The sequence below is a fragment of the Paenibacillus sp. 1011MAR3C5 genome (genome assembly GCF_003591485.1).
In the GTDB taxonomy this organism is placed as follows: domain Bacteria; phylum Bacillota; class Bacilli; order Paenibacillales; family Paenibacillaceae; genus Pristimantibacillus.
In genome coordinates this window covers 744,562-799,977 of sequence record NZ_QZCF01000002.1, presented here as the reverse complement: position 1 = coordinate 799,977, position 55,416 = coordinate 744,562, and the positions used below count along the sequence as shown (strand labels likewise).

Genomic DNA, 55,416 nt, shown 5'->3' with positions numbered 1-55,416 from the left:
CTTCTCCCACATAAGCAAGGAGCGGATTATGGGAAACCGTCATTGGTCCCTGAATCTGAATAGCAGTTGGATTGGTGTCTGCTTCGTGATTCGTGAAGCCGTTATTCGAACGCTCAGACTCCTTGGCTAGAGGAGCGGATTCTGACAGATTAGACGACTGGCATGCTGTAAGGATCAACACAAAGAACAGCATAAGTACTGCTCTCAGTTGACGCACCACTCTACCACCTCCTCAATGTTTGACTGTAATGCCCCTCTTTTCGGCCCAGGCGCCAAGTTCCCTTTGTATCATCGGAATGCGCTCTTTGTCGCACTGAAAGTGTAGGGTTCTGTTCAACCACCCGGCGTCATTCCGATATACAAAGACGGACACTATTCCATTCGATAACCTCACTTCCTGCTTAACCTATACATGCCTCTGCCGATCAATCCTTTTTCGTCGTACTCCACATGCAAGCCTTCGCGGATGAAAAGCTCCGTCAGTTCATCTCTTGAGAATAAGCCCAGCTCAAGCCGTTCCTGAACATGTTGAATACCGTTACTGCGACCTATCAAATAATCAAATTGTAGAATAGAAATTGAACCAGTCGTACTTGAATGAGACATTCGGCTAATCTTGCAATCCTCCGATTCGTATTGATGGACTGTCACATAACCGGGCTGCCAATCTTCTGGAGTAAACCAGGGTTCAATCAGGATGATGCCATCCGGCTCCAGATGCTCCTTAAAGCTGCGCACCGCTTGCTCTACACCTCTCAGCGTTCTGGCAAATCCGATCGAGCTGAACAGGCAAGTGATGACATCATAAGTTTGATTGAGTTGAAAGCTCATCATATCGCCGACGGTAAACCGCGATTTCGGATTTCTTGTCCTCGCCGCCTCAACATGAGATTCATTCAAATCAATCCCATCCACTGCGTAGCTGGCTTGCAGGAAGCTTGCGTGCTTTCCCGTTCCGCACGCAATATCCAGAACCGTTCTGGCATCCGGTCGCTTGCGTTCAATCAAGCTTTTAATTGCAGTTGCTTCCTGTTCATAGTTTTTGAAGCTATATATCGCGTCGTAGAGCTCGGACTGCGCTTCTGACATCGTCCTTACTTCCTTTCTTGTCGGCATATAAAGTGCCTATCGTTGACGCCGAATGACAAATGCTTTATCCAATCGTTCCATGCCAATCCGTTCATAGAATCCCACTGCGGTTGGCGCTGATATAAGAATATATTGAACTTCTTCATTGCCTAGCTTCTCCTGCAGCTTCTTCATGAGACTTTCGCCGATTCGCTGCCCGTGATAATCCCGATCTACAGCCAAATCCGAGATGTAGCAGCAATAAGCGTAATCCGTAATGGCCCGCAATACGCCAACCAGCTTGCCGTCCGCTCTTGCCGTCAGCAATTCATCGGCTTGGGCCAGCATGCGTCCGAGTCGCTCTAGATCATGCGTCGGCCTTTTAATACCCGACTGCAGGAATATCTCAGCCAGCTCCTCCGGGGTAATCGTATCATTTTCGTGATAGGTAATTGACATGGGGGGTCCCTTCTTTCTAGTTCGTTAACTGTCTAGTTGAACCAGCTCATAATGCTCGACTGCCGGGAATGGATCATAGTAATGATGCAGCAAGGCTTTCCACTCTTGATAGGGCTGCGACTCCCGGAAGCCGACCGTATGATCCTCAAGCGTCTCCCAATGGACAAGTAGGATATACTGGTGGTCATTCTCGATACAGGACTGAAGCTCATGCTTGATATAACCTTTCATGCTGGATATAATGCGTGACGCTTCCCTAAAACTTGCTTCAAATTCGCGGGTCAGGCCCTGCTTAATATGTAATACGGCTACTTCCAAAATCATCGTATTTCTCTCCTCTTTGTCATTTAGATCATACAGCGGTTCAAAACCATCTGATATGCCTGAGCTGGGTCAACCATCTGTCCTTCCACTTCTGAAGCTTGCTTCTGCGATCAGGCTGAAGCTCAACACCTGCAATTTCCGCAATTTCTTCTACAACATCTTCGATGCTCATAGGGTCTGTATCAATGTGATGGCGAAAGCTCTCCTGTTGAAGTCCCTGTACACAGCGGTCAATTTGCTCCGCCGCCCAGGAGTTTGCTCCCTCTCTTCTCTTGTTCAACCGTGCCAACAGCACGTCTCTCGAAGCGCATAAGGCCACATGCACAACCTCGATCCCATCTGCTCTCAAACGTCCCACGATCTCCTCGAAGTAGCGTGTATCTACTATGGTCATTGGGACAATTATGGGACCGTTATATTCTTCATGAAGCATCTTCAATATGGCATAATTACATTCGCGCCAAGCGGGATAGTCTTGGAAATCCCCGCGAGTGACAGAGGACGGCATATGCTTCCGCAGGAAGTAGCCCATATTCTCCGGGTCATACAAGAAAGAACCCGGCAGTCTTCTGCATAGCTCATGGGAGGCTTGCGTCTTGCCAGCGCCAAAAGCGCCGTTAATCCAGATTAGCTTGGCCGAACGGCTAGATTCACTAAGGCTATAAGTCATAAGCCATCCACGCTTCGTCATACCGTTTTCCATCCACAATGAGGGCATTCCGCTCCAATCCATAGCTATGGAAACCAAGGGACGTGTACAATTGCGTCGCCCCTGTATTCGTTGTGACAACCGTCAACTGGATTTGCTCAAGCCCCTCCATTCGGCTTGCTTGCTTGATGACTTCTTCAATCAGTCCTTTGCCTACTCCATGCTTGCGGTAATCAGACTTGACGTACACTCCCCATATCATTCCTTTATGCCTTGTCTTGCGTGCAGTATGTCGCAAAAATCCCGCCATCCCAACCAGTTGGCCATCGGCGTAAGCACCCAGTACAAATTGGCTGGCCGTTGCCTGAACTTTCGCCCGCACAGCCTCCGGTGATGTCTCTAGCGCTTCCTCGTAGGAGCTGCCGAAAGCCTCCGGACTAGTTCGAAGCGCCTCCAAGCGGAGTTCCCACCATACCGGAGCTTCTTCAACCGTAACAGGACGTATGTGCAGCATATGCATTCACTCCTTTGCTTTCTTGTTCTCAACACAAGCTGTTTCATAGACTCCATCTTCAAATAAGAGTGCATTAAGCTGCAGACCGATCGAGCAGCCTCCATCTATGCCGATTTTATCCCCGGCAAACCATACATCGGCCTTTGCGTGGAGCTTTGTCGTGATGGTATGTCCGAAGATGACTGTTTTGTCTACGGTGGTAGGATGAAGGTAAAATTCATCTTTGATATACATGAAATCATGCTCGGATTGCAAGGTCCAATCGGACATTCCCGGCCGCAGCCCGGCATGAACATAGATATGGCGATCATCTTCCAAATAAAGCGGCAAGCCCGCCAAAAAGTCCAGATGGCTCGCATATTGCTCCTCCATGATTCGGCGCACTTCCTCCCTGCTGCGCTCCGTTACTTCCGAGAAACCTGTATAGCTTTGCAAGGTAGGCGGGCCACCATGCTCGGCGAATTTGTGAAGTACGACTGGATCGTTTCCCCGGATCAGATCGACAAGCCGCTGATCATGGTTGCCGCGCAGCGCAATGGCGCCATGTCGCTTCACAAGGCCCATCACCGCTTCGACAACCTCGCGGCTTTGTGGTCCCTTGTCGACGTAGTCGCCAAGCAAAATAAGCCGATCCTGCTCTGGGGCATAACGCACCTTCTCCAACAGTCTCTCAAATGGCTCCAAGCACCCATGAATATCGCTGATCATGATGGTCCTGCTCATAGCTGCGCCACCATCGTAATCGAAGTGCCCACCACGCCGATCTCCTTGAATCCGTAACGGGTATACAGCCGGACTGCCGTTTCATTCGACGGATCAACGCTTAAGGACAGCCTATCGATGCCGTCAAGCCGAAGCTGTTCGATCAGTCTTTCTATAAGCTGCTTGCCGAGCCCTTTCCCCCGGTGCTTCTCCACAATCGCCATCCCCATTTCCGGAACCTTGTCACCGGCATAGCCGAATCCTTTGTTCGCCTCGGTGTACAGACGTGCGGTAATCGAGCCTACTGCGGCTCCATTCTCATCCCTTGCAATAATTCCGACATCGCCGCTTCTGCCCCATCCCTCTACATATTTGGCCATAAAAGGCTCTTCCAGAATCGAACGATTGAACGGCTTTTGTCCTTCCGGTATATAAAGCGACTCGAATAACATATCCCATAGAAAAGACGTATCTTCTTGCGTTGCTTTGTGCAGTGTATAGTTCATATTGTCTTCACTCTCCACATCTTTTTCTATTAATCTACCGCTTCTGCTTTGGCAGCTGGAATCGTTTGACCGTCATAGGACGGCATAGATTCAGGCTCTGGATGGAGCGCTCGCGATACTGGTCCATCAGCCGACGAAAAATTCTGGCAATTCGGATGCTGTCGCTAAGTGCGTCATGTCTAGCCAAACCCGAATCGTCGACCCCCAGTCGTTCTATCAATAAATTGGTGGAGATAACCCCTTCTTCTTCGGGGTACAAATATTGATAGAGTACTTTAGTATCCAGAATGGGCATGTTCAGCACAGGGAGCTGGCGGCGATTGCATTCCGCTTGGATAAGCGGCCAGTCGTATTCATAACCTGCTTGTGTGACGAGAATCGTGCCTTCGGCAAATGCAAGGAAGTTATCATAAACCTTATCCCAGCCTGGTGCATCCGCAATATGGTCGTTGGTCACACCCGTCAATTGTTCAATGAAGGGCGAAATCGACACGGGAGATCGCACATAGGACATGTAAGACGAATCAGGAAGAAGAGTATCATTGCTTGCAGCAGAGATGCGAACGGCACCGATTTGAATAATATGATCCTTCACTGGACTAGGCCCGGTAGCTTCCAGATCGAACACGCAATACGTTGAGTTGAACAAGTTGTCCACCGTAAGCTCCGACACCTCATATTCAGCTTCGGATATAAATTGAATCTTCATTCCTCCACCCCTATCGTGATTAACTGCTGTTCTGTCCCCTTCCGCTTGCTTCAAGCAGCGGTTCATACATCATTAACGCTTTGTTTTCTGTCACAAATTCGTCTGCAATACATTCAAGGCTCCTATTCAGCACGCGTCGATAGATTTGGTTGTGTCTGGTATAGCCGCCCCAATACTCTAGTGACATACGATGCTCGCGTTCATAAACCTCATAGTGATACATTGATGGCTCAGCGCATCTCCATTCGCCTGCCAGATACTCATCGGTCAGGTGAAGCGAGAGCTGATAGGGTACATCCGTAGCATTATAGATTTGCAGATCCAAATAATTGTATGCACAAGTCGCGCCGCTGCCGAAGGGCTGTGTACGGTTAGCATCCGGGAAGACATCGTAGCTGTGACGATGACGCTCTACAACCGTTAGAGGTGTATGGAGCGTCATCCAATAGAGCAGGTTCGATAACTGGCACAATCCCCCGCCGACACCGCTCTTGAAGCTGCCGTAGTGAAGAATCATCCCTTCTACATATCCCTTTCTTCGGGTAGGCTTGCCGATCAGTCTCCAATAGGAAAAGGTTTCTCCAGGGTTCAAGATGATCCCGTTCAACCTTTGCAGCGCAATCTTCAAATTTTTAATTTTATTATACTGCATGGACATGTCCACTTCTCTTAGTTGGCGAAGCAGCGGGGTCTGATGTGAACTGATGCGATAAGGCAAGGACGTCGTAGAGACTGTTCTTGAGAACTTCTTGCCGCTGAATCGCCAAGCGAGGTGTCTTCTGAACCGGTAATACATCGTACCCGCCATAATTCTTGCCTTTGATCGCTTGATTGGCTTCATCTCACATCTCCTTTGCCTCCAACAGAGCCCAATGATTGGAAATGATTGTAGCGAATAAAGCCGAAAGGTGTCAAGCACTATTCGAATGCATAGCGGACACCTTCGGCTATTTGTTTCTATTGGCTAAGGCTGAGTTCCCCACACTAGATTGCCATTGTGGTAAAGCGTTATTTTGTCATGGTCAGCAAATGAGGTCATGGATGGCGCGTAGGAATAATCATTAGCTTCGTTGAAGTTAGACCAGTTGCTGTTGTTTATTCTCACTTTAATAACCCCAGTATCGCCCAAAGCCGCCACGCTGCCTGCAGCCGCAAGAAATCCTAGCTCAAGATAAGCATCGGCTGTTGCCGTCGGGGAGCCCATTGTATAGAAGCTTCCTGTTATATGGGTCTTGCCGATGACGGCGTAGTCAATCGTAAGATTTTGGGCTACGGCAGCTTCCCGCTTGAAATAATAGCGAACCGTTAACTCGCTTAGCGGAATGGCTGTCGCACCGGTATTCACAATTTTCAGGAATGGCTTAATCGCATTATTGCCTGCTGCCCCGTCTCCATCCTCATATTGAATCTTAAGTGAAGATGTCCCTCCGCCACCTCCTGAAGACAATGTTGTCGCGCTGGAGGGCACGCTGCTGGCGGATACGTTGTTGAACGCATCATACGCCTGAACCGTATACGTATAGGACGTGGATGAGCTTAGCCCTGTATCGGTATAGGACGTCGTATTCGTTGTGGCGAATTGCACGCCATTGCGATAGATGCGATAACCGGCTACGCCTACGTTGTCTGAAGATGCGCTCCAGGTCAACGATATTGCGCTGCTTGACGCTGCTGTTGCGGTTAAGCCTCCGGGCACAGACGGCGCTTGCCGGTCCCAGGCTACCGGAGGATGGCCCGCAAAAAACTGATTGCTCGTATACGTATTTCCATCACTTGTGTCACCCAGGCTTTGGTTCGATGTCTCATTCGCGGGACACCACGGACTGCTGCTCGTACGATTCACTTCTGCAATATCGGCTGTAATGCCCGTGTTGTTCTGGCGGTAGCCGATATTGTTGCGGATTGTCACATTTACGCCCTTTACATCGATATAGCTATCGGCAAAGTTAAAGCCTACACCGGCAATGCCCGCCCCTAGAAATAGGTTGTCTTCTATCAACGTATGGGAAGTGCCTTCCTTAATATCAAGCATTTCAGCGGCTACGGCAGGACCAATCACATTATTCCGCACAATCGTATGCAGCACAGCGCGATCATAACCTTGTCCCGGACCGACGCTGCTGCCCGGCAACCCTTCGTTGACGTCCCATACTGAGCGGTCCGAGCCAATATAGATGCCTTCGGCGAAGCCTTTATCCGCAGCATTGCCAGTTGCTCCGGTCTCGTCGACAATACTGTTCTCAATAATGGCATACGAGCTGCCGTCCCGGATGTGAATGCCTTCCTGTCCCACATGCCGTACGGTTACTCCGTTCAAATGCACATGATTGGCGTTATCGAGCACTATGCCCTTCTGGCCATGCGTAACCGTAATATTGTTGACGTTCCAATAATCACCGGTTAAGTATAACGTGTAACCCGGTGAGGAGATGGCGCCGCCTTTTAGAATAGCCGGAATGGCTGGATTGGCGCTTTGAAGCGTAATCGGCTCGGCAGCGGTTCCATTTGCTCCCGAATAATAATAAGCAGGTCTGATTCCCACGGTGCTGGCCGTTGTCAACTCATACGTGCCAGGCGCAACCAGGATGATATCGCCTGGAACAGCTTGCTGCAAGGCGACCTGTATCTCCGCGACGGTGTCAACCTGGATAATCGCTGCGGCTTGCGCCGCCTCTGGTGTTCGAATCGCAATGGTGCTCAAGACTAGGACTAACGCTAATAACCCTATCGTCATTCGATGCAGGACTTTCAATGGCTTTCCCTCCTCATAGAATGGAATGCTTGCATGACGGCGCCGTCACTTTCCATCATATTCAGGCATGGGAATACCAAGAATTTTATATTTGCTGATGCCCGTCCTTCAAGTCCTGACGCGGTCTCTCAAACACAATCTCATAACCGGTAGGCTTGCCGTGCCCATTGTAGTCAGTTGGCAATACTTGCACCAGTCGCCACCCTTGAGCTGCGTACTCCATAATTGTCTCGCGATGGGTTGCCTCTGAGAAGAAACCGCCCAAATGAGTCTCCACAAAGCAATACTCGTACATTTGCCTGCCTCCTGTCTGGCTCACTCCGTAATACAGCTGCAGATCATAATCTGGTTGCCGTCCGGGTCCATGAACGTAAATTCAGATAAGTCCGGGTACACCTGTATGGAGCTGGTAATCTTCGCTCCGATCCCCTTCACATGCTGAAAAGCCGCGTCGATATCATGCGCACTGAGGTTAAACAGCGGATGTGTGGATGGCGTAAAATGATAGTCTTGATCGAAGCAGTGGTTGTCAAGCGTTAGCCCGGGTCGTCCCTCTCCCATGGGGAAGGTAAAGATTGGGCCGATATAATCCTTCGGCGGAACCTCTACCCCGAGTAGCTTCGAATACCATTGAATCGAATCATTCAAATTGCGTACATGTATAAATATGGTGTCGACGCGGTTCATAATCGGGCTTGCCATGAATAGATCCCCCTTCTATATATGTGGTATTGCATGACTCCCAAATGAAATTACAGCTTCAATACATAACCTGTCTTCACATCGCCGCGATATCCGGCTGTTTGATAAAACCGATGAACAGAATCGTCCGCACGGCTCGTCAGAAGCATAATCTTGTAGCAGCCGCACTGCTCGGCTATCTCCTTGGCCTTGTTCAAGGCTATTCGGCCCAACCCTCTTCTTCTGAAGCGGCTATGCGTGACGACGTTTTCGATCAAAGCGTAGGGTCTGGCACCCCGCGTCAAATTTTTTAGAATATGTACAACGCATGAAGCCGCAAGCACACCATCTTGCTCGACAACAATGATATTCAGTGAATCGTCTTGCATCATTGCTTCCCAATGAAGCCGCAGCTCCTCGCTATCTGCCAGATCAGGATCTTGCTCATTCAAATGTTTGTATAGTTCCAGAAGAGCATTCCGCTCATCATGCCGTATGAGTCTTACGCTTGCTTGCTCCATTTCATTCTCTCCTTTGCCCATAACTATATTTCCAATCCAACTTGCTATTCTATAGGACTACCGATAATTCTTTAACAAAGACGGCATTGCCCGAGACATGGACGCTCATGCCCTGACCGGTGCGACGTACGTCCACCTGTACTCTGCCATCGCGCAGCAATTCATGGCCTTGTTCAACCTGGAACGACAGACGCTCCAATCCGGGCTGAATATAGGTCATATAATAGGCCCCCATGACACCGGACGCCGTCCCTGTAACGGGATCTTCAATCGTGCCGGAATAAGGCGAAGAGAAATGTCTGGCATGCATCATCGATTCAGGATGAGCGGTTTCTAAGCCGAATGGATGAATCGAGGCGCGAGGCATCTCGGTCAGCAATACAGGAAATTGAGAAGATTCGGGACGCATGTTGCCAAAGGCACTTAATGTTCGAATTGGAATAAGCAGTGTCCAGGTGCCTGTGCTTCCGTATACAATGGGATACCGTAAATCCAAATCTTCCAACGACAGGCCGATAGCGTGCATCAGCCGCTCCTTATCTCCTTCGAAAGGCACAAACTGGGGTTCGCTTTGCTGCATCCGAATCGTCAGCAGATCGCTGGATTCAACCATAAGCGCAACCGGCAATATACCCGCTTTAGTCTCTATCGTGATTTCAGGTACTGGATTCAGATAACCTCTGGTTCGAAGGCCATATATTGCCGCCATCGTGGCATGTCCGCAAAGATTGATTTCATGACCGGGTGTGAAATAACGAAGCCGTACCGTCGCCACTGAAGAGGATTGGACAAATACGGTTTCGTTAAATCCAACTTGCCGTGCAATCTGAAGCATCGTCGATTCATCCAAGTCATCAGCATCGAAGACAACACCCGCCGGATTACCTTGATTCTGCACATGGGTGAACGCGTCATAATGATAAACAATCATGGCTTGCATCCTCTCTAGTTAGTCATTAGCATTTTTCACCGTTAAAAGAAGAATAGATGTATCCTGATTACCCCTCCTATAGAGATGGTTAGTTCTGCCAGTAAACCCCACCCTCGGACTTGACCATGAGTGGGGTTTGGGTATCTTTTATAACGAATAAATATAAAGTTTTGTTATTCATTTCCATTATACCATTCGTCTTTATAACGTCATATATCGACGCTTCGACTTTTTTTGATACTTTTCAACGATCCAGCCCCGGATTGGAATCAGCTTTCAACCATCTTTCCAATACGACAGCTACTCCATCCTCATCATTCGTCCTTGTGATTTCTTTAGCCAATTGCTTAAGCTCGGGAACCGCATTGCCCATCGCGACTGGCCATCCGCAGCATTCGAATAAGCCCATATCGTTATAATCATCACCGAAGACAACGACATCTTCCAGCGATATCTCAAATGCCCTGCATACAGCAGCTACTCCAAGCTCCTTAGCAGCTTCATTCGATGAGATCTGAATAAGCCCTCCACCATCCGTAACAACAATATGAAGCTGATTGGAGTATCTCTGTAATAATCGTTCGGTATTGAACGACCCGGATATTAGCACTTTTGTCGCAGCTTGCTCGCGCATCTGCTCTATTGGGGTGACTGCCGGAGGTTGATTCACGCCTACACGAGATGATGCGTCAATAGGTCTAAGACTCATCCACTCGTCCAGCACTTCAATACTAAGCTCGATATCCGGATTCTCTCCGACACAAGCGTTCAACAAGTCGGATGTCAAGGCAGCTGGAATAGGGATATGAAGCTCAAGACCCGTATGGGCGCACTCGATATAGGCTCCGTTGTAATAGACAAAGGAGCCTAGCTGCTGGAGCTCAATTGGCAGGAGCTGCTTAACCGTTCGTGGAGGTCTTGCTGTAGCATAGATGACTTTGATTCCTAGAGAATGGCAATCTCTCACGGCTTTAGCATTACGTGCGCTTATTTGTTTGTTCGATTGAAGCAATGTGCCGTCTAGATCCAATACGACCGCCGAGACTCTCATGCGCCAGCCTTCTTGCGAGGAATAGAAGTGACCGTATACGAATCACCTTTCAGCAGCTTGCCGATGTAGAAGATTTGCCCCATATGCTCAGAGAAGTGGGCGGCACATTGAAACAGCATGTCGAGATGAGTTCTCTCCTTCCCTCTTACAAGCTGAGTATGCTGCCACTGCCCTTCTGTCAACTGAGTGATTGTGTCTGTCACGATAAGGAAAGACTCGGTAGTCAGCTGAACCAGTTCCGGCTTGGACAACTGTACCGGCTCAAACTCAGCTTCACGGTCCCGCAGGATGGCTTGACCTTGTATGCCTGACAGGATCCGTTCGTTAATGTTCCCTCTAATATGTACAATTAGATTACCGATGCTATTGCTGGACTCATTGGGCCTCCAGTTCAGCTCTTCATCATCCAACTGGTTAATTACTAGCAGAATACGCCGTTCGATCTCGTTGAATTTTTGAATAAGCAGGTCACGCATCATTTCCAATCGTTATCCCTCCCCGCGTGCGTTCAACAATTCTTCCATCTTGAACAAGGCGTGTACACGGACACCGATCTCCTCCAGCTTGCGTCTGCCCTCAGGGTTGCGTTCGATGACACATATGACATCCTCGACAATTGCGCCGGCTTCGCGCAGCTCCTGCGTGCTCATGATTACTTGTCCGCCGGTCGTAATGACATCCTCAACTACGCATACCCGCCTGCCCGATATGCTTGCTCCCTCGGCCAACTTGCAGGTTCCGTATTCCTTTGCTTTCTTGCGGACAAAAGCCACAGGCACTCCCGACTGAAGCGAAAGTGCGGTTACTACAGGAATGCCGCCCATCTCTAAACCCGCGAGAACTTCCGTACCGTCTGGAATTAGGGACACTAATTGCACCGCTATGTCATGCAGAACGCCAGGATTAGCCTCGAACAGATATTTGTCGAAATACTCGTTGGATATTTGCCCAGACCGCAGTGTGAACGTGTCGCTTAGATGGGCTGTGTCATAGATTTGCTTTTCCAGAGATCGTGTCATAGGAACCTCCCCAATAGATTTCTATTATCATACAATTATTGGTGTGTAAATGGGAATACTTTTTATCAAATTAGAGATCGATTCGAATATCAATGATCTTGGACCAGCTTAGGTCATTACCTAACCAGCCCTCTTCATTATGTACATACAGTAGTTGCGTATCATGCCACTGTTCAATTCCTTGATCTGAGTTAAAATAAGCACGCAGCTTGTATGTTCCCTTCTCAGCAGGTGCCCATATGCCGTAAAAAGTGTCCCTGTCCCAAGTGAAGAATTCGTCTGCCGCAACTGCGTCCAATATCCTGGGCTCATCCTTGTCGACCAATGCAATGTTGGTAGGCACAAAAAATCCGAGCTCCTCATCCTTCGCATCATACGATAAGCGATTGATTCCCGTAATGACCGGATACATCAGATGGGTACTGTCGGCCTCCTGGGTAAGCGTGATATCAAGCACATAATCCAAGTCCCTATTCGGATTCGTATTGCTACTGACGGTTGCTTCCAGCCTGATATCATCTGGTTTGGTTTTTGCGGTTGTTGTTGACTGATACGCGTAGAACCCTGCAGATAGAATCAGAATGACCGGAAGCACAGCCAGCACTAGACTCTTGTTGTTCATGAGATATAAGCCCCTTCATTAGTTCTTCTAGTCTATTAGAACGTTCCAAATCTGCTGGAAGTTACATCTTCCCCCATAGAAATTTTACATCGACAGGGTAGTTGCCTATCGTTCATTGCAGGTTCATCTCCGCCAAGAGCGGAACATCCTTCAAATTGGCAAGACGATAGCTTATGGAATTGTTCGGTATCGCAGCATCTTCCTTTGATTGAATTTAGATTATACAAAAAGCCCACGGCCGCTTATTAGGCATTACGTGAGCTCAAACGGATAGAGAGATTTTTACTAGATCAGAACAAGCTTTAAATACTATAATCATCTTCGAATGCGAGCAACGTGGGCTTGATCGAGGTTACCGTCTTGGTACGCTTATAATAGCGCAGCTCTACTTGTTTACCTACTTCAATATGATCAAATTGTTCATTCGGGAGACGATACGTATATTTATCGCCGTTTGCATCTGTTACATATATCTTATTATGCATTTTCTCCGTCAATGTACCGGTAAAGGTCTGCTTATCCTGATAGATGAGATCCAAGCTAATCATAATGATGACAAAAAGCAGAACAGGAATGCCCAGAAAAAAACCGAAGTTCAAAATGGCCGGATGGTTATTGTGAATATTTGACCATATGAAAAAACAGGAGATGATGATCGATCCTGTCGATGAATACAGGGCTCTTCTCAAATTTTTTGTCGCTTTGCTATATTCTATAGGAAGGCATCTCCTTTCATTGGGGAGCAAATAATAGCAAATATTAAATTTGAGAACCGATTTAACTTCCAAAAAACCAATTTTGCTTTAATCGTGTGACCAAATGCGTCTTACATGCTGTAATTGCTTCTCTATAAAGGTAAGCTTGAAAATATCAGGCATCGATAATGCAGCCCAGAACGCATAATCAACCTGTGGATCGTAGTACTGCAGCATAAGCGTCATTATATCGCCATGCGTTCCAATTGCGAGTGTTGTCCCTTTGTGTGCTAACAAAATCTGTTCAAGCACTTTCACAGCGCGAGCCTGTGCTGCAACACTCGATTCCCCTCCCGGATAAGCAAATGTTTTGTCAGCATAGAGCTTCCTTTTGGCATCCAGAAAAGCGTCCGGCTCAAAATATCCCATGGCCCGCTCTCTCAAATCCTCATAGAGCCTAATCTCCATGTCTTGCTGTTCGGCAGCAGGACGAATCGTCGCTATGGCTCGTTCATAAGGACTGGAGATGAAGGCGTCTATTTTCTCTTCTTTCAATAAGTCCCTTATCCTCAGTGAGTGATTTTCCCCCACATCGGTTAACCCTCTGCTTCTCTCTTCACCTTCAGCATAATTGGACTGAGCATGTCTAACCAAGTATAGAATAGTGACCATTAGGGCTCTCCTTCAGTCATTGGCATAGGTCGAGCCGCTTCTCGCCCTGTTCCCATTCTTCTGTACTTTCGCAGAATAAAGAAATGATGCAAACAATAACAGTCTTCTAGATACAAATATCGTATGATGACAAAACCGGCTAATTGGAATTCGCATGACTTTCTGAAGCCAAATTTTCATTTCTCACCTTGCCATGAGTCAGAATCCATAATCTTCAGAACACCATTCCTGTGAAAGTCATCGTGTATCGCCTCTGGGAGCAATTGTGCTAATTGCTCCTTGTCTGCCCATGCATATGCCGAATGCTCCTCCGAAAGAATGACGGTATCCTGATCTGTGCTGCAGTGATAAGACAATAGGATGATCTGGCGATCTGGTGCGGTATGAAAAGTCGTCGCATACATCAGTTTTTCAACGGTGATGCCTATTCCCGCCTCTTCGCTGACTTCCCGAATGAGTGCCCGCTCCAACTGCTCGCCGAAATCAATCTTGCCGCCTGGGGTCTCCCATTCGCCTGCAGCGACTTGATCCTCATCGGAACGCCTCATCAGCAGAACTTTGCCATTTCGAATAATAATCGCCTTAACGACTACAACCATTTGATTCATACAAGACCTCCATACGTGCAAGAATCTGTTATTCAGTCCAGATTGAATCGGTCACCTAACGAATTAGGTTGTGAAATGACAAGAAATTCAATGGCCTGACTGCTTTTCGATTCATCCAACCCACCGTTTTTGAAAAAACAGCTTTCTCCACAGTAGAGATCACCTAATCGTCCTCCGTTCACTGGCAGCCTGCAGATTGATCGCCTATGTCATGCCTTCCATTAGGAATTTTTCAGCATGAGCTTTATGGCAGGATGGGAGACTACATGGCGGTCGCGATACGCTGCGGCAATGGAGTCTACATGCTCGCTTAATACGCCGCGCTGGAGAAGCGCCGGCGTGAACCCTCTTTCAATCGCCCCATTGTAAGTGAACAACACGCAATGTTCCATCGCAAAGCCGGATATGACCACAAAGTCAATCTGATGATCGCGAAGCAGCTGCTCCAGCTCCGTCTGCCAGAAGGAGTTGGAGTATAGCTTTGTTACAACAAGATCCGACGACTCCATCCGAACTCCCGGAACTGTAGCATACAGTTCTTGATTTGTCTCGTCCATCCCGTCTACATCTTGCACATGTACGACAAGCTGATTGCTGGAACGAACCATAGCCGCAACATGATTAATATATTCACAAGCGCTTTCCACACGCGCAGCATCCACTTGCCTCAGATAAATCTCCTGCATATCGATGATAATTAGTGCGATGTTCATTCTTGTCTTCCGCCTCTCTTCTCGTTGATGTAGATATCCAGTGCAATAATACCGCGTTTCGCCAATCGAATAAACATGATCAGTGCTATAAAAATGAATACGACACCTGCCAAATATACCAATAGCATAATAAAAGGCCACCCTACAAGTAAAGATTGATCCATGTTGAAAACTCCCCTTTCAATAGGTTTACTAATTGCCGTCGAGACATTATCAATTGGACTGCGCCTCCATGCGAGGCTGAAGAAGTTGCTTTAACTTATTTGAAGCATGAAAGGAATAGTGCTGTCCCTGAAAAGTTAACCAAAACACCTCGTTGTCTGCATGAACCAAAAATTCCAGTCGTCGAAACGGCTCACGATAATTTTCGGTATCCTGATACAGCAGCAGCCTCCACTCATTCCCTTCTGGCAGGTAGGAATATTCATTCGCAGGAGTAGATTGCTTCATTTCCTCATAGAGCTGACGACCTTCTTCATCATGTTCATGATAGGACCAATAGATCGTTCCCTCTGGATTATGGAGCAAGATGCTGAAGCCTTGTTTTGATTCTTCTCGATCGATCGTTAAATAAGTGTTCATCTGATCACGTGGGTAGAACCAATCCTGCACCATGCTGTGGAGTGGCACAAATCCGATGAGATAGACTACAATGCCAAGAAAGATGACCCTGCGTTTATAGGTTTTGTTTTGTTTGGCATTTCGGTAGAACAGCCATGCCAGCAGTACGCCTACTGGCAAATGCAAACCATTTAGGATAAAGCGAAAGGGTGTAAGCAGCAGATACCCTGCCGTCTTCCAGACCAAGCCGCTTTCATCCTGTCGATCAGTCCGTTTCCAGATCAGAAGCACAAGCAATATTACCGGAACAGCTACGATCAAGGATGGCATAACCAGACTCCAATAATAGTAAGCCATAGCGAGCCTCCCGCCTATATCCAAGTCCGATAGCTGCCTGCTTTGACCTCAACCTGGTGCAGGTTAGCCCATTCTTTCAAAGCTTGAATGCCATCATCATGTTCGCGGAAAGCAAAACATAAATAAGTGGGTACAAAACGTTTGCCTCGCGGTACGATGCCGATAGAAGGATTGAAATTACCCTGCACGATTATTTCCTCAATATCTGCAGGTTGAATTTCCCTATTGTAGAGGACTATGGCATTCTCCACAAACTGTAGGTGGTTTGGCTTATACTTAATTAATTGAACAACAATAATAATAAACCAAGTTGCAAAGATGGAAAAAGGAATGGATGTCATAATAATGGGTATTACAGATTGAGACAAGTTTGATCGAATAATCAGCACGACCAACAACCCGATCATCATAAGTCCATAAGGAATCACGGCATAATTGCCGAAAGGTCTTTTTATGGCATATCTTTGAACCGCTTCCATGCTTCGCCTCCCTTTACTCAGATGTAGCGCTTCTCCTTCATATCCGATAAACAGGTGCTAACGGTAAGCTCAAGCAAATCCACAACCTCTTGCCAGTCTAATAGCTCCAAAGGTTCATTCATCGCATCATGCCTATGATCAAAATCAAACAACAAATCCTTCCACAGCTCAGGCAGCAAATCTACCTGAATTTCATCCATCGCTGACACTTGCTGCTCAATAGGTTGAATGGGGAGAGACAACTTATAATGCTGAATCAGCTTGCCGTTCAGTTTCCAGAAATCGCGGTAATATTGCGCCTGCGCTTTCTTCTTCTGCGGCTGAGGCAGCCACTTGATCTTTTTCATATAGATTTCATCCACCCAGATCTGATCGGATATGAGATGGCTGTAATAGCCTAGCAAGAATGGGTTTGCAGCACTGGACAAATACTTGGCGCGGAAGCCCTCCAGATCAACAAAAGCTAGCCCATTTCCATCGATTTTTATAAAATGCGAAGCGGATTTGGCTGCGTTCATATTTTTGCATACATCCGGCGCCATTCCGCCGAGGATGAACGATTCATCTGCAAGGTTGATCTCCCTAAGAATCCTTGTAGATATGGCGAAGTGCATCACTCTTGAACCCATAGCTTCGCTCCTTCTAAGTTAAGCTTCATTATAGGTAATGATTTGGCCATTCGAATAGTGGTTTTCAATAATCCTTAGCAAATGCAGACTTAATTCCTCCGGTGTAATCAATTGCCCTGCTTCATATACCGAAATTGTTGAGCCATACCTAAGCTTTGCTCATCCTTACTGCGGGCAATCGCCTGCATCTCCGTGTCGACCATACCCGGTATGACGGCTATCACTTCCACAGGATTCGGCTGATTCTGCTGCTCCAGCCCGACACATTGCGTAAACATGTTCAGACCCGCTTTGGCACTGCAATAGGAGCTCATGCCCGGCGCAGGATAAGACCCTGAACCTGATGTGATATTTACTATCTTACGTCTCGTATGGATGTGCGATGTCGATTTCATGAAAGCCGAAGTCAGAATCATTGGGGCGATCAATCCTGTTTGTATATTGACAATGAGATCATCTGTCAAACCCGTGCAATGCCGTATATATAAGCTCCCTGCTCCAATAGATCTTTGGCCAATTGTGCACCGATTCCGCTTGACGTTCCCGTTATGATAAAGTGTCGTGCAGCTGATAGCATATAAAGTCCTCCGTATATGTTCAAATATATGAGACAAAAATGTGCCCTTACATACAAGCTATTATTTACTCGTAGCCTGGATATGATAGGGTAGCTCTGCGAGTTGGTATTTGCTATCAGCAGGATTATCGACGATAACCTTCAACGGGAATATCTTGACCGGTTTATCGGAGCCGAGCCAATTCCGCTCAGTAGAGGAGAGAATGAATAACCCCTCTTCATCCCCGATGGGGGCGAATAAAGAATCTGCATTCAAATACACTTGCTCGCTCAATAAGGCCGTCAATGCTTCAGCGGTCTCTTTCACATTCGTTACCGGCAAGCCGATTTCGCTGATGCCTAGCACATCAAGTGCGCCAAACTCTTTCCCTACTTTTCCAGTTAGATCATGACGAGCTATATATTCAACAATATTGCCTGCTGGGTCGTAGAAATAGATAGAGTCTGAGTTCCAGCTGTTCGAATGAACGACTTCCCTGCCATCTACGAGATTTATCGCAATACCAAGCTCCCTGATCGATTGAATAGCCGAATCTAATTGGTTTGGCGAAATATTGAAGGCAAAATGGTAATATGGCATTATTTCCCCATGATGAGCTTCAAAAGTTAGAACGGAATTGCCGCATTGCAGACGAAGTTCGGATTCGGTAAAGGCTAACACCGGCAAACCAAGCAGTACGTGATAAAACTGATGTTGCTCATCTAACCGGCTTGTCTGCAGGATCACTTCTCTTATTTTCATGCTTCAGTCACTTCCCTCCATTAGCAAGGTCGAAAGAGAGTCTGCACAGTTAAGATTATCTTTTATCGTTTCATCGCTTTCCAGATATACCTATGCTCTCGAATCGTCAACTTTCCGTCTGTCGTATGCTCTTGTATTTTTTGTTCCAGCAGCGCACGATAAGCTGGCTGCGTATAATCGGGGTTGCCGGGCGTGTCGGCTAGAAACTTCGAGAATTCAACTTCGATCGGGAATTCATACACAGCATCATGGTACTCTTCGAATTCGACATCCGTATACGCAGAAGAGGATAACCGTTCTTTAACCTTGCTGACATCATTATGAATTCCAATTATGATTCCGCCAGCGCGAAGAATCCGGCTATGCTCGATAATGGAAGTAGGTCCTCTCCGATCATAGATTAGATCGAATTGTCCATCTGCGAATGGCAGCTCGGTTTTTGTTGTTGCATAGACAAACTCTATATTGTGGACATCACTGGCATTCATAAGCTTCTGGGCAATCGCGATCATTTCCGCGGAATTATCGAACCCGGTAATATGGCCGGTATGAGGTGCCATCTTTAGCGTAAACTCGCCGTGGCCGCAGCCGGCGTCCAGAACCCATTCACAGCCGGGCAGCAGTTCCTTTAATCTTACTTCGAATACCTCTTCAGCAGACCTTCCGATCACATTGAATATCGCCCTGCCTTTATACCCACCGTTCCTTCGTGCGATCCTATCATACCATTCTATCCCCATGGCTCTACCTCCTTATTCTAGTTAAAGGAGTTTCAGTATACCTTTATTTGCTATAAAAGGTAAGAACCAATTTGGGTTAAATAGGTGAATACCGTGGACTGTAAATGGCTATAGTCCTTTGTGCAAAAACTTGATGGATGAGAATTCCTGATATCCTCGCTTTAGATAATAGGAATACGCTGGTGTACGTTCATCCGTTAACAGAACAATATTATGAATACCATCAGTCTTCAAATTCTCGCTAGCAAAATCCAGTAAACGAGTACCGATTCCCTGACCCTGTACAGACGATTTGACATAAAATTCGTCAATGTAATATTCTTGTCCCCTCCACCAGTGCTTCACTCTGCCTAGCATAACGCCATTAATCGTTCCCTCTTCGTCAAGAGCAACAAAAGCCCGAAAGCCGGGAGTCTGTGTCAAGTCGGAAATGAAAGTTGTGGCAACCGAATTCGTCCATTCGTTATTCCATGGAGCCGCATTAAACACATCAATAAATAGCCCAACACAGCCTTCAAAATCTTGCGCTTGATAGGATCTCATGTTCATCCTCTATCGCTCCTTAATTAAAAAATGATAGGGTCAGTTAATTCTGCCCATTGTATAAACGGTTCATCTGTTGTATCCCTTGCAATAGTACCGATCATGATTGCCTTATGATGTGGATGATCATTGTAATGTTTAATCATGTAATGAATGATTCTTGAAAGTTGAAGGTGTAATACTTCGTCTCGATGAACCCAATGCAATTCGCCTTCAGCGGATTCTATCCAATTCGTTTGTTCGGTCGTCCCAAAATAAACAAACTGCTGCCTGATCTCATGTTCTTTAATGCGCAGCAAAATATATCTTAATGTAAGACCTTCCACCTCATGTTCCTTAATACCCGACTCTTCGAATATCTCACGAAGACAAGCTGACTTCGGGCTATTCCATTCATAAGGCTCAAGATGTCCGCCAAGCCCTGTCCAGAACACATCAGTTGAAGAAGCTGGTTTTACTTTCTTCATCATGAGTACACTGTCGTTATGAAAAAGAAATGCAGTTGCCATTTGTCTAAGCTCCAACATCGACCATTCCTTCAAAAAAAATAATTTAGAACGATTCCCGCTCTATACCGCTTTTATACAGGATCGAGAGCACCTCGTCAAGATTCGAACTTATATAGTCCGGTTGGTAGCCGTCAGGTGGTTGCTTGTTCAGCCGATTTAGCCAAATTGCCTGTATGCCTAGTTGTTGAGCGCCGCTTACATCGCTAATGATTGAATCCCCGATGTGGATCACTTCATGAGGCTGCAAGTTGACTCGGCGAATTGCCTCCTGAAATAGTTCCGGCCGTGGCTTATAGGAACGGACATCCTCGCTAGTTAATATCTCATCTACTTGAATGCCATGATAGCGAACCGCCTCTGCGATATCGCTTGTATCGATGTTAGATAAAATGTACAGGGGTATCCCCTGGAGCTGCTCCAAGAAAGACAATGTATCTGAATAGAGTATTGGTCTTTTCCAGTGGTCAAATTGAACCTGTATGAGCTCTTCCGCAGTCCCGCTAGACTGAAAATGTTCAAGTGTCTTCCTGAGCGATTCAATTCCAATCCATCTTTGGGTTTGGAAGGTGTCGCCATAGCTGCTGCTGAAGATTGACGAGAAGCTCTTCCACCAGAAGCTGCCAATCTCTCGCTGACTGCAAGGAATGGATGCAGATTGTTGAATCTTCTCGTAGATGACTGGCAAAATATCATCATCTTCATGTACTAAAGTCCCATAAAAATCAAGAAATATAGCTTTGTACCTCACTACTTCACACATCCAATCACTCAAAATCCATTCTAAACTCAAAGATTGCAGGATGAACATAACCCACCGGTGGCAGTTAACCAAAGGCGGGTTATGGGATTTTACTCTATAACATGCGGCTTGTCAGCAATCTAACCATATAGTAGATAAGGGCGATAGCGAAAAACCCTGCGATCATAAAGAGGAGCGTTCGCCATCCGAAAGAGCTCTGTATGTATCCGAAGGATACTTTGTGCTGCAAGTAATCGGTAGTTTCATAACTTTTGACAATGTCAGGGACAAACTTCTTCGTTGCTGCATATCCTTGAATGATCCTCTGACCCACTTGCCAAATCACTCCGACAACAAGTACGAGGAATGAAATAATGAGCGATTCTATGGCCAATGATTTATTGAAAATCATATAATTCCTCCGTTACTTAGGAAAAGGTTCGGTCAGGCTTTACTCTATTGACCAACGCCAGCTCATGACTTATGGAATAGTCAGCTAGCTTGCGGGCAATGTCTTCCCTATGCTGCGGATCGATGGTATAAGCGACCCAGATCCACTTTCCTTTCAATTGCAATTTGAACATGCAGTTCGTAATCGTTAGTCGTTCAATATCAGATATCGCAAACTCCCGACTGGCGATCCTAATGGACTGCGAGGTAAGCTCGACGGTCGACACTGCGTTGTGTTTTTTCATTTTTATAACATAATATAGAACCGTGGCAAGCAATACGATTAAGAAGAACAAGATAACCAGATCAAAAACAAGGCTGCTCTCTTTCAACTTATTGGAAATGATCATGATCACATTGAATGGAATAAGCAACAACATCCAGTATGCGACCGGTCGCTTCGTTGTAAAAGTCATAAGTTAAATACGTTCACCTCGCATGACAATTGGATCTCCCGTTCCCTATTGTACCATCATATTCCAGCATAATGAACCATTTATTTTCGTAAAAAGGATGAATTGGATCACCCCCGCAACTTTTCAAATCATAGTGGGTATACACCAAAAGAAGGATATTTGAATTCGTTAAAGGGGAGTGAGCATTGTCAAAAAAGTTCCTGTTGGGATTAATCTGCGGCATGGCGATTCTCGTCTTCACAGCTGCCGCTGCTGTATGTGCCGCTGCGTTCTTTCTCCAACGAATTGGGCGCTTCTGTCTACTATACGGCGCCAACCAGCAGCGACTGGGCACAGGTGAATATATACTACGAAGATGATCGTGATTTAGCACTGAAGGACAAGGATGGTTACGTCAGACTGGGCAACCTGGATGTTCGTTTTGCCTTGGATGACGATATGCCTGAAATTAAAGGTACGGTCAAGATCGAGAAGACGATCCCTAAAGACCGGGATATTGTCCTAACCATCCTAGACAGCAAAGGCAATACCTTAGGCGTTAGCAGCGCTGTCGAGCCTTATGATCCTTATCATGTGGCAATATCTCAGCTCAAACAAGGGGATGTCATCAACTTCAGAACGTACTTCCCATATATGGCAACTCCGGATAAATATTCATTGAAGGTTGATGTGGTGAAGAAAACGGATTGGTCTTACAGTCAAGGGTATGTAGGTTCCGTTACTGGTGCGGGCGGATTCTATGGTTATCCGCTAAACCCTGCACTCCATCATACGAATTATCAAAGCAAACTAGGTGGAACCACTCCTATTGTTGTGAATGTCATTCATATCGGCAAAGAAGATTCCGTAATCTTGACCCAGCCGCTTTCGCTCAGTGTTGAAATTACAGATAGCAATGGCAAACTTCTTCGCACCCTAACGACTAAGCCATTTACCGGTGAAATTCTATGGAGATATGGTTCAATCCGAACAACCATTCCATGGGACCAAAAGGACAGTACGGGCAAGAAAGTAGCCAAAGGTGAATATCACGCCAAAATAAAACCAATGGATGCTGAAGGATACTACAAAAACAACCCGGACAAAATCATTAAATTTGATCTGCTGCATTCCATGCAAGCAAGCATACCGCTGCTTCTTGAATAGCATCTAAAAAAGCTTCCCACACCGAAATCGGTTGCGTGGAAGCTTTTCATTAAGGCCGTCACATATGCATGATTATTCAATCTGCATCATCCTCGTTTTGGATTCATTTCCCCAATTGTGATTTCCTCTGCCAATAATAGATAGCCAGTTGGGTACGATCGCGCAGCTCCAGCTTATCCAATATTATCGTCAGCATATTGCGTACGGTTCCCACGCTCAAATATAGCTGCTCGCTAATTTCTTTGTTGGACAAACCTTGCGATACCAGCTCCACAATATCGGACTCCCGCTCCGTTAACCCTTGCAGACTTTCTCTGCTGGGTTCCATGATCGTCTTTAACACATCGGGACTCAGAACAGTTGCTCCGGATGTAATCGCTCGAATGTTTTCCGCCATTTTTTCAACCGTAGACGATTTGAGCAAATATCCTTCCGCCCCTGCTTGTAATGCCAGTCTAATATTTCGTTCATCCTGGAAAGTAGTAAGCATCATAACAAGGATGAACGGATATTGCTGCTTGATTATCTTCGTACTTTCTATCCCATCCATTATCGGCATCTGAATATCCATAAGGATGACATCAGGCTGCAGGTGACACAATTGAATCGCTTCCTGACCGTTGAGCGCCACACCGATCACTTCAAAATCTTCCTCTTTCCCAAGCAACAGCTGGAGACTTTGACAAACAAGCGGATCATCATCAACGATTAGCAGCTTCATCCCTTCACCCTTTCTCTAGTAGCGGCAGCACACAAACAAGCAAAAATCCGTTGTTTGCGCTGATCGATAGGCTTCCGCCCAATGAACGCGCCCTCATCTGCAGGCTTCTCAGGCCGCTTCCAGTCTGTTCCTTTTTCTGCAGTGTTCCGTTATCTTGAACAAGCAGCCGAACGATTGATCCCGCAACCTGGACCTTCACTTCCACCCCTGTTGCATCGCTGTGACGGGCGACATTCGTTAACGCTTCCTTCAAGCAAGCTTCCAGCAGCCCCCAATGATAAGCGGGGACGAGCAACAAATCTCCTGACTTCTCAAACCGGACCTCCACTTGATAAAAGTTGCGCGCCACATACTCCAAATTTTCGACACCAATCAAGGCACTTGGCGTTGCGTTATGTACGGTTTCTCTTAAGCTTTTTGTACTGAGCTCCAGCCGGCGTTTTACCTCCTGCAGAAGTTTTTGCGCTTCCTCAGGCTCTTGAACATATTCATACGCTTGCAGAGCAAGGGCTGCGCCAGTCAAATCATGGCCTAAGTGATCATGCAATTGCCGAGCCATACGGAATCGTTCCATTAGCTCAGCTTGCTGAGATACAGACTGGTTGGCTGCTAACAAGTCTGTTTTTATCCGCTCCAGCTCATATCTGGCTTTGCGCTGCTCATCTGCTTCCTGCTTGTACTTCTGCAGGTTTTGCAAGGAGGCATAAGAAAAGAGGCCCATAAATAAGGCCAGGACAAAGTACCAGAACAGCCATGCAGGAGAGGCTGGCGTAACAAACAAAATGATGAAGAATGGCAGAGCGAAGGGCCACTTCCCGCGCAGTGCTAATTCAAATAGAGGCAGCGACAAACCGAAATAAGCGATAGAGGTATACGGCAAATAAAGAATACAGACTGCCGCATCCAACATCACGCTCCATACCGGCAATTTGAATCGCCAGCGTATGCTCATGAGAAACAATAACAGAAGGATCAGAATGAAAACAGATGTAGCGTACTCGCCTTTGGCCCACAAAAAAATGAGAAAGACAAGATTAAGAATACGCCAGCTATTGACGAATCGCATGGGCTCTGTGAATGATTCCATCCTTCACCCCCTTCGTTCTTATTGCATCCTTCTTGTGCTTCCAATGACGACAAATATGAGGGTGTACAGCCATAACACACCATTAATGAGTAAAAAATCAGTAGCATCGTCCCCGTTTGCGACCCAATTCAAGCCTTCAGAAAGCCAAAATGTCGGCAACAGCACGGCAACTCGTTTTAGCAAGTCCGGGAACATCTCCAGCGGAATCATCACGCCTCCCATGACTACGACAAGAAAGATAAGCGCCATATAAACGAGAAAGGAGCTGTCCTTATTACGATAAAGGGTAATCCAGGCTAACGCAAGCGCCAATGCTGTAAAACTGAATGAGATATACAAGATCAGCAGCGATAGTGGCTGGTACAGCTCCTGCCCCCATATTAAGCCGCCGCCAACCACGATGGCACACTGTATGATCAATATAACGGAATACGCCAGCAGATTTTGAGATAAGTAACGAAAGTAACTGATAGGAGCTACCGATAATCGCTTAATCACCCCTTTTGCTCTGTCCTCCAGGATAAGCGATGTTAGCCGAATAGCAGCAAACAGGATCACAATGCCATAATATTGATAGCCGTATGGAAGCAGTGGCCAATATTCTCCAACTGGGAAGAAAATACAGACAATAGGAGTAAGACTCAGAAAAATCAGATTCGTAAGATTGCCGAAGCTTCTTTTTAATGCAAAATAAAAGATGGTCACCTCATTCGCCTCCTCCCTGCAACCAGCATCACGATGAATAAGATGACGATTGCCGCCAATAGTATATTGGCTTGAAACCAGGCTTCCGACAGGTTGCCGCGGCTTCTGTCTGTTACAGACCTGATCGCCAAAGTGAGCGGGTTTCCATAGGAGCCGAGGAAGTCAAACAGACCGTTTTTCGGCATCGGAAAAAACAGTCCTGCCAGCAGTACAAAGCCAACGCCATAAATTTCACTTAATCGTTCCGCAAGCTTGTAGTTTTTCACGAGGCTGGCGAAGATCACACATACGATGCTGGATAATAGCGACATTAATGAGATCAGGTAGATGACCCATCCCCAGCTATGCCATGCAACGCCCAGAACAAATTGGGAGTATGTCATCAACAGAATGCCAAGCACGACTGAGAAGAGTGTTCCGCACATCATAATCGAAAAAGCATACATCGTTTTATTGAAGGGCAAAGCAAACATTCTCATCCGATTAACAGTAAACAAATCAATATGAATGAAATGCATAACCGTCGTCCCGCCGAATAGCTGAAAGACAAGCACCATTGTAAGTGCATTGTAATCGGAATAAGGCGTACCGTCTTCTGTCTTCATCCCAGACAGTATCAATGAGAAAAACGTGAGGAGAACGATCGGAACTAGAAGCAACAGGATGAGAACAATATAGTTGCGGGCCAGCCTCAGCATTGTGAATGGAATGGTCGAGAGCACGCGCATCATTATTCCCCCTTGTCTCTTAATTGCTTGCCCGTCAATGTAAGAAAAACATCCTCCAAATTCGGTTTATCCGCTTGTATGGCAAGCACACTCGAATGTTCTTTGACGACGGACAGCACACGATCAAGATTCCCTGCGCCGGCTGCGGATATAACCGTAATTTGGCTTCCGGTTACTGTAACTTTCTGCACGCCGATAATTCCCTCCAGCAATTTGACTGGAACTTGATCCGGAGCGGCGACATCAAAGCTGACCTTCTCCTCGTGCTGAATGGTCTTGATCAGCTGTTGAACGGTTCCTTCTTGAATCACTTGTCCTTGATCCATAATAACGACACGGGATGCGATTTCCTGCACTTCTTCCATGTAGTGTGTGGTGTACAGGATAGTTGTCCCGTTGTCCCGCAGTTTTTTGACCGATTCCAAAATATGATTTCTCGATTGCGGATCGATACCAACTGTAGGCTCATCCATAATTAGAAATTTGGGCCGATGTGTCAGTGCACAGGCAATATTCAGCCGCCGTTTCATTCCTCCGGAAAACTTGGTAGGCACTTTATTCGCTTGTTCTCTGAGGCCTACAAAGTCAAGTGCTTCCTCTACTCTCTTCTTCTTCTCATTGCCTTTCAACCCGTACACGCCTGCAAAAAACAGGAGGCTTTCCTTAGCAGTCAACTCTTCAAATACCGCAACCTCTTGAGTAACAAGACCAATCTTCTCTTTATTTTCATGAGAGAACGGATTTTTTGACTGTCCGAATAACGCAATCTCTCCCTTTTCAAAAGGAAGCATGCCGGTTAGCGTTTGAATCAATGTCGTTTTCCCTGCTCCGTTGGGTCCGAGCAGGCCTACAATCTCCCCCTTATGAATATCCAGATTAATATAATCAAGCGCTACGTAGGAGCCGTATCGTTTCAGAACACCCTGCATGGAAGCTATTGTCATCGCCATCACCCTCTCGATTTAAGTCTCTTAAGTATGTCAAATTCGATTATTTGCATGTAGTTACATTTGTCATGAATCCGAATAGACGACATTCCCTTACCTCTGATCGAGGTTCGATTTGAGGAAATGCCCATCACAATAAGGAGTGGTTATATAACCACCCCTTGTAGTAAGTACATGATATAAACATCTCATTATTGCAGACTGTACGAAGTACTTTTCATGTGTCGAAGTCCAGCCAACCTATCGTGACTCATTCTTCAATTCAACCAAATTGACCCATATAGAACGTTACTTTACAACCCGGTACCGTAGGTGGGTCTCACTCGCAAAGGCCGATGTTTCAATTCGCTCCAACTTAATATGCTCTCCGAGCCCGCCAAATAATGAAATACCGTCGCCCAGCAGCAGGGGTACTACATCTAATACGATTTCATCCACTAGTCCAAGTTTGAGGCATTGCCGGGAGATGCTTCCACCCAAAAGTGCGACACTTTTATCACCAGCGCTTGCTTTGGCAGCCTCAACGGCTTGCTTAATATCGTTAACGACGAAACTATAGGTAATACCATCTTTTTCAACCGGTTCATGGGCTTCGTGGGTCATGAGGTATATTGGAATTTTCAACATACCACCGTACGGTATCTCCCCTTCTTCAATCGTGTTCGTTTTGTTGGCGCCACCAACTACGGCGCCTATTTCCTCCATGACTTTATTGACAACTGCGTAATCTTGGTCCGTAGCTTCAAAATCGAACATCCAATCGATACCACCGTCTTTGTCGGCCATGTATCCATCTAGTGTTGTTGTTGCGTGAATAATAACTTTTGCCATTATTAAATCTCCTTTATCTCTTAGTTTTTCAGTCTAATACTTTATTTTCATCTAACACCATGAGCGGTTTTGATCTTAATTTCCATCATTTTCCGGCTATCTCCTTCATTACGCTCACTCATTGTAGATCCTTTCAACCTAGTAATAGCTTGTGCAATTGAATTACGCTCTCTACATAGAAAGTGGGTCCAATCCCTCGCAACTCTTCCTCCAAGCCGTACCCATAACCAACCCCAATAGAATCAATCTTATTAAGCTGCGCCCCTATAATATCGTGTTTGCGGTCTCCTACCATCACAACTTGTCTTCTATCCAGCTTCTTCTCATTCATAATGGATTGAATGATTTCTCCCTTAGCAGTCATCGTGCCATCGAGATTACTGCCGCATACCAGATCAAAATAAGGACTCAGCTCAAAGTGATCTGCAATTTGCTTGGCGTATATTGTCGGCTTCGATGTCGCCACGATCAGCGTACGTCCGTCTCTCACCAACACATCCAGCAATTCGATAATACCCTCGTATCGTTCATTCTCGAAAATCCCTGTCTCGGAAAAATATTCTCGATAGTAGTCCACTGCCTGCTTGGCTTCCAGTTCTGTGAACGAATAAAACTCCATAAAGGATTGCACCAGCGGAGGGCCAATAAAAGGTTCCAGCTTGTCTAGATTGTCTTCATGAATGCCATACTTAGCTAGTGCATACTGGACTGACTTTGTAATGCCGATTTTGGGATCTGTAAGCGTACCGTCCAAATCGAATAGGATTGTAGAATATTTCATTGGTATGAGCTCCTTTAATGTGTTAAACGATGGATAGGACAACTTGCTTTTTTTTCGTACGAATAGCCCACCTTTAACGGGTGAGCTCACATCTCAGCCTATTATACCACCATCTTCCATATTCGTGTAGGTGCAGTTATTGCTACCTTTGCTCTTTATTTTGCTTCACAATGGTATCCGCTACCTCCCAATTTTCTTCTATAACATTTAATTGTTTCTTGATTACCTTTCTAACATCAGGTAGAAATAAGCCAATGCCAACGATCAAGGCAATCCAGCTTAAAACCAAAGGGCCGCCTCCCACATACGTTAACAGGTTTGCGAATCGTTCCTTGCTCCATGCGCTGATATTCGAGCCGTATATAGCAGCAGAGAGATAGCGAACACCGTATAAGAAAGCAGCGATTATAATAAAGACAACGCCAACCGTTCTTCTATGCATATAATTCTCCTTTTTCCTATATTATGCATCTACTGAGTACTTGCCGAAATAAAAACCTTTAAGATAATCGTCAAAAAAATCCTTCAGCTCGCTATGCTTAATCATATATTTAACCGGATAGTACCTCGTATCTGTCCGCTCAATATAGATATGATCCTTAACATACTGAATCCGAATCGTCTTCGCTGGCGTAATAGTAAGCGTGATAGCTGCCTTGATACTCCCTGTAAAGCTCTGAACCTCCGTTATATCGGAATCCGGCACCGAATTAATCCATTCAACAAGCTTCCCTACTTCTTCTTCGCCAAGCTCTAACCGCTCAAAATGAACAGACGCTCCGGCATCCTTATCCGTATATACAGCTTTGCTCATCTGGACACCTTGGATTTGATCCGCCGATATGCTTTGATAAATCGATTGATAATTGTCAGATCCGACGAGTACACAGAACGCCATAAACCATACACATCCATAAATGAGTCTACTGCTATAAAGGGGCGGCTTCACTAACATTTTCTCCACCTACTTTCACCGCAGGGAAAGTATGGAACACTGGTCAATGTCCACAAATCTCCACACTGCAACTTTTCTTTCGACTTCAGCCATTTTCATTTACTACTTTATAGACGTTAAGAAGCATCGTTTGGTTATCCAAAACGATATCGCATTACCAAATATTATACTTTCAGTTAGTTATTATAAAAAGCGTTTTAGCTCTCTAATATCTGATATCTCCCCACAAGGTACTACACCGTGTTGTTTCATTTTATCAGAATCGCCGTTATAGGCTACAAAAGGGATTCCAGCGGCAATGGATGCCTTGCCATCAATCCAGGCGTCACCTACCGATATCCATTCCTGTGGGGTTGTCTTCTTAAACTGCTGCAACACATATAGAAAACCATCGGGAGAAGGCTTAACCCGGTTCATTCTCTCCCTGCCAACAACGAGGTCGAAGTAAGGGAGAATATCATTATCGCGAAGCGCTGTTTCGGCTGCTTCCACAGCATTATTTGTGACCACTGCCAAGTTATACACACCTCGTATTTCATTCAAAAAATCTACGACGCCTTTCTCAAGTTTGGCTCCGCGCATTCCGTCCACTTCATACTTTTTCGCTATATCCCACATCTTGCGGAGGTGTTCGGGTCCCATTTTATTGGTAGAAATCGCTTCTGTGATGATCGTTGAAGTCGTATGCTGATCCAGATTCCAATCAGGCGGCAAGAATTGGGACTCAACCAGATAGTGATAGGTATCCCTCTTCATAGAGTGAAAATCAATAGAAGAGCGGAGCAGCGTGTTATCCATATCGAAGATAATACCTTTAATCGTTGGTTTGGCGGGAGACTTCATTTCGTTAACCCCTTGCTCTTTGACGATTTCATAAACTTGATTTCAAAGTCAATGCAGATCAAATAAATCTTGATTATCCTTTACTAGAGCATAAAGCTTCAAATCGTGATGGGCGCCCTTGCAAAAGACGACCTTGCTCATCGTTCCCTCGTAAATCAAACCAGACTTCTCCATTACTCTCGCAGAACCGATATTCGCAGTTAAACAACGAGCCTCAATTCGAACCAATCCCATTTTCTCAAATCCGATCTCTATCAGCCTTTTTACAATCTCGGTCATATAGCCCCGATTCCAATATGATCTCGATAAGGCGTAAGCTAATTCACCCCTGGCATGATTGGGAACCCAATCGACATAGCCGCAGGAGCCGATGAATTTGCCTGTTGCTTTGTCCTCTATGCCCCATGGCGCAAGCTGCTGTTGGTCATATTTATTCAATATATATTGAATAAAAGCACGTGTATCCTCAATAGACTGATGGCTATTCCAAGTTGTATATTGCGAGACTTCGTCATCTGAGCAATATTCAAACATGTCTGCCGCATCCTCGAGCGAAATTTTACGCAAAATGGTTCTTTCCGTTTCCAGCCGGGGCATCAATAAGATATGATCATTCTCTATATTCACAACTATAGGCTCCTCTCCTCTGAGGTCGACAACCGATTTGCCAACCGCCAGCACTTCAACCGTCATTAAGAACTAGTCTGGCAATTCGATATACTCTGACACTCTTGACTTTAACAACTCTATCAATTCTTCGTCCATGTACTTGTAATCATCTGGGATATCCAGCCTAATGATTGGTTTATCTGCAACTTCATCATTGAACTTGGACCTAAGCCTTCTGCTATGCTTAGTCTCCATCACAAATATTAGGTCAGCCCATCCAATATGACCCGAAGTAACCTTAATTCGGGCATTTTCTTCTGTACCAGCGGATCTAACATCATACATGGGATATGCGCTGAATATCTTCTCAGCAGTTAAGCTCCGCCATTTATTTCTACTGAATAGGAATAGTAATTTAATCGAAGATGCCTCCTCTGAAAGGTCTAGATATGATTTTTCTTAACCCTTGACCTTCTGACGTATAGATAAATTATGAAACTTAATATAAGAAACACTAAACCAAGAACCCAATATATGGCGGGTCCCGTCTTGACCGTACCAACTGGAAGAGGCGGTTTGCTTTTGGTCTGCTTCAAAAAATCAGTATAATACGCGCTAGCTGCTTTATCGCTATGAGTGATGACACCATTTTTGATGCGAATCATTCCATTAGGGCCAGCTACAGGTACAAGCATGCTGGAGTTCTTTGACCTCTCTAAAAATAAGACAAAGCTGCTGCCTTCTACCTGAACATCTTGGACCCACCCAATATCATTGGATTCAATACCGGCTTCAATTGAGGCTTTAACTGTCCCGCGATAAATCTTTTCAACTTTAAAGCGATAACCCCGCCACATCGTATCCTGTCTTTGAACTCCATCCTCAAATACATATGAACCTTGGACGATTACAGAGGATCGTTGTACCACCTCTTCAGGTTGAAGACTTACCCAGCTTGTTGCGTATATATGGTTTGGACCAAATGAAATGAGAAGGGAAATAAAGCATACTACACACCCTATGCATCTTTTAACCAATGCTGTCCCCCCCTTTAAAAGTTGACCTTTGGACTTTTTACTCGGCTAGGTACTGCTCCAGCTTCCTATGAATATGCGGCCATTCTTGCGACAGAATACTATAAATGATGTAATCCAAGTTGTAGTACTTTTTTCGAAGCACTCCTTCTCTAGTCGCACCTAAACGCTCAATAGCTTGCTGTGATCTCACATTATCCGTCGACGTGACGATTTCAACTCTGATGACCTTAAGCTCTGCAAAAGCATGCTGGAGCATCAAAAATTTGCATTCTGTATTGACCCTTGTTCTCCATACGGCAGGAGAATACCACGTCGTTCCAATATTCAAATTATGATGGCTCTCTGAGATGCGCAAGAACCTTGTAGAACCTACAATTGTCTCCAATTCCTTGTCATACACCGCATACGGAAATTGCTCATTACGCTCTCTCATTTCCAATGCTTGTAGTACAAATGCTCGCATGTCTTCTACGTTTGCTATACGATAAGGGAAATGAGTCCAAATCTGCGGATCTCTTGAGCACACATAAAGCGGCAAAATATGCTCCTCCCCTAGTGGAACGAGTCGAACACGCTTTCCTTCCAATTCTGAAAACTGGTACACTGTCATCACCCTAAATTATTTATTATGTTAGATGAATTCTTCAAAATGGTAACGTATGATCGTTTTTCAATGCTTATGCTGGAGTTCGATATGATGTCATGTAGGAGTTAAGGTTTGGAGGAAGACGTTCTCGTTTAATTGCGCGAAAAGCTACATTCATGTAACTCTCCTGTAAAATAAAAAAAGGGAGAGAAGCGATTTCTTCTCCCACCATAATCCAAATATTATCCAGAATCAAGTAAATTTTGAAGATTCTCTGTCCGAATTGTTTTAGTGAATAAATGTATGTTTAACACGAACCGATCTAATAAAATAAGGAATCCAGATCAGGAATGTGACTGCCGCTCTTATCATATCCCGGATCGAACCGCCATCCTCCAACTCGCGAGCAAACGGGATTTGCATCAGAAGGATATAATCAACAATGCCGACTAATAAGCTAAGGCCAAAGTAAATGATCATCAAACGCGGCAAAATCGCTTTTTTGCTATAAAAACATACTAGAATAAAAATGCAAAACGCAAAAAACAAAACATTATAGATGATTTCAAACAATATGAGCGGTTTCCACATGGAGTGATATATCATTGAGCTTTTATCTGTGAAAAGCTCCCATGTCCCATCTCCAAATATGTTGACCGTGCTCATCAGTTGAAAAATCAACATAAGCATGGTGACATAGAGGCCAATCTGAATCAGTACCAGCCATCCTCCTAATCCAGAGATTAATTGCGGGTAAGGCTGATTGTCTTGTGTGGCCTGCGTCTTGGCTTCCATTGATACACGTCCCTATTTCAGATAGTAGTTTGATACATTCCGGCTTCACCAAGAAAATCCTTCCGGGTTAATTCCTTCTCGCCAAAATATACCCTGTAATTACTTATCGTCCCATCATGGGAAATAATTAAGAGACGTTTCGTCCTTTCTCGGCATACATTAATAAAGTCAGTAGCTAATTTTTCGAAATCTTGCTGCCTTAACTTATTAATGCCTTCTCCGCCCTGTACACAACACTCGAGTATGGGGATGGTGGGATATAATCGTTTTATCTCTTCAACGGTATAAGACAAATCGCACAAAAGGCTGGGCGTGTCATACATTTGCGGGAACATGCGAGGGCCTATCGCTGCTGAAATAAAAAAATGACTGCTGTCTAATAAGACTTGTGCAGTTTCAATGGTGCGCTTCGTCGGACTGGCTACGACCAAATCATCTGAACCAATTACAACTCGATCTTTTAAATCCATGACTTGCATTCTCCCATATTCGGTCAGACCAGGATGCAATATATTGAGTTGATTTGGATAATCGACAAGATGCTCCCCATGCCCATGGCGAATAAATACAATCTCCAACCTATCACCTCCGCACTTATTTGGTCTCGCTTAAGTCTAGCCAAGCTCCTGCGCATTACGCATTCGAATCATAGAGAAAGCAATCGTCGACTCTAGCACTCTATCTCTCATTGGAATTAATGAAGGTGTGACCCAAACCTCAATCCCTTCGTCCAGAATGGCATTAAACAGATCCTCCACCCGCTCCACCGAATGTGGCATTACTTTTTGATTAGACACATAATACCCCGCATTCCCATCCTCTTCCCTGAAGGAATCCGGATCAAACGTATACCGGTAGATATGTCCCGTTCTCAATCGTTCATACCATCTCGTCTCGATCGCGACCATCCGGCGTGAAGCAGACATTCCGAAGAATTTCTCACTATCCCTATTCGATGTTTCTTCATTGGTCCATAAGCATATGCGAGGACAATCTCTCGGAAAAAAATAATGTGGTGCGTGATACTCGTCAATCGCCCACACCTTTGCTTCACTCTGATCATAGATCTTCCTTGGTTCAAAAAACGGAATGTTCGATTCTTCGCTAAAATGAAACAGCTTCATCAGTCGTTCCCTCCAACTATGATATTGAATGTCCGATATGACCAGATATTCATATTATCATTGACATGGAAAAATGCGCTTTATCTTTTTGCTTATTTGCATGTCATCCAATTGATTTGCTTCGGCCGGCTATCCTTCAACTAACTTGTAATATCTTACATCACCCTTATCCGTTTCTGCAATTAAGATATCTCCACGTTCTTTCACGCGATATACTACTTTCGTCCCGACAGGTAATTGATTCGCTGCACCGTTTTCAAACTTGGCTGCATCATCGGTTTGCATGGAAATCTCTAGCAGCAATTCGTCCTTTGTTAGCTCTTCCTCATTCACCCAATCTACACCCTCAATAAGTACGATATCTTGATGCATCATAATGTTGGCATCTGGTTTTCCTTCTAACACCTCTTGAGGGGTTGGATTCCCTATGTTGAACTGGGATGAGTTCTTCTGCTTATCCAACTTTCCCGGGTTTGCGCTGCATCCGGCTAGCACTAAAGCAGAACATATCATTAGTATCCAAGTTTTCATCCTCATTGCTCCTCATCACGCAAGCTTTTACTCATAATAGCCGTCACTCTTGGGCATTGCTTGATAAGCCTCATTGTTTCTAATTATCTCTATAATCGTATCCGTCAGTCGTTTGAACTCCCTATGAGTCTTGGTTTCATTGAATTCGCCTTTCCAATGAATGTTTTGCTCCTTGCCGTTAAGAAAGATTTGAAAAGTGTAACCAGAAGACGGTTTAATGTTCATTCCTTCGACTTCGTTCGGATAGCCAAATAATCCGATTTCTTTCATTAACGTATGCACTTGATTTTTTTCGTTTTCGGTTAAGCTCAGCTCAGTCGTGCTGGTGCCTTTCTTAACAAGATCTTTGGTATATGTACCTTGAAGTGTATCCAGTACGTTCTTGTTCGCAACGCCATACGAAAACACAAAATCAAATGCAGCCGGCTTTTCCTCCTGCTCAAGACCGACCGCAGAACAACTGATTAGCGCAACTAACAACAGACCTGCAAGATACTTCATGCTTCAAAACCCCTCTTTAAAGAACAAATTAGTTTCGCTTATCTCAATGCCCAGCACGATGCGCAGCTTCTTGCAGATTGCCCATCACCAAAAACAAAACAAGAAATAAGGCCATTGCTACAATTAGCCATCCCATCCATAAGAACGTATCGCTATTTTCATTCCGCACCATCCGCGAACGCCCAACAAAAGAAAATCCCATGATTAGCAATATCGCTACTACAATCATCGACAGTCCCCCTCTTTGTAGCACTAATCTCTAGACGAAAAGGATAATGAAAAAGTTGTTATTATCCCCAAAATTAAGAATGCAAAAAAGCGTACTGAGTACGCTGTTCCATCGGGTAAGGTATTTGCGAGTCATAACGGTTACGACTCCAAAATCTTGTTATACAAATCTCGCATAACACTTTTTTCCGTAGGCTGCTGACACCACTGACTCAGCGAGATAAAATCCGTATTATCTGAAACTTGATCGATACCACCTACTAATCGTTTTTGCGACAACTTACATAACATGGGATCTGTAATTTGACTAATGATTGAATTTGCAACAGCAGAGCCATGGATCACGTTGTATGGCCGTTCATAAAAGGGAGAAACCTGTTCGGATACCGTTTCGGAAATACCTAGACGATTATGCATACGAGCTAAGATCTCATAGGCTCTGCATAAGGAACTCTCTCGCTCTCTCCATGTCATAGATGATTGAACGGCATGCAAAACGCTCAGCAACTCACTTGCACAATCCAACGTTTTGAATGCAGTTCCAAACCACTTGGGATATGGTGCATATCGGCGTTCCATTAAGAAGCATAAGTTCATAATATCTCTAACCAATCTTGAACCAATGACCGAAGATCCAAGCTCATCTCCTATATACCCTGCTCTTAGCATCAAGTGTTCTTCTTGTCCGATCCTATTCCAAACAGAAGCCATCATATATAACCATACATCGTGAGGATAGTACATGAACTCCGTACGAATCCTGGTAAGCTGCCCGCCATCATCGCGAAAGATCTCACCGCCAACAACTTCAGCCAAAACTTGCGAAGGGAACGTCAACCAATCTAGGGCTTCAAGCTCCTTCTCAACATCTATTGCAAGCTTTAATTGAAGGAATTGAGCCAGTGATGTAATTACCGTTTGATTCAAGTCAACATGGAACCCGTAAAACCGTTGAGGGCAATGGGTATTTATTACGTTTTGGATATCCTTTGCCAAATCCATATTCTTGGCCTGAAGAAACAATACAACTCTTGGTCCCCAATCATGATCCATTGACATTTCAGTATCAAAGCCAAGTACTTCGCTTCCTGGACCGATTAGTGACGATGTGTATAATAAACTTGGGAATTGTCTTGCAAGCAAAGGTTCAATACATTCATCATGAAATCTTTTGCATAGTTCTATTCCTTGCATAAAAGCCATGTGATTTCCTCATTTCATTTCTTCCTGATATCCCATACCAATTCGATGATATATTCCAGGAATCCTGTCCTTTAAACAAGATAACGAAAATTGTCCTCCGCCTTAGGCATTTGAACGGATAGCCGGTTGAGATGATTATAAAAGCTGAACGGAAACTTAAAGACGTGGCCGAAATCCCAATACGTGATATGGCCAAGATCGTATAAAATATTCAACGCATGTGAGTAGGTTAGAGCGTGTCCGATGAGATCATGATGAGCTTCCGCTCTGAATATGGTCTGAAATGAAGCTAGTTCATTTAGTATGAATGCTGACAGCTGTTCCGTATTTCCAATAGAAGGAAACGGGTCATTCTCATCGATCGTTATTCTTTTCACTTCCGAAACGCGATAGCCAATCCAGGATCGTCCCGGTATGGTATTCTCGAATGAAAAGTAACTGGCAATTGCTGCTGCTCCAAAATGAGCATCCCAAATATCGTTGGTTTGTCTCTTACAGTCTGCAATGATGGAAAGGGCATCCTTGAGGATCCTATTTTCCATTAATACAACCTTTTTTCATAACTTTCTTGCAGCCCATCTCTGATCTTCTCCACCGTAAAAGACTCCGAATTTACATGGGCAGATATCATATGCGGTATGGAGGGCAGTCGATCTTGATCGGACCAAGATTCCTTATTCCAGGCTCCTGAGCGTTTGAAGGACTTTGCGCAATGGATAAAGGCTTCATCGACCCTAACGCCTATCCCGAGAAGCGGTTTCTTATCGTTTACTTTCATCTGCTCTAATAGCTCATCATCCTTAATCACATACGCTTCCCCATTCACTCTAAGTGTTTCTTCAAGTCCGGGAATGAGAAAGATCAACCCTACTCTAGGGTTGGAGAGAATGTTTCGTAGCGAGTCGATCCGACGGTTGCCAGGGCGCTCAGGAATGACCATATGTTGGTTATCCAGTATATGTACAAAACCGGGTGCATCGCCACGCGGCGATACATCGCAATAACCTTGTGTATCAGAGGTAGACATGAATAAGAGTGGTGACATCGCAATAAAAGCTCGGCAGTGACTATCCAATTCATGAATCGTTTTCTTCTGTACGACCTCACTTGGAAAACCAATTAGCTCTCGAATCTCGTCTTCTGTTGCAAGAATCTGCTTGAATAGATTCATCCCTGCACGTCCTTTCTATTCATCCCTTCGGAATAAACACGCCGTCAAAGTCCCATAAGATTCGCATTAGTCTTTCACCTCAACCATTATTCCCCCTTGTTCTTCCGATAAAGCTTTTCCGTCCAACTCCACGTCCATAGTCCGAATACGACTCCACCCAAAGAAAAGAGCACGAGAGATAAAAACAATGTCTGATAGAAATCCTGATTAAAAACAAATTCTTTATGATTGATATACGTCGAGAGTGCGGTGAACAATATGCCGGTAGGTATTCCCCAGCCTAATACTCCGTTCCATAGCACGTAGTTTTTCTTGCCTTTAGCTCGCGTAAGCTCCCACTTATCCCATTTTGATTTCATTTGAAACACCTTCCCTTCAATATATAAAACATTGCAACGTTACTATGTTTATGAACTCATCTTCGTCATGATTTAACCGTCATTCTAGATAACGAGTGGTAAGCCAAACATTGGAGAATCTAGGTCACAACGCCTATTCTTCTTTAACCCTATTATACGGTTAGCCTATTCATTAGGAAACAAAAACCACTTATACGGCGAAAGATTTCATCAACGGCAGCGTATGTTATGTTTCTTTCATGGTGTAACTTCGCAATTCAGAAGAAATGCGTATGAAATGATCGGGGTATACTAGATTTATACCATTGGAAGAGGAGTTGTACATGATGTCGATTAAGCTTACTCCGTATCTCGTTATGGAAGGGAATGCAAAGGAAGCGATCACTTTTTACCAAGAGGTATTAGGCGCTGAGGTACTGATGCAGCAGGCGTTCGGCGAGATGCCGGCCAATCCGGAATACCCGCTACCAGAATCCGTAGCAGATAAGATTGCCCATGCTCATCTCAAGATTGACGAGTCCGAACTGATGCTCTTTGATTCGTTCCCGGGTTCACCATATTCACGCGGCAATAATATTACCGTCTGTGTCACGCTGCCGAATGCAGAACGAGCAACGGAAGTATTCGAGAAGCTTGCCAATGGCGGACATATCGTGCATCCGCTTCAAGCTACGTTTTTTAGTCCCGCCTTTGGCACCGTTACGGATGCTTTTGGCATTACGTTCACTGTGACTACAGACACAGCTCAATAATTCAGCTTAACTTTTAAAAAAACAGTAGTACCCTCTCGAACTGCTCCCCCTTCCCCTTAACAAAAAAGAGGCCCTATTCGCGATCTATCGCGTCATAGGGCCTTCTCCTCTGATCCTCTATTAAAATACTTTGGTTGTCCAATTCTCACAATTCCATGTCTCAGTCACAACATCGCGGTAAAACTCCGGTTCGTGAGAGATAAGCAGGATGCTTCCCTTGTATGCTTTAAGCGCTCGCTTCAGCTCTTCCTTCGCATCGACGTCCAAGTGGTTCGTCGGCTCGTCAAGTACAAGCAAATTGGTGTCGCGGTTAATCAGCTTGCACAAGCGGACCTTGGCCTTCTCTCCGCCGCTAAGCACCGTGATTTTGCTCTCGATGTGCTTGGTCGTAAGTCCGCACTTCGCAAGTGCTGCACGAACTTCGAATTGCGTATAGGAAGGGAATTCATTCCAGATTTCTTCAATACATGTGTTGTAATTGGCATCCTTCGCCTCTTGCACGAAGTAGCCGATTTCTAGATTATCTCCCAGCTCCACTGATCCCGACACGGCTGGAATTTCACCCAATATGCTGCGCAGCAAGGTCGTTTTACCAATACCGTTCGCTCCGACCAAAGCAATCTTCTGGCCGCGCTCCATACGGAGATCAAGCGGACGTGACAGCGGCTCAGAGTACCCGATAACAAGATCCTTCGTCTCGAAGATGACTCGGCCGGCTGTTCTGCCTTCTCTGAAGTTGAACTGCGGCTTCGGCTTTTCCTTCGCCAGCTCGATGACATCCATCTTATCGAGCTTCTTCTGTCTGGACATCGCCATATTGCGTGTAGCAACGCTAGCTTTGTTCCGAGCGACGAAGTCCTTCAAATCCGCAATTTCTTGCTGCTGACGCTTGAAAGCGGACTCCAGCTGCTGCTTCTTCATCTCGTATACTTGCTGGAAATGATCGTAATCGCCGACATAACGGTTCAGTTCCTGATTCTCCATATGGTAGATCAAGTTGATTACACTGTTCAGGAAAGGAATGTCATGCGAGATCAGAATGAACGCATTTTCATATTCCTGCAGGTAACGCTTCAGCCATTCGATATGAACCTCATCCAAGTAGTTGGTAGGCTCGTCAAGGAGCAGAATGTCCGGCTTCTCCAAGAGAAGCTTCGCCAGAAGCACCTTCGTGCGTTGGCCTCCGCTAAGGTCATGAACATCCTTGTCAAGACCGATATCTGTCAGACCAAGTCCACGAGCTGTCTCTTCAATCTTGGCATCGATCATATAGAAATCCTGATTCGTCAGCGTATCTTGCATCGTACCGACATCTTCCAACAAACGCTCCAGCTCTTCAGGCGATACCTCGCCCATCTTGCCGTACATGTCGTTCATCTCCTGCTCCATATCGAACAGGTATTGGAACGCGCCCTTCAGCACGTCGCGAATCGTCATACCTTTGGACAGTGCCGCATGCTGGTCGAGATAACCAACGCGCATCCGCTTCGACCATTCTACCTTGCCGTCATCCGGCTGCAGCTTGCCCGTAATAATATTCATGAAGGTCGATTTGCCCTCGCCGTTGGCGCCAATAAGACCAATGTGCTCGCCTTTCAGCAAGCGGAATGACACGTCGTTGAAGATGGCGCGATCCCCAAAGCCGTGGCTCAATCGTTCTACGTTTAATATGCTCATGAATTAACACCTTTTCTGTTAGACTTCATACTCGCTATATTATAAGCGTTACAGGGTGCTTAACTCAATAACGAAATTGCCGTTTTCCGTCGAAAATGGCCTCTAAACCCGGTATTCCTCCCTATTCTGCACCCGAGCCAGGAAGTGATTCATCAAAACAGGCAATGAAATCAGAATCGGCGGATCATCCAGCGCAGGCGGATGCAGGGTTACGTTCAGTGGTGCTGGGTCCGTGCCAGGACTGACCACGACAGCTTCCCTGGATCGTGTGCGAAGCGTCGATTGAGGCAGCAGCATATCGATGGCCCCTGTGCCCCATGAGATGGTCGTTGCCAATAAATAATAAATGCCAGGCTCAACATTGGGAAACTCGAATTCGCCGAGCGAGCCGATTAAGGTACCGTGGAGTGGAAAACCTTCCGGTATTGGCTTAGGGAATAGTCCAATCAGCACCACGCCTGAGAATGGATGCTCCGAGCTAATCGTACCCCTTAGTGTAGGATGCCTCGGATTGCAAAAATACGGTGTGTGCCAATCACGCAATTGCTCCAGCGACTGCAGATGCTTGCTAGCGTCATGAGCTGTGTTCCGGAATTGAGCAGGAGTCATGCCCACCCTTTCGGTGAACCTCGTCGTGAAGGTGCCCAGACTCTGCTGGCCGATCTCCAGACTGATATCCCTGACGCTTAAGTTGGTTTGAAGAAGAAGATCCTTCGCCTTCTGCAGGCGAATGGACGAGACATAGTACATCGGAGAGATACCCATACGTTCCTTGAACAACCGGGTGAAATGGTACGGACTGTAAGAGACATGGCTTGCCAGACGCGCAAGCGGGAGCGGATCGTAGATATGCTGATGAATATAAGCAATGATTTCATCAATTTCGGTGGTCGTTGTGGTCACGTTATACACCGTCCTACCATGGTCTAGAGCAAGACGGTTCTGCCGCCTTGGTTCTTCCATAGTTTAACATCAATCCAATATGCGATCAAGTGTTCTCTTTTTTTCTTGGAATTTTGCAATTAAAAAAACCTCCATACCCTCACCATGCAGCATGCCGGTGAGGAATATGGAGGCTTATTTCATTATTTTTTATGCATTAGCCGGGTTTTTCAGTTGTACGTCCTTTTCCTTCTCTTTCACTTCCGGCATATCATTAGATGTGCGAAGCGGAATCTCTCTCAAGAAGAACGAAAGCACGAGCGCCACGGCGACGAGAGCTGTACCTGCCAGGAAGACCGTAGTCAGCGACGAGCTTAATGCATCTCGCAGCGTCTCAATCAGTTGGGTGATGATCGGCTGAACATCGGCAGGCAGCGTGGATTGAAGCTCTTGCAGCTTCGGCTGATCCAGCAGCATCTCCGGATTGTGGAACATCTCCAGCTGCTTGGCTAGCGCCGGATCGATGTTCTCGAAGCTGAAGCCTTCCGCCGAAGTTGCTTCCTTCTCCATGTTGCGTACCAGGCTTGACTGCATGATCGTGCCCATTACGGCAATGCCGATCGTACCGCCAAGGTTACGGAACAGCTGCGACGATGCAGTAGCTACGCCGAGCTCATTAGGCTTGACCGCGTTTTGAACCGTTAGCGAGAAGACTGGCATGCCAACGCCAAGACCGATACCGAATACGATCATTGCGGCAACCGCGAGCCATACGCTGTTCATGAACGCCATAATCAGCATGCCTGCAATCATAATCGGCAGGCCGAGTATCGCATAACGCTTATATTTACCGGTTTTCGTAATTTGACGGCCGATAATCGTACTCATAATAACCATAGCGATTGACATTGGCATCGTGACATAGCCGGAGTATGTCGGCGAGATACCTTCAACACCTTGAACGAAGAACGGCAGATAGATAAGTGCTCCCATCATACCGGCATTCATCAGAAATCCGATAACATTCGATATGGTTACAATATCATTGCGGAACAGATGAAGCGGAAGCACTGGGCTCTTGGCTTTCCATTCCACGAGGATAAAGATCAGCAGGCAGACAGCCGCCCCGATGAACAAGCTAAGAATTTGCCAGGAGCCCCAATCGAATTTCGTGCCCGCCCACGAGAAGCCGAGCAGGATGCCGATAATGGTCAAGCTCAGGAAAAGCGAGCCCACGTAATCGATTTTCTCCGATTTGTTCGTCTCGACCTTAGGGAAGAGGAACAGAATCATGAAGAAGGCGACAAATCCGAGCGGCAGGAAGATCCAGAACAGCCATTTCCACGCGAAGTTATCGACCAGCCAGCCGCCAAGCGTCGGACCGATAACACTGGAGAAGCCGAATACGGCCATCATAACGCCAGTCCATTTGCCACGCTCTCGAGGCGAGAACAAATCGCCGACCGCCGTGAAGACGGATGCCATAATAATACCGGCGCCGACGCCTTGAATACCGCGATAAATAATCAACTGAATAATATCCTTTGAAAAACCAGTTAAAAATGCGCCAATCATAAAGATAACAATACCCGCCAATATGAATGGCTTCCGTCCATAAATATCAGATAGCTTGCCGACCAGAACGGTAGCGAGCGTCGAAGTCAACATATAGATCGTAATGACCCAGCTATAGTATTCCATACCGCTCAAAACCGCAATGATACGCGGCATCGCCGTACTGACGATCGTTTGGTTAATCGCGGAAAAGAACATTGCCATAATAATGGCCATCATGATCGTAATTTTGCGCTTGTGGGACAAATGTTCCATTGATTCCTGCTCCTTCTTTCTCTTTGTATGAGTTGAGAATAATTGCTTTAGCGGCTATGCCGCCCATGACATTTGGAGTTTTCTTGTGCGATTAGCACCATCTTCTCCAGCACTTCCGTAGTCGTTTGGACATCGGCGGGATTCAGCTTCTCAATGTAAGCTCCGACAATCTCTTCACGCATCGCTTGTGCCTTCTCCAAAATCGCAATGCCGGTTGGCGTAAGCTCGACCAGAATGACTCTGCGGTCATCCGTATCATGCGTCCGCACCACATAATCCGATTTTACCAACCGATCAATCATTACCGTTACCGCGCTAGGCTTCACATCCAGCTTCTCCGCAAGCTCTGTCAACCGGCATCTCCCGCTTTGTCTGATGTAATGAAGCATGTACATCTGCGTCCCCGTTACTTGGGAGTCGAGCCGATCCACGATTTCTGAAGCGAATAGCCGGTTAAGCTGCGTGACCGAACGCTGAAAACGACTGACGAGCGTTGGCATAGAGACACCTCCTTCTATTTGGCTTAGCACTAAACACTTTAGATCTATAAACTTTAGATCTATATATTTAAACTATTTAAATAATAGTCGCCTTCCCTTCCAGTGTCAAGCGCCCAATTCAAGGATAATAATCGTCATCGCCAAGAAAGCGAATTCATGGACACATCTCTATCCGATCTCAGACCCATAAGAAAAGGATACCCTCCATGATGGAAGATATCCTTATTGCGACCGTTATTTCTCAAGCAGCTTTGCCCAGAATCCGCCGCGAAAATGTCTTGGCTCATGTGAAATGACGAATGCCTTCGGCGCAACCGCCGATATGGAATCCAGCAGCTTTTTCTCCGCACTTCGCTTTACCAGGACTTGCATGACAAGCCTTGGCCCGCTTCGACCTTCGCCTTGCCATACCGTTACTCCGTAACCGTTCGCCCGAAGCTGATCGGGCAAGCTGGTATTGACGGTATCGGCGATCACTTGAACGACAGAATAGCCGAGCGCCAGCGCTTCTTCTATTCGACTGCCGAGGTAGACGCCTAGTCCGAAGCCGATGCAATATGCCGCCATATAGATCGGTGTGGACAAGTTGTTCAGTACGAGCTGCAGGCCGACCAGATAGACAAATACTTCAACAGTTGAGAGAAGCGCCGCCGCCGTTCGTTTGCCCTTGATGACCAGAATGAGCCGCAGCGTGAACATCGAGACATACGTTATGTTAATGCCCAATATGAGTGCAATAATTAAAGCGGGATTGGTCACAAGGAACGTGTCGCGATAAATTCCGGTCTTGGATTTTGCCCCGAATAGGGCTGGACCAGACGGTTGTCTACGCTGTTATAGACCAAGAATACATTGCTGCGGGGAAACGGTGAGATGTTGCTGCTAGAGCCGTGCATCAGATTGCAATCGAACAGCAGGACGGAGCCCGCTTTGCCGACCGGCATATGAATCCCCTTCTCTTCTGCCATGCTGCGGAGACTGTCATGATCGGGCACGCCGTACTCTTGCTTGCGCAGCGACTCTTTGAAGTGATCGTCAGGCGTTTTGCCGACGCAGGAGATGAACGTCTTGTGAGAACCGGGTATAACCATAAGCGGTCCATTGTAAGCGTAGTTGTCGCTGAGTGCGATGGAGCAGCTTAGCGCGCGCATCCTTGGCATCCCGTCTTCCACATGCCACGTCTCGAAGTCTGAATGCCAATAAAACTCTTTGCCGGTAAAACCGGGCTTGAAGTTAATGCGAGATTGATGAATGTACGTTTCCGAGCCGAGCAAAAAGGAGGTAATCGCCTGCAGCTTCGGATGTCTCGACAACGCCCGGAACAGATCGTTATGCTCATGGACGGCGAATACCGATCTCACCTCGCGGCTTGCCGGCTCGCGAATGACATGAGCCGTTTCTTGGTCGCGGTATGCTTCTTGCAGCCGACTCAGTTCCTTCTTCCAATCGCTCAGCTCCTTTTCCGAAAAAAACTGTTCCAGGAATAGATAGCCATCGCGCTCGTAGGATGAGGATTGATCTTCCGTAAGCGGACTATCAGTCGTCCATTCCCTATAGACGACAGGGTCCTTTCGTTCTTGTCTGGAAGGGACATCCTCTACCCGCGATGGGTAGCGATCAGTTGCGATCGTGCTCGTCCTGTTGCTGTTCATTAAGCTTCAGCTCCTTTATTCACAATTATTAATGGGGTTAAATACATGATTCCTGTTTCACTACCGCTGCACTCCGTTTTCTTCTTCTATTAAAGGATACACGCCGTCTTGATCATGCACCTCGGTACCGGTTAGGGGAGGATTGAAAACACAGACCATACGAAGCTGGCTTCGGGCGCGAAGAAGATGCTTCTCATGCCCATCCAGTGCGTACAGCATTCCTGGCGATATCGGGTATGTCTTCCCTCCGATGACTTCAATTTCACCTTCGCCTTCTATGCAATACACAGCCTCTACATGATTCCGGTACCAGATTAGGGTTTCGGTTCCGGCCTTGATGACCGTATCGTGCATGGAGAAGCCCATACCGTCCTGCTTCAGCAGCAAGCGTCTTGAGTTCCATGTTGGCGTATCAATATCGTGAGAAGTGCCTTTAATATCATCCAGTTGTTTGACTATCATGATGGATCACCCTTTCTTTCTATCTTTAGCTTTTCACTTGCAATGCAGCTTTCGGCTTCATGCTCACATACAGATCTGCCATGGCCGACTCGATCTGCTGCAAGCCCTTCTGCAGCACTCCGGCTTCAATTGTCAGTGGAGGCATCAGCTTCGCAACCTCATCGCGGGGGCCAGAAGTCTCCATAATGACACCTCGCTCGAAGCATAGCTTGCATAAGCGTGAAGCATCGTCAGGCTGATGGAAGACAAGACCTTGTATCATCCCTTTGCCTCTGACCTCGGCTATCCTGTCGCTGTACCTTGAAGCCATACGGCCTAGGAAATCAGCGATGACCTCACTCCGATTGCGTATTTGGCCCGCTAACCGGTCGTCCTCCCAATACCGAAGCGCCTCGGAAGCCGCAATGAATGCCAAATTGTTGCCGCGGAACGTGCCGTTATGCTCGCCCGGCTGCCAAATATCATGCTCCGGCTTGATCAGGGTTAATGCCATCGGCAGTCCATAACCGCCGATCGACTTGGACAAGCATACGATATCCGGTTTTATCCCCGATGACTCGAAGCTGAAGAAGGTTCCCGTTCGCCCGCAGCCCATCTGTACGTCATCGATGATAAGCAGAATGCCATGGTCACGGCATATTCGCTCAAGGCTCCGCAGCCACTTGCCGCTTGCGGCAGTCAAACCGCCCTCCCCTTGCAGCGTCTCTACAATGACAGCCGCAGGCAAGTCCAGTCCGCTCCCTGGATCCATGAGCAGCTTCTCCAGCAGTGCAGTTGTATCGACGAGCGGCCCCAGATACCCGTCATAGGGGAGGAAGGTGGTTCCGTTCAGCGGAACTCCAGCTCCCTTGCGCTTGAAGGCGTTGCCGGTTGCGGACAAGGAACCTAGCGACATCCCGTGGAAAGCATTTGTGAAGCAGACGATATTTGTTCTGCCTGTCACCTTGCGGGCGATCTTGAAGGCACTCTCGACCGAATTCGTGCCAGTGGGACCCGGGAACATCACTTTGTACGATAGACCTCTCCGCTTCAGAATCGTCTCTTGAAACCGGAGCAAAAAGGCCTCCTTCGCATCTGTCGCCATATCCAGACTGTGCGTGATGCCGTCCTCCAGCAAATAATCGATCAGCTTGGTTCGGATATGCGGATTGTTATGTCCATAATTCAGCGCGCCAGCACCTGCAAAAAAATCTATATACTCCTTGTCATTACGATCCTGCAGCAGCGCATTACTGCCTTTCACGAAGACCGTCTCGAAGCTTCTGCAATAGCTTCTTACTTCTGATTCCAGATTTTCGAAAACATTCAGCGGACGATTGCTCGACGCCGACTTTCTGCTTAGTTCTGTCATGGTCATCCTCCTTTATAGGCAATTGAAGTGAATCTTATTTGCTTTCAGAGAAAGGGCCAATCCGATAAATCAGCTCGATCTCGTGATTGTCGGGAAACATAGACGCTTCATACAGCTCCGATATCTTGCATTCGCACTCTAGCCCGCGTGCCATAGCCATGAATAAGCTTCGTGACGCGATATTCCCCGGACTGATGGTCGCTTCGAGATACCGGATACCTTTGTTGCTGCTGCGCGACAGTACTTCCTTAAGAAGCGCTCCTCCGATTCCGTTGCCTCGCAGCACTGGATCTACAGCAATCTGCCAGACGAACAGCGTATCGGGCTCTTCGGGCTTTCGGAATGCGGAGAGAAAACCGCTCAACCGTCCATCCCGCTCCGCAATACAGCATGTCTCGCTGAACATGTCGCATAACATCAAGTAGCAATATGCCGAATTAAGATCCAGTCCGCCGGCCCGTTTAATAAGCCGCCAGATGTCTTGGCCGTCTTGGACCGTCGGCTTGCGGTAGTCTACCGCCGATGGGTTCCTTGTTTCCGTCCCTCTCACCTCCTATAGCCGGTTCAGAAATGTGCGAAGCCGCTCGCTTTGGGGGCGATCAAAGATTTCCTCGGGTGTGCCTTCCTCCACGATAAGCCCTTCTGCTCCGAAGATGACTCGGTCGGCGACTTCCCGCGCAAAATCCATCTCATGAGTGATGAGCATCATCGCAGTCTCGCCTTCCTTCGCAATCTCCTTTATCACAGCGAGTACTTCTCCTACGAGCTCCGGGTCAAGCGCGGATGTCACTTCGTCGAATACAACGACCTTGGGTCTCATAACTAGCGCTCGCGCGATTGCCACGCGCTGCTTCTGTCCGCCCGAGAGCTGTGAGGGATAATTGTGCAGCTTGTCGAGCAGTCCTACCTTCTTCAACATCCATTCGGCGCGTTCATGCGCTTCATCTCTGGATAGGTTCAACACAGAGGTTAGGGCAAGCGTAACATTACGCTCCACCGATAAGTGAGGGAACAGATTGAAATGCTGAAACACCATGCCTACTTTCTCCCTCATGGCTCGAAGATGCGTCTCGTTCGCCGCTTTCCATTTGCCCCGTTTGTCTTTCATTTGCCAGATTTGTTCTCCATCGATGGTTACAATTCCTGAGGTCGGGCGTTCCAGTGTCATGAGCATACGGCCCAAAGTCGTCTTGCCCGAACCGCTTGGCCCAATGAAGGCCAGCTTCTCGCCTGCATGCATCTGAAGATCGATCCCTTTAATAATCTCCAGGTCACCGAATGATTTGGTTACACCGCTGTATTCGACCAGCGGCTCGATGATTTCCCCTGATGGATCGAGATGATTTCTTTTCCTGACCGCCTGTGCTTCGTTGTTTTCCTCACTGTCTTGTACCACTTGCAAGTCCATGATGTCGCCATCTCCTTTCTATGCCGATGTATGCCGTCTCCATCTATGCTCCAGCCGCGTCACAAGGAATGACATCAGCAAGCTGCCTGCGATAAAGATGATGCCCACGATGGTATAAGGCTCGAATACCCGATAGGAGATGGATGCCTCGTTCTTGGCTCTCAGCAGCAGCTCGATATACGTAATGGCGGACAAGGTCGGCGTTTCCTTGAAGATGACAATCAAATAATTGCCCATAATTGGCAGAACCGGCGGGATTGATTGCGGTAATATAACCGAAAACCACGTCCGTCTCTTCGACAGATTCAGCGCAGTCGCCGCCTCCCATTGTCCTTTAGGCAGAGCATCGATACCGGAGCGGTACACCTCCGACATATAAGTCGAATAATGCAGCCCGAGACCGATTGCCCCAGTCCAGAATGCCGTCATCGATACCGGTACGAGCATTGGCAAGCTGTAGTACAGGAAGAATAGCTGCACAAGCAGCGGCGTGCTGCGGATGAAATGCGCGACACCGCTTGCCATGCGTTTAACTGCGGTGAATCTTGAACGGATCAGTGTCGCGATCAAAAGCCCTACCGTCGATGCAATGAGAAATCCACAGCCTGCGGCCAGCAATGCGGCTGGAAGCGCGCGCAGCAGTACTACGCTGACCTCCAAGGCATAATCCCAGTTCCACATCCCTTCACCTCCAAGCCGTTAGCTTGCGCTCCAGCCACTTCACGGGCACCGCAATACAAGATGCGAGCACATAATAGATGAGCAGCAGCAAGCCGAAGATAAGCGGCGTATCCGTATAGTAATTATTGCGTAGAATCATGGCTTCGTAAGTAAGGTCTGCCATAGTGATGAAATAGACCAGCGAAGTTGATTTCAGCATTTCGATCCACAAATTTCCCATGGGAGGCAGCATTCTCGCAATCGCCTGCGGCAAGATGATTAATCGCATCCGGGTGGACGGAGAGAGATTGAGAGCGATGGACGCCTCGTCTTGCCCCTTGGGAATCGCCTGTATGGCGCTACGGACAATCTCGCCGCCATATGCCCCGATGTTGAGGCCAATGGCGAGGACGGCAGACCATGTCTTGGACAGCTCCAGTCCCGCGATAGGCAATGCAAAGTAAACCCAGAACAATAGCACCAGCAGCGACGCCGCTCTGAACAATTCGATATAACCGCCAGCCAGCCAGCGAATCGGCTTTAGAGAAGACAGCCGGCCTAATCCGGACAAGAAGGCGAACAGCATCGCAACAACCCCAGAGAGCAGTGTGATTTTAACCGTCACCCAAGCTCCTTGCGCCAAATACGGCAGCCACTGGCTAATGGTCTGAACCATGTTATTGCTCGCAAAGCTGCTGTGCGGTCACATCACCTGGCAGCTCCTGCTCCGTAAATCCGAACTTCGTCAATATATCCAGCAATTCGCCGCTTTCCTTCATCTTCGCCAACTCCGCATTGAACGCATCACGGAACGACGTATCGTCCATGCGGAATGCGGTGGCGCCATAGCCGCGAACGCTCTTGCCGTCCACAAGTGGCTGCTCGAAATCCATGACCCGCTCGATGCCAGAATCGTTAGCCGCTATCAGCCTGGATTGCAGCGCGGGTCCGGTCATCGTCATGGCATCCGCCCTGCCGGACTGCAGCGCGCTGATCGCCGCATCCTGATCTGGCACGATCACCATCTGCTTCTCAGCTACGCCTGAAGCGGTCAGATAACCAATTTCCACTGCACCGGCCATGACCGCGACCTTGGCATTGCCGTTCTCGGCGATAGCAGCATAGCTGTCAAGCCCGAGCGGATTGCCTGTCTGGACCGCAAGGCCTTCCCCGATGCTGTACTCGGGATCTGCGAACAGAACGGCTGCGCATCGATCCGGATTAATGAACATCCCTGCCGTAATCATATCGAATCGCTTCGCTTGCAAGCCGGCGACCAAGGCGGAGAACTCTGTCAGCTCGCCTCTCATTTCCTCAATGCCAAGTCTCTCCAGGATGACGCGGGCAATCTCGACCGCTTCACCCGTCAGCTCTCCTTTTTCGTTCTTATACGCATACGGATTCTCACCCGCAAAGCCAACGGTTATGTAACCTTGCTGCACAGCCTGTTCCAGCGTGTTCAGCACTACTTCATTTTCTTTGCCATTGCCGCCAACCGTAGGGTTCTCACTATTCACTCCGCATGCTCCAATCAGCATGATGGCCATCAGCATGAACGCCAGCCATTTTCCGCGCAATTTGCATCCCAACCTTTCCCAATTTTTTTGGTCTCTACAAGGCTAACATGAATGCGAGCCCTGGTCATTTCCAGGAAAAGGCGATAATGTATCGTATGATGGGGTAACTTTAGCTGAGGGAACCTCACCCCGCTTCTCCTCCTTTTTCCTTCCACATCCTTCCCAATCGTTCCGAATAAGAAAGTTTACATACCCGCTAAAGTATGTTATATAAATAATCCTTATATATAGTTAAGCCTTATTAGCGTTTTTTAATTATAATTTTTACTTATAAAAATATTGTCGAATGTTCTCGGTCAATCTCGGTATTCATCGTTATATTTCGGCAAAAAATAACGGCTTCCCGCCTCTGACGCTAACGTCAGGGCGGGAAGCCGCTTATTTATTCGATCTGGCCAATATTCAGGCTATAGCTTGCTCATCCATAAGACATACGTATGCCGGTCGCGCTCCGCCCCCATCCCGGTCAGCAGCTTTTCTGCTCCGGATTGAGAGACGGGCTCGCCGTTCCATTCCTCGATCACGATCTTTGCCAGGCCCTGCCGGCGCAACACAGCGCTGAACATGGTGCGAAGCTTCTCCATTCTGACCTTCTCATTCGGCTCTGTATCCTTATGAACCTCAAATACCTTTTTGCCGTTGCCCTCCAGCCAATAATGCCATTCCCCGCCGTCCAGCACAACATAACTGCCCGCTTTTCTGGCATAGGAAGGCGCGTTCGCTGCTTTAGCAGGCCACTCGATGAACAATCCGTAGGGATTGGCGGGATCAAGCGCGGACAGCACGGTGACTTTCCCCTCTTCCTTACCGGGGAGTGGGCTGCTCAGCGCCTGGGCAATTTCCGGTGTAGTGAACTGCATTGCTGCCGCTCCCTCTACGAATACGCCTCTGGTCAGCGTACCCCATTCCTCCAGCTTGGCCATAATGGGCAGCACCTCGTCCCAGCGGAATGGCGTATAGGCCGAGATCAGCTCCTTTGTAATAATGCCGTAGCTTTCAATCAATTGGTGAATCCAGTGGGAAGCGGACGGAGAAGCAGACTTGCCTTGCAACAGCGTACCGGTTGATTCGGCGAGTTGCTCCATTCCGCCTCCGGCATCTGCGCTTTTGGTTGGCTTGCCGCCCAGCGCGCCAGTCCAATACCAGCGCCCGAAGCCCGAGCCTGTACGCGCCCAGTCCTTGCCTTTCTTGCCGATGCCAAGCCTCAGCGGAGCGAATTGATCATTGGAAGCATGGCCCTCCCAGGCCAGCTCCAGCAGATCTTGAAGCGTCTCGCTCGGCGGCTTGCCATACTGGCGGCTGAGCTGGGTCAGGAAGCTAGCGCCTCCTTCCTTCAAGAGCCGAAGCAGCTCGGGATGCGACGTGTTTCTGGCCAGCAGCTCCTCCGCATATGGAGCTAGCAATGCCGAATTCGACGAAAGGAAGAAGGCGATCCGTCCCTCCTTCTGACCGGAGGCTCGGCTGCCGAGCCAGACCACCTCGCCGGTTGCGCATAACGCGTCCAGTTCCTCCTTCCGATAGTCCTTCAGCCTTGAAGGAAAGAGGAAGCTCTCCCAATGCGCAGCAGGCAGGAATAGCCCCTGCAGACGGCTGATGACAGCCAGCAGTCCCTCTTGTCCTTGCAGCTGCGCGCCCTGCAGCGCATGCTGCCGGTACGCCAGATAGCCGCACCATTTGGCAGGCGCTATTGCAGGTGCTTGCTTTCGGGCTTCCCCGATCGACAGCCGGATGATCTGCGCAGCCGCTTTGGCGCTTGTCCAGATTCGCTCATGCTCGTCCGCCGCGAACGGTGCCTGCCTGATGATATCCTGCTGCAGCAGCTCATCTGTCAGTCGCCGTGCGTCCTCCAGCTGCAGGGCAGGATATCGCTCGCACAGCTCCGGCTCCGTATAGGACATCCGCCCTTCCGCATACCGGCTGATGATGAACAGGCATGAGGAAGCTTCCTTAGGAAATGAGGCATAGATGTCCGTTTCGTCTGCGCATATCCAGCGCAGGAGCGGCTGATCGTCAAACTCGCCCCGCAGATCAACCTCCTGGACAACGCCAGCCGATGCCAGTGTCTGAATCCAGGCTGCGGCATTAGCTCCCGCAAGCGCAATCAGTTCGGACACGCTCATATCTCCGCGAATCTTCAAGCTGGAGCGAAGATCATCGACGGAGCTAATCGTACCGGAGCGCTTGTCGATCCGCTCCTCGACTTGGCGCAGCACGTCGCCAGAGACGCTCCGCTTCACCGCATGGCGGCCGAACAGCTCGCCTGCCAGGTCCTTGCTGATATGAAGCAGACCCGCCTTGGTCGCCGCGTCCAGTCCGTCGCCCTCATACAGTCTCATATTGACGTAGTCCGCCAGAAACTGCGTAGCCATCGGCGAAGGATATTCCGTCTCTCTAACGACAACTTCGATCTCGCCGCTCTGTATCGAGGCCAGCAGTGAGCGCAGAGATGCCAGGTCCAAGTAATCATGCAGACATTCCTTCATCGCTTCCGTCAAGAACGGGAACGACTCGGCATACGGCAGTGATTCGCGCAGCAGCTCCTCGCTGCGCAGACGCTTCTGCCACATCGGGACGCGGGTGAAGCTTCTGGCGAGCAGCAGCGAGGTTTCCGCAATGCGGCGGAAAGCGATCGCCAGAAGCGGCGAGCCTGTCACTGCTTCCGTCAGCAACGGCTCTACGTTGGCGGGTGTAACCTCCCAGATCATCCTAAGCCATGACGCATCCCACTCCGGCAGCACGAATTCAATGCCGTTGTCCTTCGCATTGCCGTACAGCTGATAAGGCAGCGATCGCTCGAACTGCCGCTGGATGGCGAGCAGCCAAGTCCGGTTCAGCCGTCTGCCATATGGATTGAGAATGATGACATGCGTCTGGTTCATCATATCCTTGTAATGCTCGATGACAATCCGGCTTGCTGTCGGCAGCTCGCTGAACGCATGCTGGGATACAACATAGCCCAGCAGCTCACCCGCCGTATAGTCATCCAGGCCAAATTCACTGCAGAGCCATGCCGCTGCTCCATCCAAGCGGCCTTCTTCTGCCGGATAAGCCGCTCTCCAGCTGCTCCATTGCCGCTGTCTCACCCGGTCGGGTGATGAATCGAGCCCAAGACGAGCAGACAAAACCTCCATCAGATCGCCTACCTTCATGCCGAGAGCCAGCGTTCGGCCTGGACCCTCATTGCGCCAGAACGGCACCTCGCTGAAGCTGTTCGCAGCCTCGGTGACATATACTCTGTCCTTATCGATCTTTCGGATCATCCATGAGCTTGTTCCGAGCAGGAAGACGTCGCCCACCCGGCTCTCATGCACAAATTCCTCATCCAGCTCGCCAAGATGAGTGCGGCTGTCAAGATGGTGTACGGGAAAGTGGGAGGATTGTGGTATCGTGCCTGCGCCCGTCATTGCTGCAATTGATGTATTCCCCCTCTTCACTAGCTGGCCCGATTCCCGGTTCCAATCCAGTATCGGCCGCGCGAAGGGATACAGTCCGGCTAGAACTGCCAGAGCGCTCTTCAGTTGTTCCTTGTCCAGATGGCGGTAGCTGTAGCTGCCCAACAACAGCTCATACAGACAATCCAATGTAATGGAGCCCGACGCCACGATCGCGATAATCTGCTGGGACAGCACATCGAGCGGCTTCTCGGGCATCCGGATCGGCTCAATCTCCCGATTCGCGATCAGCCCGCCGAGAACAGCAGCTTCCGGCAATACGCCCCGCTGCCGCACAATAATGACGCCTCTTGATACGTCTCCTACCGCATGTCCAGCCCGTCCAATCCGCTGAATGCCGGAGGCTGCTTCAAGCGGGGAATCAATCTGAATAACCAGATCGATATG

Annotated in this window: 74 protein-coding genes (2 of these 74 cut by a window edge); 2 read left to right on the top strand and 72 right to left on the bottom strand. The window is 47.3% G+C overall.

Going from position 1 to position 55,416, the window contains the following annotated elements:
• The 34 genes from D3P07_RS08860 to D3P07_RS08695 all read right to left on the bottom strand — a co-directional run.
• Positions 1-217, bottom strand: the 5' end (the start) of a protein-coding gene (locus D3P07_RS08860) for a hypothetical protein (RefSeq protein WP_147384497.1). It extends 494 nt beyond the left edge of the window; only the first 217 of its 711 coding nucleotides appear in the window; its start codon is at positions 215-217; its stop codon lies beyond the left edge, outside the window.
• 173 nt (positions 218-390) lie between these two features.
• Positions 391-1,089, bottom strand: coding sequence for a class I SAM-dependent methyltransferase (locus D3P07_RS08855; protein ID WP_182914231.1), 699 nt, complete (start codon positions 1,087-1,089; stop codon positions 391-393).
• Between the two features lie 36 nt (positions 1,090-1,125).
• Positions 1,126-1,527, bottom strand: a complete 402-nt coding sequence (locus D3P07_RS08850) for a GNAT family N-acetyltransferase (RefSeq protein ID WP_119799810.1) — start codon at positions 1,525-1,527, stop codon at positions 1,126-1,128.
• Between the two features lie 24 nt (positions 1,528-1,551).
• Positions 1,552-1,851 (bottom strand): antibiotic biosynthesis monooxygenase family protein, encoded by a 300-nt coding sequence (locus D3P07_RS08845; RefSeq protein WP_119799809.1) that lies wholly within the window; start codon positions 1,849-1,851, stop codon positions 1,552-1,554.
• Positions 1,852-1,891: 40 nt separating this feature from the next.
• Positions 1,892-2,542, bottom strand: coding sequence for an AAA family ATPase (locus D3P07_RS08840; RefSeq protein ID WP_259391401.1), 651 nt, complete (start codon positions 2,540-2,542; stop codon positions 1,892-1,894).
• Positions 2,511-3,014 (bottom strand): GNAT family N-acetyltransferase, encoded by a 504-nt coding sequence (locus D3P07_RS08835; RefSeq protein WP_119799808.1) that lies wholly within the window; start codon positions 3,012-3,014, stop codon positions 2,511-2,513. Before D3P07_RS08835 ends, D3P07_RS08840 begins: the two co-directional genes overlap by 32 nt.
• A gap of 6 nt (positions 3,015-3,020) precedes the next feature.
• A complete protein-coding gene (locus tag D3P07_RS08830) occupies positions 3,021-3,737 on the bottom strand; it encodes a metallophosphoesterase family protein (protein WP_119799807.1) in 717 nt (238 codons plus the stop codon).
• Positions 3,734-4,222 (bottom strand): GNAT family N-acetyltransferase, encoded by a 489-nt coding sequence (locus D3P07_RS08825; protein WP_119799806.1) that lies wholly within the window; start codon positions 4,220-4,222, stop codon positions 3,734-3,736. Before D3P07_RS08825 ends, D3P07_RS08830 begins: the two co-directional genes overlap by 4 nt.
• A gap of 34 nt (positions 4,223-4,256) precedes the next feature.
• Positions 4,257-4,931, bottom strand: coding sequence for a 3'-5' exonuclease (locus tag D3P07_RS08820; protein WP_182914230.1), 675 nt, complete (start codon positions 4,929-4,931; stop codon positions 4,257-4,259).
• Positions 4,932-4,950: 19 nt separating this feature from the next.
• The gene (locus tag D3P07_RS08815; protein ID WP_119799804.1) at positions 4,951-5,772 is read right to left on the bottom strand and encodes a VanW family protein; all 822 of its coding nucleotides are present in this window, start codon (positions 5,770-5,772) and stop codon (positions 4,951-4,953) included.
• Between the two features lie 123 nt (positions 5,773-5,895).
• A complete protein-coding gene (locus D3P07_RS26930; RefSeq protein WP_182914229.1) occupies positions 5,896-7,683 on the bottom strand; it encodes a cellulose binding domain-containing protein in 1,788 nt (595 codons plus the stop codon).
• Between the two features lie 85 nt (positions 7,684-7,768).
• Positions 7,769-7,978, bottom strand: a complete 210-nt coding sequence (locus D3P07_RS08805; protein ID WP_119799803.1) for a DUF4177 domain-containing protein — start codon at positions 7,976-7,978, stop codon at positions 7,769-7,771.
• Positions 7,979-7,998: 20 nt separating this feature from the next.
• A complete protein-coding gene (locus D3P07_RS08800) occupies positions 7,999-8,385 on the bottom strand; it encodes a VOC family protein (RefSeq protein ID WP_119799802.1) in 387 nt (128 codons plus the stop codon).
• Between the two features lie 50 nt (positions 8,386-8,435).
• The gene (locus tag D3P07_RS08795) at positions 8,436-8,885 is read right to left on the bottom strand and encodes a GNAT family N-acetyltransferase (protein ID WP_119799801.1); all 450 of its coding nucleotides are present in this window, start codon (positions 8,883-8,885) and stop codon (positions 8,436-8,438) included.
• Between the two features lie 49 nt (positions 8,886-8,934).
• On the bottom strand, positions 8,935-9,816 hold the full coding sequence (locus D3P07_RS08790; RefSeq protein ID WP_310732540.1) for a PhzF family phenazine biosynthesis protein: 882 nt from the start codon (positions 9,814-9,816) through the stop codon (positions 8,935-8,937).
• 244 nt (positions 9,817-10,060) lie between these two features.
• The gene (locus tag D3P07_RS08785; protein WP_119799799.1) at positions 10,061-10,867 is read right to left on the bottom strand and encodes an HAD family hydrolase; all 807 of its coding nucleotides are present in this window, start codon (positions 10,865-10,867) and stop codon (positions 10,061-10,063) included.
• Positions 10,864-11,346 (bottom strand): DinB family protein, encoded by a 483-nt coding sequence (locus D3P07_RS08780; protein ID WP_119800022.1) that lies wholly within the window; start codon positions 11,344-11,346, stop codon positions 10,864-10,866. Before D3P07_RS08780 ends, D3P07_RS08785 begins: the two co-directional genes overlap by 4 nt.
• A gap of 9 nt (positions 11,347-11,355) precedes the next feature.
• Positions 11,356-11,886 carry an orotate phosphoribosyltransferase gene (gene pyrE, locus D3P07_RS08775; RefSeq protein ID WP_119799798.1) on the bottom strand — a complete coding sequence of 177 codons (531 nt, stop codon included), beginning with the start codon at positions 11,884-11,886 and terminating at the stop codon, positions 11,356-11,358.
• 70 nt (positions 11,887-11,956) lie between these two features.
• Positions 11,957-12,508, bottom strand: coding sequence for a hypothetical protein (locus tag D3P07_RS08770; RefSeq protein WP_119799797.1), 552 nt, complete (start codon positions 12,506-12,508; stop codon positions 11,957-11,959).
• A gap of 302 nt (positions 12,509-12,810) precedes the next feature.
• The gene (locus tag D3P07_RS08765) at positions 12,811-13,197 is read right to left on the bottom strand and encodes a hypothetical protein (protein WP_119799796.1); all 387 of its coding nucleotides are present in this window, start codon (positions 13,195-13,197) and stop codon (positions 12,811-12,813) included.
• A 114-nt stretch (positions 13,198-13,311) separates the two neighbouring features.
• On the bottom strand, positions 13,312-13,875 hold the full coding sequence (locus D3P07_RS08760; protein ID WP_119799795.1) for a histidine phosphatase family protein: 564 nt from the start codon (positions 13,873-13,875) through the stop codon (positions 13,312-13,314).
• 176 nt (positions 13,876-14,051) lie between these two features.
• Positions 14,052-14,483, bottom strand: coding sequence for an NUDIX hydrolase (locus tag D3P07_RS08755; RefSeq protein ID WP_119799794.1), 432 nt, complete (start codon positions 14,481-14,483; stop codon positions 14,052-14,054).
• 221 nt (positions 14,484-14,704) lie between these two features.
• Positions 14,705-15,196: a cysteine hydrolase family protein gene (locus tag D3P07_RS08750; RefSeq protein ID WP_119799793.1), complete on the bottom strand. Its 492-nt coding sequence runs from the start codon at positions 15,194-15,196 to the stop codon at positions 14,705-14,707.
• Positions 15,193-15,360, bottom strand: a complete 168-nt coding sequence (locus D3P07_RS26925) for a hypothetical protein (protein WP_182914228.1) — start codon at positions 15,358-15,360, stop codon at positions 15,193-15,195. Before D3P07_RS26925 ends, D3P07_RS08750 begins: the two co-directional genes overlap by 4 nt.
• A 49-nt stretch (positions 15,361-15,409) precedes the next feature.
• Complete coding sequence (locus tag D3P07_RS08745) at positions 15,410-16,114, bottom strand: hypothetical protein (protein ID WP_119799792.1); 705 nt, start codon at positions 16,112-16,114, stop codon at positions 15,410-15,412.
• 14 nt (positions 16,115-16,128) lie between these two features.
• Positions 16,129-16,593 carry a hypothetical protein gene (locus D3P07_RS08740; protein WP_119799791.1) on the bottom strand — a complete coding sequence of 155 codons (465 nt, stop codon included), beginning with the start codon at positions 16,591-16,593 and terminating at the stop codon, positions 16,129-16,131.
• 17 nt (positions 16,594-16,610) lie between these two features.
• Positions 16,611-17,222, bottom strand: a complete 612-nt coding sequence (locus tag D3P07_RS08735; protein ID WP_119799790.1) for a zinc dependent phospholipase C family protein — start codon at positions 17,220-17,222, stop codon at positions 16,611-16,613.
• A 107-nt stretch (positions 17,223-17,329) separates the two neighbouring features.
• Positions 17,330-17,617 (bottom strand): SDR family NAD(P)-dependent oxidoreductase, encoded by a 288-nt coding sequence (locus tag D3P07_RS27455; protein ID WP_259391424.1) that lies wholly within the window; start codon positions 17,615-17,617, stop codon positions 17,330-17,332.
• Between the two features lie 243 nt (positions 17,618-17,860).
• Positions 17,861-18,541, bottom strand: coding sequence for a VOC family protein (locus tag D3P07_RS08725; protein ID WP_119799789.1), 681 nt, complete (start codon positions 18,539-18,541; stop codon positions 17,861-17,863).
• 62 nt (positions 18,542-18,603) lie between these two features.
• A complete protein-coding gene (locus D3P07_RS08720; RefSeq protein WP_119799788.1) occupies positions 18,604-19,281 on the bottom strand; it encodes a class I SAM-dependent methyltransferase in 678 nt (225 codons plus the stop codon).
• Between the two features lie 108 nt (positions 19,282-19,389).
• Positions 19,390-19,830: a GNAT family N-acetyltransferase gene (locus D3P07_RS08715; protein ID WP_119799787.1), complete on the bottom strand. Its 441-nt coding sequence runs from the start codon at positions 19,828-19,830 to the stop codon at positions 19,390-19,392.
• 17 nt (positions 19,831-19,847) lie between these two features.
• Positions 19,848-20,333, bottom strand: coding sequence for an NUDIX domain-containing protein (locus D3P07_RS08710; protein ID WP_182914227.1), 486 nt, complete (start codon positions 20,331-20,333; stop codon positions 19,848-19,850).
• Positions 20,334-20,376: 43 nt separating this feature from the next.
• On the bottom strand, positions 20,377-21,141 hold the full coding sequence (locus D3P07_RS08705; protein WP_259391400.1) for an HAD family hydrolase: 765 nt from the start codon (positions 21,139-21,141) through the stop codon (positions 20,377-20,379).
• 359 nt (positions 21,142-21,500) lie between these two features.
• Positions 21,501-21,938 (bottom strand): hypothetical protein, encoded by a 438-nt coding sequence (locus D3P07_RS08695; RefSeq protein WP_119799784.1) that lies wholly within the window; start codon positions 21,936-21,938, stop codon positions 21,501-21,503.
• 258 nt (positions 21,939-22,196) lie between these two features.
• Between D3P07_RS08695 and D3P07_RS08690 the strand changes: the two genes are divergently transcribed.
• The gene (locus tag D3P07_RS08690) at positions 22,197-23,084 is read left to right on the top strand and encodes a flagellar hook assembly protein FlgD (protein WP_119799783.1); all 888 of its coding nucleotides are present in this window, start codon (positions 22,197-22,199) and stop codon (positions 23,082-23,084) included.
• A gap of 103 nt (positions 23,085-23,187) precedes the next feature.
• Here D3P07_RS08690 and D3P07_RS08685 read toward each other — a convergent pair whose 3' ends face one another.
• The 24 genes from D3P07_RS08685 to D3P07_RS08570 form a co-directional block, all read right to left on the bottom strand.
• Positions 23,188-23,805, bottom strand: coding sequence for a response regulator (locus D3P07_RS08685; RefSeq protein ID WP_119799782.1), 618 nt, complete (start codon positions 23,803-23,805; stop codon positions 23,188-23,190).
• 4 nt (positions 23,806-23,809) lie between these two features.
• A complete protein-coding gene (locus D3P07_RS08680) occupies positions 23,810-24,892 on the bottom strand; it encodes a sensor histidine kinase (RefSeq protein WP_119799781.1) in 1,083 nt (360 codons plus the stop codon).
• Between the two features lie 18 nt (positions 24,893-24,910).
• On the bottom strand, positions 24,911-25,597 hold the full coding sequence (locus D3P07_RS08675; RefSeq protein ID WP_119799780.1) for an ABC transporter permease: 687 nt from the start codon (positions 25,595-25,597) through the stop codon (positions 24,911-24,913).
• Positions 25,594-26,328 carry an ABC transporter permease gene (locus D3P07_RS08670; RefSeq protein ID WP_259391399.1) on the bottom strand — a complete coding sequence of 245 codons (735 nt, stop codon included), beginning with the start codon at positions 26,326-26,328 and terminating at the stop codon, positions 25,594-25,596. The genes D3P07_RS08675 and D3P07_RS08670 overlap by 4 nt, the downstream gene beginning before the upstream one ends.
• The gene (locus tag D3P07_RS08665; protein ID WP_119799778.1) at positions 26,328-27,269 is read right to left on the bottom strand and encodes an ABC transporter ATP-binding protein; all 942 of its coding nucleotides are present in this window, start codon (positions 27,267-27,269) and stop codon (positions 26,328-26,330) included. Before D3P07_RS08665 ends, D3P07_RS08670 begins: the two co-directional genes overlap by 1 nt.
• 291 nt (positions 27,270-27,560) lie before the next feature.
• Positions 27,561-28,103, bottom strand: a complete 543-nt coding sequence (locus D3P07_RS08660; protein ID WP_119799777.1) for a dihydrofolate reductase family protein — start codon at positions 28,101-28,103, stop codon at positions 27,561-27,563.
• 133 nt (positions 28,104-28,236) lie between these two features.
• Entirely contained in the window at positions 28,237-28,884 is a 648-nt protein-coding gene (locus tag D3P07_RS08655; RefSeq protein ID WP_119799776.1) for an HAD family hydrolase, read from the bottom strand.
• A gap of 142 nt (positions 28,885-29,026) precedes the next feature.
• The gene (locus D3P07_RS08650) at positions 29,027-29,326 is read right to left on the bottom strand and encodes a hypothetical protein (protein ID WP_119799775.1); all 300 of its coding nucleotides are present in this window, start codon (positions 29,324-29,326) and stop codon (positions 29,027-29,029) included.
• A gap of 21 nt (positions 29,327-29,347) precedes the next feature.
• The gene (locus D3P07_RS08645) at positions 29,348-29,782 is read right to left on the bottom strand and encodes a hypothetical protein (protein ID WP_119799774.1); all 435 of its coding nucleotides are present in this window, start codon (positions 29,780-29,782) and stop codon (positions 29,348-29,350) included.
• Between the two features lie 240 nt (positions 29,783-30,022).
• Complete coding sequence (locus tag D3P07_RS08640) at positions 30,023-30,682, bottom strand: HAD family hydrolase (protein ID WP_119799773.1); 660 nt, start codon at positions 30,680-30,682, stop codon at positions 30,023-30,025.
• Between the two features lie 48 nt (positions 30,683-30,730).
• Entirely contained in the window at positions 30,731-31,309 is a 579-nt protein-coding gene (locus D3P07_RS08635) for a GNAT family N-acetyltransferase (RefSeq protein ID WP_310732539.1), read from the bottom strand.
• Positions 31,310-31,381: 72 nt separating this feature from the next.
• Positions 31,382-31,711, bottom strand: a complete 330-nt coding sequence (locus tag D3P07_RS27450) for a low molecular weight protein tyrosine phosphatase family protein (RefSeq protein WP_119799772.1) — start codon at positions 31,709-31,711, stop codon at positions 31,382-31,384.
• Positions 31,712-31,734: 23 nt separating this feature from the next.
• The gene (locus tag D3P07_RS08625; RefSeq protein WP_119799771.1) at positions 31,735-32,328 is read right to left on the bottom strand and encodes a hypothetical protein; all 594 of its coding nucleotides are present in this window, start codon (positions 32,326-32,328) and stop codon (positions 31,735-31,737) included.
• A 37-nt stretch (positions 32,329-32,365) separates the two neighbouring features.
• Positions 32,366-32,938: a GNAT family N-acetyltransferase gene (locus D3P07_RS08620; protein WP_119799770.1), complete on the bottom strand. Its 573-nt coding sequence runs from the start codon at positions 32,936-32,938 to the stop codon at positions 32,366-32,368.
• Positions 32,939-33,202: 264 nt separating this feature from the next.
• Positions 33,203-33,709, bottom strand: a complete 507-nt coding sequence (locus D3P07_RS08615; protein ID WP_119799769.1) for a DUF2569 domain-containing protein — start codon at positions 33,707-33,709, stop codon at positions 33,203-33,205.
• Between the two features lie 17 nt (positions 33,710-33,726).
• On the bottom strand, positions 33,727-34,287 hold the full coding sequence (locus tag D3P07_RS08610) for a histidine phosphatase family protein (protein WP_119799768.1): 561 nt from the start codon (positions 34,285-34,287) through the stop codon (positions 33,727-33,729).
• Between the two features lie 36 nt (positions 34,288-34,323).
• Positions 34,324-34,833: a DUF6886 family protein gene (locus D3P07_RS08605; RefSeq protein WP_119799767.1), complete on the bottom strand. Its 510-nt coding sequence runs from the start codon at positions 34,831-34,833 to the stop codon at positions 34,324-34,326.
• A 129-nt stretch (positions 34,834-34,962) separates the two neighbouring features.
• Positions 34,963-35,364: a hypothetical protein gene (locus D3P07_RS08600; protein ID WP_119799766.1), complete on the bottom strand. Its 402-nt coding sequence runs from the start codon at positions 35,362-35,364 to the stop codon at positions 34,963-34,965.
• A 27-nt stretch (positions 35,365-35,391) separates the two neighbouring features.
• Complete coding sequence (locus D3P07_RS08595) at positions 35,392-35,865, bottom strand: hypothetical protein (protein ID WP_119799765.1); 474 nt, start codon at positions 35,863-35,865, stop codon at positions 35,392-35,394.
• A 43-nt stretch (positions 35,866-35,908) separates the two neighbouring features.
• Positions 35,909-36,094: a hypothetical protein gene (locus D3P07_RS08590; protein ID WP_119799764.1), complete on the bottom strand. Its 186-nt coding sequence runs from the start codon at positions 36,092-36,094 to the stop codon at positions 35,909-35,911.
• Positions 36,095-36,234: 140 nt separating this feature from the next.
• Positions 36,235-37,296, bottom strand: a complete 1,062-nt coding sequence (locus tag D3P07_RS08585) for a DUF4037 domain-containing protein (RefSeq protein ID WP_119799763.1) — start codon at positions 37,294-37,296, stop codon at positions 36,235-36,237.
• A gap of 71 nt (positions 37,297-37,367) precedes the next feature.
• Positions 37,368-37,838, bottom strand: a complete 471-nt coding sequence (locus D3P07_RS08580) for a hypothetical protein (RefSeq protein ID WP_119799762.1) — start codon at positions 37,836-37,838, stop codon at positions 37,368-37,370.
• Complete coding sequence (locus D3P07_RS08575) at positions 37,838-38,467, bottom strand: pyridoxamine 5'-phosphate oxidase family protein (RefSeq protein ID WP_119799761.1); 630 nt, start codon at positions 38,465-38,467, stop codon at positions 37,838-37,840. The genes D3P07_RS08580 and D3P07_RS08575 overlap by 1 nt, the downstream gene beginning before the upstream one ends.
• 86 nt (positions 38,468-38,553) lie before the next feature.
• Positions 38,554-38,826 carry a hypothetical protein gene (locus D3P07_RS08570; protein WP_119799760.1) on the bottom strand — a complete coding sequence of 91 codons (273 nt, stop codon included), beginning with the start codon at positions 38,824-38,826 and terminating at the stop codon, positions 38,554-38,556.
• 326 nt (positions 38,827-39,152) lie between these two features.
• Here D3P07_RS08570 and D3P07_RS08565 point away from each other — a divergent pair, with 326 nt between their 5' ends.
• Positions 39,153-39,578 carry a VOC family protein gene (locus tag D3P07_RS08565; protein WP_119800019.1) on the top strand — a complete coding sequence of 142 codons (426 nt, stop codon included), beginning with the start codon at positions 39,153-39,155 and terminating at the stop codon, positions 39,576-39,578.
• Positions 39,579-39,698: 120 nt separating this feature from the next.
• Here the strand turns inward: D3P07_RS08565 and D3P07_RS08560 are convergent, their stop codons facing one another.
• The 14 genes from D3P07_RS08560 to D3P07_RS08495 all read right to left on the bottom strand — a co-directional run.
• Positions 39,699-41,255, bottom strand: a complete 1,557-nt coding sequence (locus D3P07_RS08560; RefSeq protein ID WP_119799759.1) for an ABC-F family ATP-binding cassette domain-containing protein — start codon at positions 41,253-41,255, stop codon at positions 39,699-39,701.
• 102 nt (positions 41,256-41,357) lie between these two features.
• The gene (locus D3P07_RS08555; protein WP_259391398.1) at positions 41,358-42,158 is read right to left on the bottom strand and encodes a helix-turn-helix domain-containing protein; all 801 of its coding nucleotides are present in this window, start codon (positions 42,156-42,158) and stop codon (positions 41,358-41,360) included.
• A gap of 189 nt (positions 42,159-42,347) precedes the next feature.
• Positions 42,348-43,967: an MDR family MFS transporter gene (locus D3P07_RS08550; protein ID WP_119799757.1), complete on the bottom strand. Its 1,620-nt coding sequence runs from the start codon at positions 43,965-43,967 to the stop codon at positions 42,348-42,350.
• A gap of 47 nt (positions 43,968-44,014) precedes the next feature.
• Positions 44,015-44,467, bottom strand: a complete 453-nt coding sequence (locus tag D3P07_RS08545; protein WP_119799756.1) for a MarR family winged helix-turn-helix transcriptional regulator — start codon at positions 44,465-44,467, stop codon at positions 44,015-44,017.
• A gap of 234 nt (positions 44,468-44,701) precedes the next feature.
• The gene (locus D3P07_RS08540; protein ID WP_259391397.1) at positions 44,702-45,226 is read right to left on the bottom strand and encodes a DUF2179 domain-containing protein; all 525 of its coding nucleotides are present in this window, start codon (positions 45,224-45,226) and stop codon (positions 44,702-44,704) included.
• On the bottom strand, positions 45,223-46,119 hold the full coding sequence (gene thpD, locus D3P07_RS08535) for an ectoine hydroxylase (RefSeq protein WP_119799755.1): 897 nt from the start codon (positions 46,117-46,119) through the stop codon (positions 45,223-45,225). The genes D3P07_RS08540 and thpD overlap by 4 nt, the downstream gene beginning before the upstream one ends.
• A gap of 60 nt (positions 46,120-46,179) precedes the next feature.
• Positions 46,180-46,581, bottom strand: coding sequence for an ectoine synthase (locus D3P07_RS08530; RefSeq protein ID WP_119799754.1), 402 nt, complete (start codon positions 46,579-46,581; stop codon positions 46,180-46,182).
• Positions 46,582-46,606: 25 nt separating this feature from the next.
• Positions 46,607-47,932: a diaminobutyrate--2-oxoglutarate transaminase gene (ectB, locus tag D3P07_RS08525; protein ID WP_119799753.1), complete on the bottom strand. Its 1,326-nt coding sequence runs from the start codon at positions 47,930-47,932 to the stop codon at positions 46,607-46,609.
• 34 nt (positions 47,933-47,966) lie between these two features.
• Entirely contained in the window at positions 47,967-48,482 is a 516-nt protein-coding gene (gene ectA, locus D3P07_RS08520) for a diaminobutyrate acetyltransferase (RefSeq protein WP_119799752.1), read from the bottom strand.
• Positions 48,483-48,485: 3 nt separating this feature from the next.
• Positions 48,486-49,340, bottom strand: coding sequence for an amino acid ABC transporter ATP-binding protein (locus D3P07_RS08515; RefSeq protein ID WP_119799751.1), 855 nt, complete (start codon positions 49,338-49,340; stop codon positions 48,486-48,488).
• A gap of 18 nt (positions 49,341-49,358) precedes the next feature.
• On the bottom strand, positions 49,359-50,021 hold the full coding sequence (gene ehuD / locus D3P07_RS08510; RefSeq protein ID WP_119799750.1) for an ectoine/hydroxyectoine ABC transporter permease subunit EhuD: 663 nt from the start codon (positions 50,019-50,021) through the stop codon (positions 49,359-49,361).
• Positions 50,022-50,025: 4 nt separating this feature from the next.
• Complete coding sequence (gene ehuC, locus D3P07_RS08505; RefSeq protein WP_119799749.1) at positions 50,026-50,676, bottom strand: ectoine/hydroxyectoine ABC transporter permease subunit EhuC; 651 nt, start codon at positions 50,674-50,676, stop codon at positions 50,026-50,028.
• A gap of 1 nt (position 50,677) precedes the next feature.
• Positions 50,678-51,577, bottom strand: coding sequence for an ectoine/hydroxyectoine ABC transporter substrate-binding protein EhuB (gene ehuB / locus D3P07_RS08500; protein WP_259391396.1), 900 nt, complete (start codon positions 51,575-51,577; stop codon positions 50,678-50,680).
• A 407-nt stretch (positions 51,578-51,984) separates the two neighbouring features.
• Positions 51,985-55,416, bottom strand: partial view of a DEAD/DEAH box helicase gene (locus D3P07_RS08495; protein ID WP_119799748.1) — the 3' portion only. Its footprint extends 1,113 nt past the window's final position; the window shows 3,432 of its 4,545 coding nt (coding positions 1,114-4,545); its start codon lies off the right edge, out of view; its stop codon occupies positions 51,985-51,987.

Bases quoted from the DNA above. Each gene is read 5' to 3' on its own strand.
- D3P07_RS08655 (WP_119799776.1), bottom strand. From the start codon at position 28,884: ATGAAATATTCTACAATCCTATTCGATTTGGACGGTACGCTTACAGAT.
- D3P07_RS08595 (WP_119799765.1), bottom strand. From the start codon at position 35,865: ATGAAGTATCTTGCAGGTCTGTTGTTAGTTGCGCTAATCAGTTGTTCT.
- D3P07_RS08800 (WP_119799802.1), bottom strand. From the start codon at position 8,385: ATGGCAAGCCCGATTATGAACCGCGTCGACACCATATTTATACATGTA.
- D3P07_RS08575 (WP_119799761.1), bottom strand. From the start codon at position 38,467: ATGAATCTATTCAAGCAGATTCTTGCAACAGAAGACGAGATTCGAGAG.
- D3P07_RS08850 (WP_119799810.1), bottom strand. From the start codon at position 1,527: ATGTCAATTACCTATCACGAAAATGATACGATTACCCCGGAGGAGCTG.
- D3P07_RS08805 (WP_119799803.1), bottom strand. From the start codon at position 7,978: ATGTACGAGTATTGCTTTGTGGAGACTCATTTGGGCGGTTTCTTCTCA.
- D3P07_RS08845 (WP_119799809.1), bottom strand. From the start codon at position 1,851: ATGATTTTGGAAGTAGCCGTATTACATATTAAGCAGGGCCTGACCCGC.
- D3P07_RS08580 (WP_119799762.1), bottom strand. From the start codon at position 37,838: ATGGAAAATAGGATCCTCAAGGATGCCCTTTCCATCATTGCAGACTGT.
- D3P07_RS08760 (WP_119799795.1), bottom strand. From the start codon at position 13,875: ATGGTCACTATTCTATACTTGGTTAGACATGCTCAGTCCAATTATGCT.
- D3P07_RS08795 (WP_119799801.1), bottom strand. From the start codon at position 8,885: ATGGAGCAAGCAAGCGTAAGACTCATACGGCATGATGAGCGGAATGCT.
- D3P07_RS08790 (WP_310732540.1), bottom strand. From the start codon at position 9,816: ATGATTGTTTATCATTATGACGCGTTCACCCATGTGCAGAATCAAGGT.
- pyrE (WP_119799798.1), bottom strand. From the start codon at position 11,886: ATGACACGATCTCTGGAAAAGCAAATCTATGACACAGCCCATCTAAGC.
- D3P07_RS08780 (WP_119800022.1), bottom strand. From the start codon at position 11,346: ATGATGCGTGACCTGCTTATTCAAAAATTCAACGAGATCGAACGGCGT.
- ehuD (WP_119799750.1), bottom strand. From the start codon at position 50,021: ATGTGGAACTGGGATTATGCCTTGGAGGTCAGCGTAGTACTGCTGCGC.
- D3P07_RS08565 (WP_119800019.1), top strand. From the start codon at position 39,153: ATGTCGATTAAGCTTACTCCGTATCTCGTTATGGAAGGGAATGCAAAG.
- D3P07_RS08740 (WP_119799791.1), bottom strand. From the start codon at position 16,593: ATGGAAGCGGTTCAAAGATATGCCATAAAAAGACCTTTCGGCAATTAT.
- D3P07_RS08835 (WP_119799808.1), bottom strand. From the start codon at position 3,014: ATGCTGCACATACGTCCTGTTACGGTTGAAGAAGCTCCGGTATGGTGG.
- D3P07_RS08620 (WP_119799770.1), bottom strand. From the start codon at position 32,938: ATGACAGTGTACCAGTTTTCAGAATTGGAAGGAAAGCGTGTTCGACTC.
- D3P07_RS08600 (WP_119799766.1), bottom strand. From the start codon at position 35,364: ATGAAAACTTGGATACTAATGATATGTTCTGCTTTAGTGCTAGCCGGA.
- D3P07_RS08685 (WP_119799782.1), bottom strand. From the start codon at position 23,805: ATGAAGCTGCTAATCGTTGATGATGATCCGCTTGTTTGTCAAAGTCTC.
- ectB (WP_119799753.1), bottom strand. From the start codon at position 47,932: ATGACAGAACTAAGCAGAAAGTCGGCGTCGAGCAATCGTCCGCTGAAT.
- D3P07_RS08825 (WP_119799806.1), bottom strand. From the start codon at position 4,222: ATGAACTATACACTGCACAAAGCAACGCAAGAAGATACGTCTTTTCTA.
- D3P07_RS08680 (WP_119799781.1), bottom strand. From the start codon at position 24,892: ATGGAATCATTCACAGAGCCCATGCGATTCGTCAATAGCTGGCGTATT.
- D3P07_RS08645 (WP_119799774.1), bottom strand. From the start codon at position 29,782: ATGGCGTTCTGTGTACTCGTCGGATCTGACAATTATCAATCGATTTAT.
- D3P07_RS08560 (WP_119799759.1), bottom strand. From the start codon at position 41,255: ATGAGCATATTAAACGTAGAACGATTGAGCCACGGCTTTGGGGATCGC.
- D3P07_RS08735 (WP_119799790.1), bottom strand. From the start codon at position 17,222: ATGGGTTCAAGAGTGATGCACTTCGCCATATCTACAAGGATTCTTAGG.
- D3P07_RS08855 (WP_182914231.1), bottom strand. From the start codon at position 1,089: ATGTCAGAAGCGCAGTCCGAGCTCTACGACGCGATATATAGCTTCAAA.
- D3P07_RS08815 (WP_119799804.1), bottom strand. From the start codon at position 5,772: ATGAAGCCAATCAAGCGATCAAAGGCAAGAATTATGGCGGGTACGATG.
- D3P07_RS08515 (WP_119799751.1), bottom strand. From the start codon at position 49,340: ATGGACTTGCAAGTGGTACAAGACAGTGAGGAAAACAACGAAGCACAG.
- D3P07_RS08705 (WP_259391400.1), bottom strand. From the start codon at position 21,141: ATGTTCATCCTGCAATCTTTGAGTTTAGAATGGATTTTGAGTGATTGG.
- D3P07_RS08755 (WP_119799794.1), bottom strand. From the start codon at position 14,483: ATGAATCAAATGGTTGTAGTCGTTAAGGCGATTATTATTCGAAATGGC.
- D3P07_RS08770 (WP_119799797.1), bottom strand. From the start codon at position 12,508: ATGAACAACAAGAGTCTAGTGCTGGCTGTGCTTCCGGTCATTCTGATT.
- D3P07_RS08640 (WP_119799773.1), bottom strand. From the start codon at position 30,682: ATGAAGTCTCCCGCCAAACCAACGATTAAAGGTATTATCTTCGATATG.
- D3P07_RS08615 (WP_119799769.1), bottom strand. From the start codon at position 33,709: ATGGAAGCCAAGACGCAGGCCACACAAGACAATCAGCCTTACCCGCAA.
- D3P07_RS08720 (WP_119799788.1), bottom strand. From the start codon at position 19,281: ATGGGGATAGAATGGTATGATAGGATCGCACGAAGGAACGGTGGGTAT.
- D3P07_RS08830 (WP_119799807.1), bottom strand. From the start codon at position 3,737: ATGAGCAGGACCATCATGATCAGCGATATTCATGGGTGCTTGGAGCCA.
- D3P07_RS08785 (WP_119799799.1), bottom strand. From the start codon at position 10,867: ATGAGAGTCTCGGCGGTCGTATTGGATCTAGACGGCACATTGCTTCAA.
- D3P07_RS08530 (WP_119799754.1), bottom strand. From the start codon at position 46,581: ATGATAGTCAAACAACTGGATGATATTAAAGGCACTTCTCACGATATT.
- D3P07_RS27455 (WP_259391424.1), bottom strand. From the start codon at position 17,617: ATGAAATCGACATCGCACATCCATACGAGACGTAAGATAGTAAATATC.
- thpD (WP_119799755.1), bottom strand. From the start codon at position 46,119: ATGAACAGCAACAGGACGAGCACGATCGCAACTGATCGCTACCCATCG.
- D3P07_RS08570 (WP_119799760.1), bottom strand. From the start codon at position 38,826: ATGAAATCAAAATGGGATAAGTGGGAGCTTACGCGAGCTAAAGGCAAG.
- D3P07_RS26925 (WP_182914228.1), bottom strand. From the start codon at position 15,360: ATGGATCAATCTTTACTTGTAGGGTGGCCTTTTATTATGCTATTGGTA.
- D3P07_RS08585 (WP_119799763.1), bottom strand. From the start codon at position 37,296: ATGGCTTTTATGCAAGGAATAGAACTATGCAAAAGATTTCATGATGAA.
- D3P07_RS08670 (WP_259391399.1), bottom strand. From the start codon at position 26,328: ATGATGCGCGTGCTCTCGACCATTCCATTCACAATGCTGAGGCTGGCC.
- D3P07_RS08750 (WP_119799793.1), bottom strand. From the start codon at position 15,196: ATGAACATCGCACTAATTATCATCGATATGCAGGAGATTTATCTGAGG.
- D3P07_RS08715 (WP_119799787.1), bottom strand. From the start codon at position 19,830: ATGAACATGAGATCCTATCAAGCGCAAGATTTTGAAGGCTGTGTTGGG.
- D3P07_RS08695 (WP_119799784.1), bottom strand. From the start codon at position 21,938: ATGACTTTTACAACGAAGCGACCGGTCGCATACTGGATGTTGTTGCTT.
- D3P07_RS08605 (WP_119799767.1), bottom strand. From the start codon at position 34,833: ATGAAGCTGTTTCATTTTAGCGAAGAATCGAACATTCCGTTTTTTGAA.
- D3P07_RS08725 (WP_119799789.1), bottom strand. From the start codon at position 18,541: ATGAAAATAAGAGAAGTGATCCTGCAGACAAGCCGGTTAGATGAGCAA.
- ehuC (WP_119799749.1), bottom strand. From the start codon at position 50,676: ATGGTTCAGACCATTAGCCAGTGGCTGCCGTATTTGGCGCAAGGAGCT.
- D3P07_RS08550 (WP_119799757.1), bottom strand. From the start codon at position 43,967: ATGGAACATTTGTCCCACAAGCGCAAAATTACGATCATGATGGCCATT.
- D3P07_RS08590 (WP_119799764.1), bottom strand. From the start codon at position 36,094: ATGATTGTAGTAGCGATATTGCTAATCATGGGATTTTCTTTTGTTGGG.
- D3P07_RS08650 (WP_119799775.1), bottom strand. From the start codon at position 29,326: ATGCATAGAAGAACGGTTGGCGTTGTCTTTATTATAATCGCTGCTTTC.
- D3P07_RS08660 (WP_119799777.1), bottom strand. From the start codon at position 28,103: ATGGCAAAAGTTATTATTCACGCAACAACAACACTAGATGGATACATG.
- D3P07_RS08745 (WP_119799792.1), bottom strand. From the start codon at position 16,114: ATGGCTTACTATTATTGGAGTCTGGTTATGCCATCCTTGATCGTAGCT.
- D3P07_RS08820 (WP_182914230.1), bottom strand. From the start codon at position 4,931: ATGAAGATTCAATTTATATCCGAAGCTGAATATGAGGTGTCGGAGCTT.
- D3P07_RS08840 (WP_259391401.1), bottom strand. From the start codon at position 2,542: ATGACGAAGCGTGGATGGCTTATGACTTATAGCCTTAGTGAATCTAGC.
- D3P07_RS08710 (WP_182914227.1), bottom strand. From the start codon at position 20,333: ATGGCAACTGCATTTCTTTTTCATAACGACAGTGTACTCATGATGAAG.
- D3P07_RS08665 (WP_119799778.1), bottom strand. From the start codon at position 27,269: ATGACAATAGCTTCCATGCAGGGTGTTCTGAAACGATACGGCTCCTAC.
- D3P07_RS08545 (WP_119799756.1), bottom strand. From the start codon at position 44,467: ATGCCAACGCTCGTCAGTCGTTTTCAGCGTTCGGTCACGCAGCTTAAC.